Below are 54,721 nucleotides of genomic sequence, written 5' to 3' on the forward strand. Positions count from 1 at the left end.
CCCGCAGACGGGGCTTTGACGACCCGGCCTAGGGCGACCAGCGGGTGCGCAGATCGGCGCAAGAGCGCGCCAGGCAGTCCAGGGCCAGTGGCAGCAGGGGGTTGCTGTTCTGCGGGCGGTGCAGCACCAGCACCCGGCGGAAGGCCTGCCACCCGGCCGGGCGCAGCACCCGGACGCCCCGGTCCGGCACGGCCAGCCTGGGCATCATGGCCACTCCCAGCCCGCGCGCGACCAGCTCGGCGACCACGCCGTAGTCGTTGCTGCGGAAGATGATCGCCGGGTCGAACCCGGCCGCGGTGGCCATCCGGCCCAGGGACCGCGCGCCCGCGGTGTCCGCCCTCGTGCAGATCCAGCGGTCCCCGGCCAGCTCGGCCAGGTCCACCTCCTGGCCGCCGGCCAACCGGTGCGTCTCCGGGACGGCGATGGTCAGCGGCTCGGCCAGCAGCTCGGTGCCGCGCAGCTCCACCGGCCACACCCGGGGATCCAGGTCGTAGGCGAAGACCACCGCCGCGTCCAGGGTGCCCTCCAGCACGCCGCCGAGCACCTCGTCCGGCTCGCCCTCGTCCAGGTGCACCTCGGCGTTGGGGCGCGCGGCCACGATCGCGGCCAGCGCCACCGGTAACACCTTGGCGTTGGCAGTGGCGAAGCTGGCCAGGCGTAACGTGCCCGCGTCGCCCGCGACCAGGGCTTTCGCTTCCCGTTCCACTGTGGACAGCGCGCCGAGCACCGCGCCGCAGCGCTCAGCCAGCAGCTCGGCCACCGCGGTCGCCCGCACACTCCGCGCGGACCGCTCGAACAGCGGGGCGCCCACCGCGCGTTCCAGCAGCACCATCTGCTGGGAGACCGCGGAGGCCGTGTAACCGAGGTTGCGCGCCGCCTCGGCGAAGGATCCCGTGCGGACGCACTCCCGCAGGGTCCGCAGATGGATCGGGTTGAGCATTGCGCGACTCTACGGAGATCGGACAGGCCACCGCACCCCCTACGTGGTATCTGCAACCCAAGAGTTGCGCCCCGAACGGTCATGTGCAACTCTGGGGTTGCGCCTAGAGGAGGACAACATGGACCGCATCGAACGTCAGATCCACATCGCCGCCCCGCCCGAGCGGGTGTGGTCGGTGCTCACCGAGGCCGAGCACATCGCCCAGTGGTTCGGCCAGACCGCGCAGGTCGACCTGCGCCCCGGCGGCGCGGCCAGCTTCGGCTGGACCGAGCACGGCACCAGCCAGGCCACCATCGTCGCGGTGGACCCGCCGCGCTTCTTCTCCTACCGCTGGAACCTGGTCGACCACGGACCGGCCGAGGAGGGCAAGACCTCACTGGTCGAGTTCACCCTGGCCGAGGAGAACGGGGGAACCAGCCTGACCGTGGTGGAAACCGGGTTCGAGTCCCTGGCGGTGTCCCCGGACCGGCAGCGCAAGCAGTACCAGGACAACGTGGGCGGCTGGCAGGCGGAGCTGGACGAGCTGGTCGCCTACGCGGAGAAACTCGCAGGATGACCGACCAGGTCGACGAGGTGATCGTGGCGCTCTCGGACCCGCTGCGGCGCCAGCTCCTGGAGCGGCTGTCCCGGCTCGGCTCGGCCAGCGCGACCACCCTGGCCGAGCACCTCCCGGTGACCAGGCAGGCGGTGGTCAAGCACCTGGTGGTGCTGGACCGGGCCGGGCTGGTCACCGGCGGGCGGCAGGGCCGGGAGGTGCGCTACGCGGTCCGCCCGGAGGCGCTGCTGGTCACCGCGGAGTGGCTGCGCCGGGTGGCCGCGGACTGGGACAGCCGCCTGTCCGCGATCAAGCGCCTGGCCGAAGGTGGTTAGAGGATCTCCTCGACGTTCTGGATCGGCCGCGCCAGCCGGGTGCCCTTGCCGGTGACCACGAACGGCCGCTCGATCAGGATCGGGTGCTCGGCCATCGCGTCCAGCAGCGCCTCGTCATCGGCCCCGGCCAGGCCGAGCTCGGTGAACAGCTTCTCCTTGCGCCGCACCGCCTGCGCGGGGGTCAGGCCCGCGTCCGCGATGAGCTTGGCCAGCTCCTCGCGGGTCGGCGGGGTCTTGAGGTAGTCGACCACGGTCGGCTCCTCGCCGGACTCCCGCAGCAGCGCGAGGGTGTTGCGGGAGGTGCTGCACCGCGGGTTGTGGTAGATCGTCGCCATGGTGGTCATTCTGCCTACCGGGAGCGGGGCAGGCGGCCGCGCAACGCCATCGCGGTGCGCACCCGGTCCTGGGCCATCCGCATCGCCGCGGTCCTGGGCAGCACGCCGGTGCGCCGGGACTCGGTGAGCACCAGCTCGGTGTTGGCCCGCATCTTCGCCGCCACTGTGGCCATGATCGCGGCCGGATCGGGCCGGAACGGGGAGTAGCGGGCGTCCATGGCGAAGGCGGCCGCGACCACCCCGCCGGCGTTGGCGATGAAGTCCGGCACCACGGTGACCCCGCGTTCGGCCAGCGCGGACTCCGCGGCCGGGCTGGTGGGCAGGTTCGCGCCCTCCACCACCAGGTTCGCCCTGATCCGGGCCGCGGTCGGCTCGTCGATGACGTCCTGCACCGCGGCCGGGATGAGCACATCGCAGTCCACCAGCAGCTCCGCCCCGGCCGGAACCCGTTGCGCCGGAGCCAGTTTCACGCAGGCGTCGCCGTGCTCGGCGCGCAGCGCCAGCCAGTGCGGCACGTCCAGGCCGTCCGGATCGTGCACCGCGCCCTCGCTGGTGGACAGCGCGATGACCACCGCGCCCAGCTCGTGCAGACGGCGGGCCGCGGCCAGGCCGACCGCGCCAAACCCTTGCAGCGACACCCGTGCGCCCGCGGTCGGGCGGCCCAGCAACGCCAGCGCCGCGTCCACCGACTCGGCCACCCCGTGCCCGGTGACGCCGATCTTGTCGTAGGCCACCCCGCCCAGCTCCTCCGGCACGCCCACCGCGGCGCCCCGGTCGCCCAGCTCGTCCTGGATGATCGCCGCGTCCGCCTCGGTCATGCCCATGTCCAGCCCGGCCACGTAGCTGGACGGGATCTGGTCGGCCAGACGGCGGACGAAGGCGCGCAGCACCGCCTCCTTGTCCGGACTGGCCGGGTCCCACCGGATGCCGGCCTTGGCGCCGCCGTGGAAGAGGTCCACCGCGGCCCACTTCCAGGTCATCACCCTGGCCAGCCGGGCGATCTGGGCCACCGTGACCCCAGGAGCCATCCGGGTGCCGCCCTTGCCGGAACCGCGCGCGGTGTTGTCGATGACCAGCACGCCGCGCATCCCGGTGCGCGAGTCGGAGACGCTGACCACCTTCTCCGGGCCCCACTCGTCGAACTCGTGCAGGTCCACCGAGGTTCCTCTCAGACGCAGTTGTGTTCCGGCCGGACCCCGGCCCCGGCGAACCGGCGAACGTCCAGCGCGGCGACGTCCACCACCGGCTCCCGGCCCAGCACCAGGTCCCGCAGCACCTCGCCGATCGCCGGTCCCTGCAGGAAACCGTGGCCGGAGAAGCCGGTGGCGTAGAGGAACCGGCGCACCCCGGCCGCCTCGCCGACCACCGCGTTGTGGTCCGGGGTGACCTCGTAGAGCCCGGCCCAGCCGTGCGCGATGCCCACCTCGGTCAGCGCGGGCGCCCGCCTGGCCACCGCGGCGCTGAGCCTGGGCAGCCAGGAGTCGGTGCGGGACAAGTGGAAACCGAACTCCTCGTCCGGGTCCGACATGCCCACCAGCAGCCCCGCACCCTCGCCGTGGAAGTAGAAGCTGGTGCCGAAGTCGATGGTCATCGGCAGCTCCGGCGGCAGGTCCGGCACCGGCTCGGTGACCAGGATCTGCCTGCGCAGCGGCCGCACCGGCAGCGCCACCCCGGCCATCGCGCCCACCTCGGCCGACCAGGCCCCGGCCGCGCAGATCACCGTCGCGGTGCGCACGGCCCCCTCGCCCGTGCGCACCGCGCGGATCTCCCCGTCCTCGGTGTCGATGCCGGTGACCGCGCAGTGCCGCCGGATAAGCGCCCCGTGCCGCCGCGCGGCCCGCGCGTAGCCCTGCACCACCGCCTCCGGGGTGCAGTGTCCGTCGGTGGGGGAGTAGGCGGCGGCGAGCAGCCCGTCGGTGTCGATCAGCGGACAGAGTCGTTTCGCCTCAGCGGGTTCGAGCATCCTGCTGGGCACGCCAAGTCCATTTTGGACGGTGACGCTGGCCTCGAAGGCGGCCACGTCCTCGGCGTTGTCCAGCAGGAACAGGTAGCCGTGCTGGGCCAGGTCGATCTCCCCGCCTGGCCGCTGCGCGAAGTTCTCGAACGCGGCCAGGCTGCGCTTGCCCAGCTCGATGTTGACCGGGTCGGAGAACTGCGCGCGCACCCCGCCCGCTGCCCGGCAGGTGCTGCCCGAACCCAGCTCGTCCCGTTCCAGCAGCAGCACCTCCGCCCCGGCCTCGGCCAGGTGGAAGGCCGCGCTGACGCCCATCACCCCGCCGCCGATGACCACCACGTCGGTCGCGGCGGGCAGCGGGGCGCGGCCGGTCACCGCCCGGCCCAGTGCTCGGGCAGCCGGTAGCCCAGCTCCGGCTGCACGGTGGTGACGTCCATCTGCGCCTTCTGCAACCTGCCGGAGAAGTCCCAGTTCATCGACTGCCAGCGGGTGAACTGGTCCAGCACCCAGATGCCGGACTGCCGGGAACCGTTGCCGGAGCGGCCATTCCCGCCAAACGGCAGGTGCGCCTCCGCGCCGGAGGTGGAGTTGTTCACGCTGACCATGCCCGCGCCGATGCCCTGCCGGAACCGGAACGCCTTGGCCGGATCGGTGGTGTAGATCGAGCAGGACAGCCCGTAGCCGGGCGCGTTGGCCAGTTCGACCGCCTCGGCGAACTCGCGGTAGCCGGTGATGCCGACGATCGGCCCGAAGGTCTCCTCCAGGAAGATCCGGTCGGTCGGCCGCACCCCGTCCACGACCACCGGGTGGTAGTACAGGCCGGTCCCGGCGTTGCCGTGGAAGCCTTCCCGCGGGTTGTCCGCGCTGATCCGGCCGATCCCGGTGGAGCCGAGCACGGTGTGGTGCGGCTGGATCCAGTCCAATGTGGACTCATAGGAGTCGGCGAACTTCTGATCCAGCAAGGGTCCGTAGAGGACAGGGCCGTCCGGTTCGCCGACCACCGCGGCGCGCACCGCGGCGTCGAAGCGGCGGGTGAACTCCGCGCGCACGTCCTCGTGCACGATCACCGTGCCCAGCGAGGTGCAGCGCTGCCCCGCCGAGCCGAAGCCGGAGAACAGCGCGCCCTCCACGGCCAGGTCCAGGTCGGCGTCCTCGGTGACCACCATCGGGTTCTTGCCGCCCAGCTCCAGGCAGGGCGACTGGAGGTGCCGCCCGCACAGCTCGCCGATCCGCTCCCCGACCGCGCTGGAGCCGGTGAAGCCGACCTTGTCCACCAGCCGCCGCGCCAGCGCTGTGCTCAGACCGTCGAAAGTGGACGGTCCGTCGGCCAGTACCAGGCCGAGCACCCCCGCGGGCACCCCGGCCCGCCAGGCCAGCTCGGCGAAGGCGGCCGCGCTGGCCGCGGCGTACTCGGCGGGCTTCCACACCACCGCGTTGCCGCACAGCAGCGCGGGCACCAGGTACCAGGAGGGCACCGCGACCGGGAAGTTGCCCGCGGTGATCACCACGGCCACCCCGACCGGCGCCCGGAAGGTGAACAGCTGCTTGTCCGGCATCTCGCTGGGCACGGTCTGCCCATAGAGCCTGCGGCCCTCGCCGAGGAAGAAGTCGCAGGTGTCCACGATCTCCTGCACCTCGCCGAGCGCCTCGGCGTAGGGCTTGCCGATCTCCCTGGTGACCAGCCTGGCCAGGGTCTCCTGGTTGGCCTCCACCAGCCTGCCCAGGTTGGCGATCACCCGGCCGCGCACCGGCGCGGGCACCGCGGCCCACTCGGTCTGCGCGGCCCTGGCCACCTCGGCGGCGTGCACCAGGTCCGCCGCGCCGCCGAGTTGGACCGTGGCGACCACGTCGGCCGGCTCGGCGGGGTTGCGGGAGAGGTAGTCCGTGCCGCGCACGGCCTTGCCGTCGATCACCGAGGTCAACGTCGTCGTGTCCACACAGCTCACCGTAGGGCGCGCGCCGGATCGGACAAGCCACCCAACGCGCACACTTGCTCGCGCTCAGCGTCACGGAGAGTTGGCCTCGGTCGCGCGACCCCGTGGCCGACGGACGGGGGTGTGGCCAGACTGGAGTCATGACGGCGAGTGCGGGTCCCGTGGTGCTGTCCGAGGCCGAGGTGTCGGCCCTGCTGGAGCTGGACGGGGTGATCGACAGCCAGCGGCAGGCGTTCACCGCGCTGGGCGAGGGCAGCGGCCTGGTGGCGGAGAAGGCGGTGCTGAACAGCCCGGACGGCGCCACCGTGCTCAGCTACCTGGGCCGGGTCTCCACCGCGCACGGCGTGGTCAACAAGGTGGTCAGCGTGCAGCCGGACAACCCGGCCCGCGGCCTGCCCGCGATCACCGCGACCCTGGTGGTGCTGCACCCGCTCACCGGCGAGGTGCTGGCGGTACTGGCCGGCGGGGAACTGACCGCGGTGCGCACCGCGGCCGCCTCGGCGGTGGCGGTGGACGCGCTGACCCAGCCCACCGCGGGCGATCTGCCATCCTCGGTTCAGGGGTGCAGGGGCGCTGGCACGTGCGCGCGCTGGCCAGGGTGCGCAACCTGCGCCGGATCCGGATGTGGAGCCCCAACCGGGAGCGCTGCGCGCACACCGCGGGGCAGCTGACCGAGGAGCTGGGGGTCGAGGTGGTGCCGGTGCCTGACCCGGTGGCCGCGGTCGGGGACGCCGACCTGGTGATCGCCGGCACGCTCAGCCACACCCCGGTGGTGCCCACCGCGGAGGTCGCCGCCGGCGCGACCGTGGTCAGCGTCGGCTCCTTCGCCCCGGACCGGCACGAGGTGGACCAGGCGCTGCTGGACCGGGCGGACCGGGTGGTGGTGGACCACGTGCCCACCGCGACCGGCCACGCCGGGCCGATCATGCGGGCGGTCGCCGAGGGGGTACTCACCGAAGGGGACCTGACCTCGCTGGGCGAGGTGCTCTGCGGCACCAGGCCGGGCCGCCGCGCGCCCAGTGACCTGGTGGTCTACCACAGCGTCGGCCTCGGTGTGCAGGACGCGGCCGCGGCCGCCTGGGTGCTGTCCCGCCACCACGCCGCCAAGCGCTGAGCTACCCCAGAAAAAGCGAAAACCGGGCTGTCATGAAGACAGCCCGGTTGCCTGAATATTCAGGCCGTCGCCATCAGTGGCCGGTGACGTTTTCGGCCTGCGGGCCCTTGGGGCCCTGGGTCACGTCGAAGGTGACCTTCTGGCCCTCCTGGAGCTCCTTGAAGCCCGTGCCGTTGATCGCGGAGAAGTGCACGAAGACGTCAGGGCCGCCCTCGTCCTGCGCGATGAAACCAAAGCCCTTTTCCCCGTTGAACCACTTCACACTGCCAGTTGCCACAAATCCTCCGACCACAAAAAATCAGTTAACGCGACGAACCCTACCCCGTCCGGCGAATTTCGGGAATTCCCACCCCCAGATCGGGTGGTGCGACCCCCTCCGGAGCCGGTCCCGCCCGGCCGATCGTCCGCGCACGTCACCCGCACCTCACCCGGGCGCGCGCGCCCGCGCACCGGCGGCCCGGCCATTCGCCGGGGCTCGACGTTGTGCCTGGTCACAGCAGGTGCGAAGGATGTTTCAGCGGCCAGTTTCCGCGAGCGCTGCTGGCGCTCACCCCGAGGTTTTGCCGGGGTCGGCCACCTTCCCCGGGCCCTGTCCGGCCAGCCAAGCTCGGCGGCACTGTGACCTGGGACACGAAGGGTGAGTGATTCCGTGGGCGACGGACTGCTGGGCACGGGGCCGCGCGGGGTGTTCCGGCGCCCGCTGCCCCCACTTGACCAGGCACATCAGCCCCGGATGGCCAAGGTGCTCGGGCTGGGGCAGCTCACCCTGATCGGCGTCGGCGCGATCATCGGCGCGGGGATCTTCAGCCTGGCCGGGGCGGTGGCCAGGGACGTGGCCGGACCGGCGGTGCTGATCTCGTTCCTGATCGCGGGGGCGGCCTCGGTGTGCGCGGCCTTCGCCTACGCCGAGTTCGCCGGCATGGTGCCGCGCGCCGGGTCCTCCTACACCTACGCCTCGGCGGTGCTCGGCGAGGTGGTGGGCTGGATCATCGGCTGGGACCTGCTGCTGGAGTACACCGCGATCGTGGCCGCGGTCTCCATCGGCATGTCCGGGTACGCGGGCTTCCTGCTGGAGCGGATGGGCATCGAGCTGCCGGTGTGGATGATGGGCGCGCCCGGCACGGGGGAGGGGCACCGGGTCGACCTGGTCGCCATGCTGATCTGCCTCGGCGTGGCCTGGCTGCTCAACCGGGGCACCAGGACCTCGGCCCGGGTGGACGCGGTGCTGACCGTGGTCAAGATCGCGGTGGTGCTGCTGGTCGTCGTGGTCGGACTGACCAAAGTGGACAGTGCGAACCTGGAACCGTTCGCGCCCTTCGGTTTCGGCGGTGCGGTGGCGGGCGCGGCCACGGTGTTCTTCGCCGTCTTCGGCTACGACGCGCTGAGCACCGCGGCCGAGGAGTCCAAACAGGCCCAGCGCCACCTGCCCAAGGCGATGCTGCTGTCCCTGGCGATCTGCATGGTGCTCTACGCGCTGGCCTGCGTCGTGCTGACCGGGATGGTGCACTACACCCAGGTCGACCCGGCCCGCGGCTTCTCCGCCGCGTTCGAGGCGGTCGGCCTGGGCGGGGTGGGCACGGTGATCGCGGTCGGCGCGGTGCTCGGCATCGTCACGGTGAGCTTCTCGTTCATGATGGGCGCCTCCCGGCTCTGGTACGCGATGAGTCGCGACGGCCTGATGCCGCGCTGGTTCGGCGCCCTGCACCCGCGCCGCCAGGTGCCGCACCGGGCCACCTGGATCATCGGCGCGGTGGCCGCGGTGCTGGCCGGCCTGCTCCCGGTCCGCGAGGCGGCGGAGCTGACCAACATCGGCGTGCTGTTCGCCTTCGTCCTGGTCTGCCTCGCCGTGGTGGTCCTGCGCTACCGCCGCCCCGACCTGCCCCGCGGCTTCCGCAGCCCCGGCATGCCGGTGGTCCCCTTGCTGGGCGTGGGTTTCTCGGTCTGGCTGATGTCCTTCCTCAAGGCCGAGACCTGGTGGCGCTTCGGGCTGTGGCTGCTGGTGGGGCTGGTGGTGTACGCCGCCTACAGCTACCGCGCGACCCGCAAGGTGGTCCCCGGTGGTTCGGTCGAGCTGGGCGGCTAGTCCTCGCGGACCCAGCGCTGGCGCGGCGCGAACCCCTCCCGCCGCAGCCAGTGCTCGGTGTAGACCACCCGGTCGATCCCGATGCGCAGCAACGGGTTCTGCGGCGTCTCGGTCACCGACCGCCCCCGCTCAGCGGCATCGGACTGCCACAGGTACACCGCCATCCCGGCCTCGAACTCCGCCGACCCCGGCAACAGCACCTCGGCCCGCCCGAACAGCTGCGCCCCCCGCGAGCTGGCCAGCCCGGCCAACGGCGCGAAGATCCCGATGGAGACCCGGGGGTCGGCCTCGATGTTGCGCAGCTTCGGGGTTTTCGCCTGGGAGGTCACGTAGAGGGTGAAGCCGTCGCTGTAGTAGCGGACCGGGGTGGCCAGCGGGCCGTCCGCGCCGGTGGTGGCCAGCACGCAGAGGTTCTGCGTGGCGAGCAGGTTGAGGATGCGCTCTTCCAGTCGCGGGCGGGGGAGTTTCGCGGTGGGCGTGGGACCGGCCAGCCAAGGGTTCGCGATCATGCCCAACCCTAGACGCCTGAGCCGCCCGTCCTCACCCGAAGACCGGCAGCCTCGCGGCGAACCGGCCGGCCGTGCGGCGCTGGAACTCCGTCAGCGGCACCCGGCCGGTGCCGGCCAGCACGATCACCTCGTCGTCGAGCGCGGGCAGGATCGGCGCGCCCGCCAGGGACTCCACCGTGCCGCGGGCCAGCTTCAGCGCGGTCGGCGCGGGCGGGGGCAGGGTCAGCTCGTGCTTGAGGTCCAGGTGGTGCACGGCCACCTCGACCGCCCAGGTGGCCAGGAAGTCGCCGGAGGTCAGCACCTTGCCCTGGAACCGGACCGTGTTCGGCGGCAGCGCGGTGACCATCCTGGACACCGCGTCCGAGGTCGGGCGCAGGTGCCCGAGCAGCCCGGTGGGGCGGCGGTAGGCCGAGGCCAGCCTGCGCACGTACTGGATCTGGCCGATCCGCTCGGTCTCGGTCTCGCGGCCGGGCAGCCTGCCCTGCCAGTAGCTGGCCGCGTCGGTGTCCGGCGTCGCGTCGGTGGGGGAGACCAGGCCCAGCAGCATCTCCTGCAGGCCCAGGTGCACGTGCGCGATCACGTCGCCGACGGTCCACCCGTGGCACCGGCTGGCCGCGAGCATCTTGGTGTCGTCGAGGGTGTCGCAGACCGCGAGCAGGGCGGACAGCGCTTCGAGGAAGGCCGCCTGGCCGTCGTGGTGTTCGACGCGCATGGCCGTCACCCTATCGGGTCAGGAACGATACGTACATTTACGTACAGCCCCGCTGTCGAATTCCTGCCCGCACGCCTTATCAGGCTCAGGCGACTTCCCAATGGTGCAGTCGGCCCAATTTTTCTTGTCGTGCCGCTTTTCCTCCCGGAGTCTCGACTTCAAGCCGCGTTATCGGCGGAATGGCATTTGTGGCCCGGCGCGCGAGGGAGGGGGTTCGGACGTGGCACGACTGCTCTGGACGGCACCGCCCGAACCCCGCCACCCTTGGCGCAGCTGGGATTGCCCGGTGTGCCGGCCTGTGACTGGACCCCGGCCCAGCTCCAGGCGTATCCGCGTGGGGCCGCGGCGTGGAATGGGCGATCGCGTACGAGGAATGGCGCGGAACCGGGTCAGGGGCCACATGTTTGATCCGGCCGGGATTGAGGGCGGGTGTGGGAGACGAGATGAGCTACGACGACGCCTGCCGGGCATTCAAGAACGTCCTCGATGAGGAGTTCGAGAACCCGAACAACAATGGCCGTAAAACCAGTCTCCGCACCCTGATCTCGGCACCCGCCGGGCACTGGGTCCCGGCGCGGCGTCGCAGGGCGGTTGGGCGGGCTGTCGTCACGGGACGGCCCGCCCAGCCGGCCGCCGGGCAGGTCAGCTGCTGATCGACCGGACCAGCCCGCCGTCGACCAGTAGGTCCTGCCCGTTGACGTAGCTCGCGCCCGGCGAGGCGAGGAAGGCCACCGCCTCCGCGACCTCCTCGGCGCGACCGAGCCGCCTGGCCACCGTCTCGGTGCGCAGCACGGTCGGGGTGACCGGGCCCATGGTGGCCTCGTTGAGCATGTCGGTGTCGATGTAGCCGGGGCTCACCGAGTTCACCCGGATCTGCCGCTCGGCCAGGTCGGCGGCCAGCGTGCGGGCCAGGTTGTGCACCGCGGCCTTGGTGGCGCTGTAGATGCTGGTCTCGGCGCGGCCGCGGTGCAAGGAGGCGGCGCAGTTGAGCACGATCGCGCCGCCGTTGCGGAACAGCGGCAGCGCCTTCTGGATGGTGAAGAACACGCCCTTGAAGTTGACGTCGACCACGCAGTCGAAGTCCTCCTCGGTGAACTCCTCGGTCCGCTTGAACACCCCGGTCCCGGCGTTGGCGAAGAGCACGTCCACCCCGCGGAACTGGCCGCGGACCTGCGCCATCAGCTCGTCCAGGTCGGGCAGCACCGCCGAGTCGGCGCGGATGGCCAGCACCCGGTCCGGGCTGCCCAGCCGCCGCCGCGCCGCGCTCAGCCGCTCCTGGCTGCGGCCGGTGACCACCACCTTCGCGCCCTCGCGCAGCAGCAGCTCGGCCGTGGCCAGCCCGATGCCGCTGGTGCCACCGGTGACCAGCGCGACCTTGTCCACGAAGCGACCCCGCGTGTCCGTGCCCACACGCTCAGCATACGGATCTCCACAACGTGATCATGACCGGCGTCACAATCGGGTTGACCTCCAGTTAGCTAGAGGTTGTTGGCTGGGCGCACAACTTCAAGGCAACGAGGAAGTGGACGCACCCATGGCTCAGTACGTGCTGCCGGAACTTGACTACGACTACTCCGCGCTGGAGCCCGCGATCAGCGGGGAGATCAACGAGCTGCACCACTCCAAGCACCACGCGGCCTACGTCAAGGGCACCAACGACACCCTGGACAAGCTCGCCGAAGCCCGCGACAAGGGCGACTTCAGCTCCATCGTCGGCCTGGAGCACACCCTGGCCTTCAACCTGGCCGGACACGCCATGCACGTGGTCTGGTGGAAGATCCTCTCCCCCAACGGCGGCGACAAGCCCACCGGCGAACTGGCCGCGGCCATCGATGAGGAGTTCGGCTCCTTCGACAAGCTGCGCGCCCAGCTCAACGCGGTCTCCACCACCATCCAGGGCTCCGGCTGGGGCGTGCTGGCCTGGGACCCGATCGGTCAGCGGCTGATCACCCAGCAGCTCAAGGACCACCACTCCAACCTCTCCATCGCCACCACCCCCCTGGTGGTCTTCGACGTGTGGGAGCACGCCTACTACCTGCAGTACCGCAACGTGAAGGCCGACTACATCAACGCGCTGTGGAACGTCGTGGACTGGACCGAGGTCGGCAAGCGCTTCGAGGACGCCCGCGCGGGCAAGAACGGCCTGCTGCTCCCCTGATACCCGCGGTGCCCCGGGCGCGCGGCAGGGGCGCGCCCGGGACGCCACCGGGTCAGGCCGCCAGTTCGGCCACGGCGGCCGCGACCGTGGCCACCTCCTCCTCGGTGTTGTAGTAGTGCGGGGACAGGCGCAGCGCCCAGTCGACCTCCTTGTCCCGGAAGTCGAACTGGGCGAACTCGCGGAAGCTCAGCGCCGAGTTGATCCCGCGTTCGTCCAGGGCCGCTTTGAACGCCGCGGCATCCCACCCGGCGATCGCGAAGGTGACCATCGCGGACAGTCGCGGGCCCCGGTCCAGCACCCGCACCCCCGGCACCTCGGCCAGCCGGGCGCGCAGGTCCGCGCCGAGTGCGGGGGAGTAGCGCTCCACCTCCGCCATGCCGACCTTGAGCGCGTAGCGGGCCGCCGCCGCGCAACCCAGCAGGGTCGAGTACGGGAACTCCCACTCCTCGAACCGGGCCGCCGAGGCCACCGGCTCATACCGGTCCGGCTCGGTCCAGCGGGCGCCGTACATGTCGATGAACAGCGGCTCGTAGCCCTCGCGCAGCACCCGGTCGGAGACGTAGAGGAAGCCCGAGCCGCGCGGGCCGCGCAGGTACTTCCGGCAGGTGGCCGAGAGCAGGTCACAGCCGATCTCGGCCACGTCGAGCTCGAACTGGCCGACCGTCTGGCAGGCGTCCACCAGGTACAACAGGTCCAGCTCGCGGCAGTGGCGGCCGATCTCCGCGATCGGCTGCACCAGGCCGGAGTTGGTCGGCACGTGGGTGACCGCGACCAGCCGGGGCCGCCGGCTGCGCATCAGCGCGGCCATCGCCTCCACGTCCACACCGGTGCCGTCGGCGTGGTCGGGCGCGTGCACCACCTCCACGCCGAAGCGCTTGCGCAGGGCCAGGAAAGCGATCTGGTTGGAGATGAAGTCGTTGCGGGTGGTCAGGATGACGTCACCGGGCTGGAACGGGATCGCCGACAGCGCCTTGGTGTAGGCGTGGGTAGCGCTACCGGCGAAGGCGATGTTCTCCGGGCGGCAGTTGATCAGCTCGGCGAGCGCGGCGTAGAAGTCGCGCACCTGCCCGGCTCGCGCCGCCGACGCCTCGTAGCCGCCGATCCGGGCCTCCAGGTCCAGATGTTCGTGCATGGCGGCCAGCACCGGCCGGGCGAGCAGCCCGCAGCCCGCGTTGTTGAAGTGGATGACCGACTCGCAGCCCGGGGTGTCCGCCCGTAGCGCTGCCAGATCCAGTGCGATAGCGCTATCGTTGTCTCTCATGTCCCAGAGTAGCACCGTGGCCTGGCTGGCGGACCGGCTGCGCACCGAGGTGGCCCGGCTCGCGGTCGGCGAACGCCTGCCGAGCAGCCGCGACCTGGTGCGCAAGCTGGGCGTGAGCCCGGTGAGCGTGGCCAGGGCGGTAGCGCTACTGGCCGCCGAGGGGCTGGTGCAGACCAGGCCGGGCACCGGCACCTTCGTCGCACCCCGCCGGGCCGCGCCCGCCCGCGGCGACACCTCCTGGCAGACGGTGACCCTGCCCAGCCGCCCGCTCGACCCGCTCACCGTCACCGACCTGCTCAGCGCGCCCCCGGACGGCGCGATCACCATGGCCGGCGGCTACCTGCACCCCTCCCTGCAACCCACCCGCGCCCTGGCCGCCGCGCTGGCCCGCGCCGCCCGCAGACCTGACGCCTGGGACCGCGCGCCCTCGCAGGGCCTGGCCCCGCTGCGCACCCTGTTCGCCCGGATGGCCGGCGGCGACCTCGGCCCCGAGGACGTGCTGGTCACCGGCGGCGGCCAGGGCGCGCTGGCGATGGCCTTCCGCGCGCTGGCCGTGCCCGGCAGCCCGGTGCTGGTGGAGTCCCCGACCTACCAGGGCGCGCTCGCCGCGGCCCGCGCCGCCGGACTGCGGCCGGTGCCGGTTCCGTTGGACGCCAACGGAATCCGCCCCGACCTGCTGGCCGACGCCTTCGGCACCGGGGCCCGCCTGCTCTACCTCCAGCCCGGCTGCCACAACCCCACCGGCGCCGCACTGGCCGCCGACCGCCGCCGCCAGGTCCTGGAACTGGCCCGCGCCGCCAACGCCTTCGTCATCGAGGACGACTTCGCCCGCCACCTCGGCCACGCCGCCCCGCCCCCGCCACCCCTGGTCGCCGACGACCCGGACGGCACCGTGGTCTACCTGACCTCGCTCACCAAACCCGCCGCCCCGAGCCTGCGGGTGGGCGCGCTGATCGCCCGCGGCCCGGTGCTGGAACGCCTGCGCGCCACCAGGCTCGTGGACGACTTCTTCCTGCCCCGCCCCCTCCAGGAAGCCGCCCTGGAACTGCTCAGCACCCCGGCCTGGGACCGCCACCTGCGCGCCCTCGCCACCGTCCTCACCGACCGCCGCGCCACCCTGGCCGCGGCCCTCGCGCGCGAAACTCCACAGTGGACAGTCAGTCAGCCGTCGACCGGCCTGCACCTCTGGCTCGCCCTGGACCGCGCGGAGGAGGACGTCGTGCGCGAGGCCAGGGACCAAGGCGTGACCGTGGTGTCCGGCCGCGGCCACTTCGCCGCCGAGCCGCCGGGACCGCACCTGCGGCTGAGCTTCGCGGCCGCCGCCGACCTCGCGGAACTGGCGGAGGCGGCCCGCAGGCTGGGTCGTGCCGTCCGCGACTGACTGCGGGCTGGGCTGGGCGGTCCGAGGCTGACTGCGGGCTGGGCTGGGCTGCCCGCGGCTGACCGCGGGCTGGGCCGAACTGCCCGCGACTTGACCGCGGGCTGCGCCGGGCCGCCCGCCACTGACTGCGGGCTGCGCCGGGCCGCCCGCCACTGACCGCGGACTGGGCCGGGCCGCCCGCCACTGACCGCGGACTGGGCCGAACTGCCCGCCACTGACCGCGGACTGGGCCGGGCTGCCCGCCACTGACCGCGGGCTGCGGCGCGCCGCCCGCGACTGACCCCGCCCAGCCGACAGCCCCCGGCACTGGAACCGGGGGCTGTCAGTGAGTGGTCGATCAATCAGTGAACGACAGGTCCGCCAGCGCGATCGCGCCCTTCGGCGTCTTGTTGAACGCCAGGTACACACTGTCCACCCGGGACAGATCAACTCCGCTGAACGCGCTCAACGGCACCCGGACCTGGTTGAACAGCAGGTGCGGGATGACATCCGGCGTGCCCGGCGGCACGTGCGGGTAGTCCAGGGCCTTGCCGAACTGCGCCACCGGCACCGAGCTGCGCCCACCGGCCCGGTCGGTCACCACGACCTGCAGGTCCTGGGCCACGCCTGCCGGGTTGGCCGGGTCGGTGAAGTCCACCGCGGCCCGGAACCGCACCGCGCTGAACTTGCGCACGTCCTGGTACGCCACCGGAATCGTGTTGCTCAGCGTGTCCGAGATGTGCCCCCACAGCAGCCGCTGCGCGGACACCCCGAGCGTGCCCCAGCCGCGGTGCGGTTCCCGCTGACGGCTGGCCTGCTTGGTGTTCAGGCAGGAGACGTCCGTGGTGCTCGCGGTGCCGCCGCACAGCCGCGAGGTCAGCGTGCCGCCGGGGACCACCTGGCCGCCCAGCTGGTTGACCTTGTCGGAGTCGGCCGCGGCGAACCGGTTGATGTCCAGCCGCCGGTTGTTCTGGCTCGGCGCGTGGTAGCTCACCAGCACCGTCGCCGGGGCGATCGAGGCGGGGGTGCCGGCCTCGCCCTTCCACAGCGGCGCGAACGCGGCGTCGCCGCCGAGGTAGTGCCGGAAGAAGCTGCCCAGGTAGCCGTTGCCGACCTTGCGCTGCTGCTCCTCGGTCAGCCGGGTGGACTGCGAGGGGTGGCACTGCGAGCTGGTGTTGGAGGAACGCCAGTCATCGAGCGCGCCGGCCAGGCCGCTGCTGGGCGCCCAGTTGGTGTTGAAGTAGTTGTGGTTGGCGCCCAGCACGGTGAAGATCGTGTGCACGCCGATGTCGTTGGGGTCGCTGTAGCGGGCGTCGTCGTAGTAGTGCACGCCCTGCAGGTCCGACAGGTCGCCGTCGCAGGTCGGGATCAGCGTGCCCACCGGCAGGTTCAGCGGGATCCGCCGGTGGAAGTCGGTCGGCGCCAGCGGCAGGATCGCCTTGATGGCGTACGGCTGTGGCCGCTGCGAGTTCAGCTCCACCGCCCGCACCACGCCCTCGCCGCCGCGGGAGTGCCCCATCAACCCGATCTTGCCCAGGTCGAAGGAGCGCACCGCCTCCTGCGGGATGGGCGCGCCGGGCTGGTCCCGCCAGTCCCGCCACAGGTCCAGGTGCTTGAGCACCAGGTGGCCGCGGGCGACCATGCCGTACTGGGCGTCGGCGTTGTCCACCGCGTTGATGCCGTTGGCGCTGATGGAGACCACCGCGTAGCCGTGGCTGGCCAGCGCGCGGGCGGCGTAGTCGTAGCCGCGGTGGCTGGGGATCGGCAGCCGGCCCTGGGTGCACGGCCAGGCCAGCGTGGCGGTGCCGCCGGTGGGCGCGGACATGCAGGTGGCGTGCCTGCCGTGCAGGAACAGCACCAGCGGGTACGGGCCCTTGGCCGCATCACTCGGGTAGTAGACCTGCCCGGTCAGCTCGACCGGCTTGGCGAAGCCCGGCGGGGTGTAGGCGCTGTCGCCCAGGTCGTAGGGCGCCTCGCTGACCTGGTGCGTGCCGTTGACCAGCGGGTCCGGCACCTCGGCGGGCGCGGCCTGCGCGGTGCCCGCGACGAGCACGGTGGCGGCCAGCGGGGTGAGCAGGGCCGCGGCGAGCAGGCGCCTCATCGCGGGCCTCCCATGGTCAGCGTGCCGACGGTGACCGGCGCTTCGTCGCCGTACCGGTAGGTCACGGTGGCGCCCGGCTTGAGCTGGACGTCCTCGGACAGCACGGCCCTGGCCGCGTCCAGGTTCTCGGTCAGCAGGCCCCTGCCGACCGGCTTGCCGTCGATGAGCAGCTCGTAGTCCAGGGCGCGGACCTCGAAGGCGGCCGAGACGGTCAGCCTGCGCACCGGGCGGGCGCGCTCGGCCACGGCCACCTCGTCCACCACGACACCCTTGCCGTGCGCGAGCACCGTGCCAGTGGCGGCGGTGCGCACCTCGGCGGCGACCGAGGGCTCCGGTGCGGGCGGCAGCGGGTCGCCCACTCCGGCGCCCGGGGCCACGGGCGCGTGCGGCACGGGCCGGGGCTGACCCGACTCATCCGCGGATGGTGACTGTGCGTATAACGTGGCCACCGTCACGATCGAGGCGGCCACCGCCGTCAACACGGCCAGCCTGGCGAGCCAGGTGGTTCGAGTTCTTCTGGGCAAATGAGGTCTCCCGCCGGTACTGAAACGGTTATCCGGTGGCTCAGGGGAGCCGGGATCTCACCGACCGTACGAAACGGCCAAACCTCCAGGTAGGGGCCGATTTGCTGGAGCCGGACCGACCGAAGGCGGTTCTTGTTCGAGATTTCAGTTCCACTTGACATGCGCGCCCCGAAACGGCCGCCCAGGTTGGTAAGGTGCGCACCTGATTTGCGCGATTTCAATTTTCTCCGCGCCGGAGACCTTCCGTTCCGCCGAGTTAGCCTCCACCGTTGTCATATGCGGGGAGGTAACTCTGGGGTCAGCACGCTGGACCGGCCACCACGGCCGGTGACCGCGCGCTGGAGACCCGTCTGGCCGGCGTACGCCGCCGCGGTCTGGGTGATCGTCTACGTGCTGTGGGTGTTCCTGGACCTGGCCGGGCACGTGCTCAGCGGCGACTACCTGAACGCGCCGCTGCTGGCCTCGGTGCTGGCCGACTCGGTGCTGCGGGCGGTGTGCGGGGTGCTGGCGCTGGCCACCGTGCGGCCCTGGCGGCACACCGTGCCCGCCGGGCCGATGCTGCTGCTGGCCTGGGCCGCGGCCGGGGGCAGCCTGGCCTTCCCGCTGCTGAAGTACACCCAGGTGGGGCTGGCCGGGTACGGCCTGGCCGAGCCGTGGCCCGGGCCGCTGTTCACCGTGGCCTCGGTGGGACTGACCCTCGGCTCGGTGCTCTTCGTGCTCGCCGCGGTCTCCTTCCTCAACCGCAGCACCGCGCCCCGCCGGTGGGCGATCCTGGGCCTGTTCCTCGGTTTCTGCGTGATGTACCTGCCCGTGTCGCACTGGTGAGCACGGTCAGCGCAGCAGCCCCGAGCGGAACGTGGACGGGGACTGGCCGGTCTCCCGCTGGAAGAACTTGCCGAAGTTGGTCGGCTCGCTGAAACCGAGCCTGCGGCTGATGTTGGCCACCGGCAGGTTGGTGTAGGCGAGCAGACGTTTGGCCTCCAGGGCCACCCTGGCGTCGATCAGCTGTTTGGCCGCCTGACCGGTGGCCGAGCGGCAGGCCCGGGTCAGCGTCTTGCTGGAGCAGCCGAGCCGGTCCGCGTAGTCCTCCACCTGCCGGGTCTGGGCGAAGAAGCGCTCCAGCTCGCGCTGGAACTGGGCGAAGGTCGGATTGTTCCCGTTGCGCTCGGACTCACTCGGCCGGGGGAGCTGGGCGATCCGCAGCAGCAGCGTGGCCAGCAGGTGCCGCAGCAGCTCGGTCCAGGCGGTGTAGTCGCCGGTGTCGGTGCGCGCGTAGTCGGCGGCCAGCAGCTCCAGGTTCGCGGTGATCGCGGCCAGGTCCGGGCCGGCCAGCTGCCAGCGGACCGGGCCGCCGCGCCGGGTCAGCAGGTAGTCCGCGGCGCGCAGCCGGGGCGGGAAGGCCGGGGCGAAGAAGACCAGGCAGGCCTCCAGCTCGTCGTCCCTGGTGAACTGCTGCACCTGGCCCGGCCGCACCCACAGCAGCGTGCCGGGGCGGCACTCGTGCGCGACGAAGTCCACGGTGTGCGTGCCGGAACCCGCGGTGACCAGGGCGATCAGGTGGAAGTCGATGCGCTGCGGGGCGTGCAGACCGGCCTGGCCGCCTGCCCGCGCACGCAGCTCGGCCAGGGTGCCGCTGGCCATGCCGAGGCCGGGGAGCTGCGGGTTCTCCACCGCGCTGACTCCCCGGCCTGGCCGGTGCTGTCCGAAAACAACCCCCATACCCAGCGAGATTACCTTCCCCGGTAACGACTGTGACAGTTGCGACATCCCGACCTGGGTCTGATTGACCATCGTTTCACCGGGTGGGACGGTGGCGGGATGCTGCGAGCGCTGAGCACCGCCTGGGTGGTGCGGGAGGCCGTGCCCGGCCCCGACGTGGACGAGTTCACCGATCCGCGCCAGGTCAGGGCCGCTTTGTCCGCGCAGACCGCGGGCCGGGTCACCCTGCTCGCCGTGCAGCACCCGCACCGCACGCCCGACTCGCTGGCCCGCCACCGCGGCCTGAGCCAGGTGCTGCCGGACGCGCGCGCCAAGCTGCGCCGCTTGCAGCGCGAGTCCTACCGCCGGGTCGCCGACGTGGTGGCGCCCTACCAGGTGGACGGCCCGGACGGCAGCACCCTCGGCCTGCTCTGCCTGGCCGACCCGGCCGAGGTGGACGAGGTGCACGGCTCCGCGGTGCGGCGCACCGAGGAGGTCTACCCGGACATCGTGGCCGAGCGCGCCGCGGTGCTGGCCGAGCTGGGCTGCCTGACCAGCTCCGCGCTGCTGGTCCCGGTCTGCGGCGGCGAGGAGCTGACCGCCGCGCTGCGCACCACCGTGGCCGGCCTCGGCGATCCCGAAGTGTCCATTGTGGACGTTCTGGGCAACCGGCACCGCCTGTGGCTGCTCGGTCCCGGGCAGCAGCGGGAGGAGCTGCTCGCGCTGGCCGGACGGCACCCGCTGCTGGTGGCCGACGGCAACCACCGGGTCGCCGCCGCCGAGGCCGCCGGACTGGGCGGCCTGCTCGCGCTGGTCACCGCGGGACCGCTGCTGCGGGTCGGGCCGATCCACCGGGTGCTGGCCGGCACCGGCCTGAGCCTGGCCCAGGTGGCCGGGGCCTGGCGGGCGCACGGGCTGACCGTCACCGAGGCCGACCCCGCCGAGGAGCCGATGCCCGGCACCGTGCTGGCGCGCGCGGAGGGTCAAGCCGTGCGGGTCGAGCTGCCCCCACCGCCGGCCGGGGAACCGTTGCCGCGCATCGACCACAGCGCGGTGGAGGAGACGCTGATCGCGGCCGCGCTTGGACTGGACCCGGGCGGCCGGAGCGTGCTGGCCGTGCCCGGTGGCCGCCGCCCCGCGCCGCGGGAGCCTGGCGACATCGAGCTGCTGATCGCGCCGGTGCCGCTGGCGGACGTGCTCGCGGTGCACGAGGCCGGGCGGCGGATGCCGCGCAAGAGCACCTACTTCACCCCCAAGCCCCGTAGCGGGCTGTTGCTGGCCGAACTCGACGGCGGCTGAGCCGCCCAGACTCGATGGAGGGACGGCGGGCGCTGCCGTGTCGTGATCGTGACCTGACGCGATATGCTACGGGCGGTAATTGCCCGGTTCTGGTGCGTGTTGCCATGAGAGGTGGGATTGAGCCCCGCGGGTCGCGCCGAGCTGGCCCGGCGGTGGACGGTGGCGGTCAGCACGGCCGCCTATGTGCCACTGTCCAGGGAACAGCTCGAGCAGCAGCTGCTCGACCTGGTCGACGAACTCCTCGACCTGGTCGCCGCTGACCCGTTCGACCCTCGCCCGGCCGGCCGGGCCGGCGCCCAGCTGGTGCTCGGCAACATCACCAGCCGACTGGCCTTACGCCGCAGCATCGAGCTGCTCGGCGAGGGCTGCCGCCGCGAGCTGGCCGAACGGCAGGGCTCGGTCGACGAACCCAAGGTCACCGCGCTGCTCGCGGAGTTCGCCGCGGGCTTCGCCGAAGGGGTCCGGCAGTTGACCTTCAACCAGCAGGAAGAGCTCAAGAAGGCGCTGTTCAACGCCAAGCTGGACGCCGAACGGGAGTTGCGGGTCAGCGAGAGCCGCTTCCGCGAGCTGTTCACCGCCTCCGCCATGGGCATCGCGATCAGCGATCTGGACGGCAACTTCATCGAGGTCAACCAGGCCTTCACCGAGATCCTCGGCTACACCGGGCCGGAGCTGGGCTTCCTCACCGTGCCGGACCTGTTCGCGCCGGAGGAGACCGCCGACCTGGCGCTGCTGTACCGGCACCTGGTGGACGAGCAGGTGGACCGGTTCCGCTGCCGCACCCGGCTGGTCAGCAAGGAAGCCGACAGCGTCTTCGCCTACCTCGCGGTCTCGCTGCTGCACGACGCGGACGGGCGGCCCAACGGGCACGTCACCATGGTCGAGGACCTGACCAACCTGCACCTGCTGCAGGGCCGGTTCAGTCACCAGACGCTGCACGACCAGCTCACCGGCCTGCCCAACCGGCAGTACCTGCACTCCCGGTTGCAGAGCGTGCTCGGCCGGGCCGAGGCCGGGCAGATCATCACCCTCTGCCACCTGGACCTGGACAGCTTCACCGTGATCAACGACGGGCTGGGCCACCACATCGGCGACGAGCTGCTCAAGACCACCGCGCAGCGGCTGCGGGCCGCGGTGGCAGGCCACAACGCGATGGTGGCCCGCTTCGGCAGCGACGAGTTCGCCATCCTGATCGAGGACTCACCCACCCCGCCGGATGTGCCCGGGCTGGCCGCCCGGATCAACGAGGAGCTGACCGAGCCGACCTACCTGGACGGCTACGGGGTCGCGGTCACCGCCAGCATCGGCGTGGTGCAGCGCCCGGCCAAGGGCATGGTGGCCGCCGAGCTGCTGCGCGCGGCCGACCTGACGCTGCACCGGGTCAAGGCCAGCGGCAAGGCGCAGTGGGGCCTGTTCGACCCGGCCCGCGAGGCCCGCGACCGGGCCCGGTTCAAGCTGGCCGCCTCGATGCCGGGCGCGGTGGAGAACGGCGAGTTCAGCCTGCGCTACGAGCCGATCCGCTGGCTGGGCGGGCGGGAGCTGATGGCCACCGAGGTGCTGGTGGAGTGGGCGCATCCGGAGCTGGGGCCGCTGCCGCACCAGAAGTGCGTGGAGCTGGCCGAGAGCACCGGGCTGATCCTGGCGCTGGGCCGCTGGGTGCTCAAGCGGGCCTGCCGGGACGCCGCGGAATGGCGGCCGCCGCAGGGCGATCCGCCGATCGTGCTGGCCACCCTGACCCCGTACCAGTCCCAGGACCCTGACCTGGTGGACAACGTGCGCAAGGCGCTGGCCGAGGCCGGGCTGCCCCCGCAGCGGCTGCGGTTGCGGATGCCGCTGCGCGCGGTGGTCCGGGAGGACAGCGACGCCGCGGACAACCTGCGGGTGCTGGCCGACATGGGTGTCACGGTGGCCCTGGACGAGTTCGGCCGCGACTTCACCGACTTCGTCCGGCTGCCCCCGCTGCCGGTGTACGGGGTGCGCTTCGACCGGGTGCTGGTGCAGCGACTCGGTGCGCAGCCCGATCCGGGTTCCTCGGTGGCCAGGGTGGTGGCCAGCCTGACCGAGCTGGCGCACGAGGTGGGCGTCAAGGTGATCGCCTCCGGGGTGGACAGCCCGGCCAAGCTGGACTGGCTGGCCGGGATCGGCGTGGACGCCGGTCAGGGCCCGCAGCTCGGGCCGCCCCGTCCCGCTGAGGCGTTCATCGCGGTCAGCGCGCACTCTGCGCGGTGACCTGACGGGCGGTCACCGACCCGTCCGCGGCCCGCTCACCCTGCACCGTCACGGTGGCCCCCGGCTGAATGTCGCCGACCTTGCCGGGCTGGCTGAGCTGCACCGCGGTGTCCGCGCCGAGCGTGACCTTGACCTCGGATCCGTTGGGCCCCTTGAGGTAGAGCGTGTCGCCCTCGATCCGGTCCACCGTGCCCGCGGTGGGCGTGCGGCCGCCGGGGCCCAGCAGAACGCCGCCGCGCTGGCCGGGGGCGGCGCTCGCGGAGCCGTCTGCCAGGGCGGTGGCGGCCCACATCCCACCGGCGAAGGCGACCGTGGCCAGCGCCGCCGCGGCCAGGCCGAAGGTGAGCTTCGAAGGGTGGGACCGCGCCTGTTCGGAATCCGGTGTGCTCGTCATGGCGGACATGCTTGGATCCGGAGGTGGGAGCGCGCTGGGCGCTGCCTGGCAACTGCCTGGGAGAGGGGAGCTCGATGAGCCGCCGGACCGATTTCCTGGACACCGCGCGGGTGGCCGCCGGGCTGCTGCGCGATCCGGCACTGGCCCGCGACTGGGACAAGCCGAGCGCGCTGCCCGAGTTCTCCGTGGCCGGACTGGCCGGGCACTTCGCCTACCAGGTCCTGGCCCTGCCCGCGATCCTGGACGGGCCGATCCCGCCGGAGCTGCCGATCTCGCTGCTGGAGCACTACGGCCGGGTCGAGTGGGTGGGCGCGGACCTGGACCACGACCTCAACGTGCGCATCAGGGACAGCGGCGAGCAGGCCGCGACCGAGGGTCCGGCGGCGCTGGCCGACCAGGTGGACGCGGCGATCGCGGATCTGGCCGGGCGGCTGCCGGAGACTCCGGACCGGCCGGTGCGCATCCCGTTCTGGGGGCCGTGGTCGCTGTCCCTGGAGGACCTGCTGGTCACCCGCATGATGGAGCTGACCGTGCACGCCGACGACCTGGCGGTCAGCATCGGCGTGCCCACCCCGGAGTTCCCGGTCAGCGCGGTGGAGTCGGTGCTGGACCTGTTGAGCCGCTTGGCCTTGCGCCGTCGCGGCGCGCCGGCCATGCTGCGCGCGCTGACCAGGGCGGAGCGCGCGCCGGGGGACATCACCGCGTTCTGAGCCGGTCCGGCAGCGGTGCCAGGGGGTAGCGCTGCCAGAAGAAGGCGTCCGCCGCGTGCTGGTCGGCGGCGAAGTTCACCGCCTCCACGATGCGCCCGCGCTGGATCCGGTAGGCCAGCACCCAGGTGATGTCCAGGCCGGGCGGGCTGGTGCTCCAGCCGCGGTGCAGGTCCACCACCCAGTCCCCGTCCGCGGCCAGGAACAACACCTCCGCGCGGAACCCGGCCCGGCCCAGCTCGGTGAAGAACGCCAGCACCTCCGTCACCCCGGTCTTGGTGCCTGCCAAGGGGTGGTGGCCGGGGATGGTCCAGCGGATGTCAGGGGCGAAGAACTCGCGCAGCGCGTTCAGGTCGCCCTTGGCGTAGGCGGCGTAGTAGCGGCGGATCAGCGCCACGTGCGGGTGTTCCTTGGCGCCGGCCTGTGCCGTGCCGCCGAGCAGGGCCGCCGCCACCGTGGCCGCGCCACCGGCCAGCACCGCGGACCGGCTCACCGTTGTCTCTGTCATGCCGTCAAGGCAACCGCGTCCGCTTCACCGGGGTCCAATACCCGTGCCCATACCGTTCGGGCATGGCCGATGTGGACACCCGGCTGCTGCGTTACTTCCTCTCCGTCGCCGAGCACCTCAGCTTCACCGCCGCGGCCAAGGCGCTCTACCTCGCGCAACCTTCGCTGAGCCGCCAGATCCGGCAGCTGGAGGCGCGGCTGGAGGTGGAGCTGTTCGACCGCGGCGGCACCGGGATCCGGCTCACCGCCGCCGGTGCGGAGCTGGTGCCGGCGGCCCGCGCGCAGCTCGCCGACTGGCAGCGCACGCAGCGGCTGGTCCGGGCTGCCGCCGCGGCCGAGCGCGGCGCGCTGCGGGTCGGCTTCGTGGCCACCGGCTGGGGCCCGCTGGCCCGGCAGGCCCGTGCCCGGCTGGCGCCCGGCGCGGTCGAACCGCGGCGGCTGGACTGGGGTGGCGAACCCGAGGCGCTGCGCGAGGGCACAGTGGACATCGCGTTCGTCTGGCTGCCCGCCGACACCACCGGTCTGCACGTGGAACCGGTGGCCACCGAGTCCCGCTGGGTCGCGCTCACCCGCTCGCACGCGTTGGCGGACAAGGACTCCGTGTCCATCCACGACCTGCGCGAGGAACCGGTGATGTGGACCCGCCGGGCCCCGGCCGCCTGGGTGGACTGGTGGGCGGTCAACCCCCGCCCCGACGGCTCGACGCCGCGCTGGGGACCGGAGAACGACAACGTGGAGGAGATGCTGGAGGGCGTGGCCACCGGCGCGGCGGTCTGCATCGGCCCGGAGTCGATGGCCCGCTTCTACGCCCACCCGGACCTGCTTTGGCGACCCATCACCGACATCGAACCGCTCCGGATCGCGCTGGCCTGGCCCCAGGACCGCGGCGACAACCCGCTGTTGCGCGCCTTCGCACACGCCGTGCTGGCCGGGCGGGGTGATGGGGATCAAGGTGTGCGCGTCCCCCAGACGGGGTAACGCACAGGGAGCCGTTGTCCCAGAACCGGAAGGAGCCCTGTGCCCGCGTACTGGACCGACGTGCTGCTGCTGATCGGCAGCACCCTGGCCGCCGTCGCGCTGGCGATCCTCGCCGTGGCCCTGCTGCACAGCCTCATCCAGCGCCTGGGCCGCCGCGCCCGCATCCTGGCCGACCTGGCCCGGCGGGCCTACCGTCCGGCCCAGTTCCTGGCCGGGCTGACCGCCATACAGCTCTCCCTGCTGCTGGGCGCGCCCGGCGGTGCCTGGCGGGAACCCGTGCTGCACGGCCTGGGCCTGGCCCAGATCGCCGCGGGCGCCTGGCTGGTGATCGCGCTGGTGCTGGTCTTCGAGGACACCGCGCTGGCCCGGATCCGGCTGGACCAGGCGGACAACCGGCAGGCCAGGCGGATGCACACGCAGATCACCCTGCTCCGCCGGGTCGCGGTGGCGGTGATCGCGGTGCTCACCGTGGGCGCGATGCTGATGACCTTCCCCGGCGCCCGCGCGGCTGGCACCAGCCTGCTCGCCTCCGCCGGTGTGATCGGCGCCATCTCCGCGCTGGCCGCGCAGTCCTTGCTGGGCAACGTCTTCGCCGGGATCCAGATCGCCTTCAGCGACGCGATCCGGATCGAGGACGTGGTGGTGGTGGAGAAGGAGTGGGGCCGGATCGAGGACATCACCCTGACCTACGTGGTGGTGCACCTGTGGGACGACCGCCGCCTGATCCTGCCCACCTCCTACTTCATGAAGACCCCGTTCGAGAACTGGACCCGGCGGGAGTCCCAGCTGCTCGGCACGGTCGAGCTGGACCTGGACTGGACGGTGCCGGTGGAGGCGCTGCGGGCCGAGCTGCGCCGCGCGCTGGAGGCCAGCGAGCTGTGGGACGGCCGGGTCTGCGTGCTCCAGGTGACCCAGACCACCAACACCCTGGTCCGGGTGCGCGCCCTGGTCAGCGCGGCCGACGCGGGCAGCCTCTGGGACCTGCGCTGCCTGGTCCGGGAGGACCTGGTGAACTGGCTGCGCGAGCACCACGCCGAGGCGCTGCCGCAGCTGCGGGTGGCCCAGGCCCGCACCTACGGCCGGGTGGAGCCGGCGACCGCGACCGACGACGCGGACGCCAGGCTCTTCGGCGACACCCCGGACGGCAGGCGGCGCGAGCACGCCTTCAGCGGTCCCGCCGGCAACCCCGTCGAGAGCTGAGCAGCACCTCTTCCCAGGCGTTGAGCACCGAGAGCACCGTCCCCGCCAGGGCCACCGCGAGCGCCACCCGCAGCACGCCCTCGGCGGGGAACTCGCCCAGCACCACCACCAGCGCCCCGGCCTGCACCACGGTGAACAGCAGCGTGATGACCAGGCGACTGCTCATGGTCGACCTGTCCCGGCGAACCTGTTCCTGCTGGCTCATGACCTGACCCCTCTCTGCCCGGTCGAACTGGAGGAGTACAGGTGTAATGGCGTTTCCGCAGGTCCTCCGCGTCAGATGACACAGAACTCCAGTCAGGTGCGCCAGGTCACGCCTGCTGCTCACCCAGCTCGCGCAGCCCGTCCAGGTCCAGCACCGTGATCCGCTGCCGCCCGGTGTCCACCAGGCCGCGCTTGCGCAGCTCGCGCAGCACCCGGGCCAGCGACTCCCTGGAGATCGCCATGGTGTCGGCCAGCTGCTGCTGGCTGATCGACAGCGCGATCTCCACGCCCGCCGCCACCGGCTGGCCGTACTGCTCGGCCAGGTCCAGCAGCAGCGCCACCGCGCGGTGCGCGGCCGGGCCGTCGGTGTACTCGCCGCGCCGGTCGGTCTGGCGCAGCCGGTCGGCCACCACCCGCAGCATCGCCCAGGCGATCCGCGGCTGCTGCTCGCACAGCCGGTCCAGCCGCGCGGCCGGCACGACCAGCGCCTCCACCTCGTCCACCGCGGCCACGTTGGCCGAGCGGGTGCGGCCGTCGACCGCGGAGAGCTCCCCGACGATCTCGCCGGGACCGCAGATCGCCAGCACCGCCTCCCGCCCGGCCACCGAACCGGTGCTCACCCGGATCCGCCCGGCCAGCACCACGAACACGTGCTGGGACGGCTCGCCCTGGCTCCAGATCACCGCACCGGGCGCGAACCGCCGCCGGGTGCCCGCCGAACGCATCGCGGCCCGCTCGGCCGGCTCCAGAAGCCCCCAGAATGTGCCGATCGACGGCCGCCTTCCGCATAGCCCGACGGTTGTCCGGCTCTCACCCTGCTCCACCCGGGTTTTCCCTTCCGTGACCGCGATCACGCTCATCACGGATAGGTTGCGATCTGCTGAGAACAGTCCGACACGGGTGTCGAATATGCCGCTTTTTCCGCGCGGCGGGCTCGCGGCGGTGCATCATCCCGGCATGAGCACGGGGGCGAGAAGCCGACTTTCGGACCTGGCGAGGCGTTACTGGACCAGGGGCGCTCCTGGCCGGGAGACACCGCGGGAGCTGCTCACCGGGCTGTTCCGGCTGTGGCTGGTCGCGCTGTTCCTCAAGGTCCTCGGCGCCTCCTGGGACGTCTCCTGGCACTTCAAGTGGCTGCGCGACGACACCGCGCCGCCGCACATGATCAACATCACCGGCAACGCGATCGTGCTCGCGCTGGTGCTCTTCCATGGCTACACCGGCTACGGCACGGACCGGCTCGGCCTGCGGCTGATGCAGTGGGGCGCGGGCATCTTCTTCACCGCGGTGCCGCTGGACCTGATCAACCACCGGGTCAACGGCCTGGACATCACCTCCTGGAGCATCTCGCACGCCCTGCTCTACCTGGGCACCGCGGTGATGATCTCCGGCGCGATCCGGGCCTGGTGGGTCGGCGCGCCGCGCGAGGGCAACCAGCGCGCGGTGGTGATGGGCCTGTTGTGGCTGTTCTTCCTGGAGAACGTGTGGTTCCCCAACCAGCACCAGGAGTACGGCGTGCTCTCCATCGCCGCCTGGGACCGCGGCGCGCCCTACGCCGAGCCGATCCTGCTGCAGTTCGCCGCCGACCAGATCGGCAAGGCCCAGGTGGACCGGGACTCGCTGGTGGCCTTCTCGCTGCCGGTGCCGGACTGGGTGTACCCGGTGTGGGCGTGCACCGCGGCGCTGCTGGTGCTGGCCATGGCCAGGGCGATGGTGGGCCGTCGCTGGACCGCCACGCTGGTCGCGGCCGGGTACGTGGGCTTCCGCGCGCTGCTGTGGCCGCTGCTGGCCGGTATCGACTTCCCGCCCTCGGCGGTGCCGTTCTTCTTCGTGCTGGCCGCGGTGGGCGTGGACCTGGCCTTCCTGCTGCCGGTGCCGGAGTGGGCGCGCCCGCTGCTCGGCTCGCTGCTCGCGGTCGGCCTCGGCTACGGCGCGGTCGCCGCGCAAGGGTTCCTGCTGGTCGCGCCGCCGGTGGACTACGGCTCCGCGCTGCCCGCGGCGATCCTGCTGGCGGCCAGCTGGTCGCTGGTGGTGTGGCTGCACCAGCGCCGCGGCTGGCAGGTGCTGCCCAGCGGCGCGGCCGTGGTCAGCTGACCACCGGCGCCCTGGTGAGCACCACGGCCACCCCGTAGGCCAGGCCCATCACGCCGACCTCCAGGGTCGCCCAGCCGAGCAGCGCGGTGCGCTCCCGGCGGGCGATCCGGGGCAGCAGCCGGAACCGGATGTGCGCGCCGGTGGCCGCCAGCAGCACCAGGAACACCGTCTTGGCGATGATCAGCCAGCCGTAGACGCTGGTGAGCAGGCCGCCGGGCAGGCCGCCGCCCGGGGTGAGCGCGATCTCGACCAGGCCGTTGAACAACCCGGTCGCGCCGACCAGGAACAGCGCCACGGTGGCCAGCTTGGAGAACTTGGGCAGCGCGCGGGCCAGCAGTTCGCCGTGGCCGAGCAGCAGGGTGGCGATCACCGCGAGCCCGCCGGTCCAGACCGCCGCGCCCATCACGTGCAGCTCCATGGACACCATGCTCACGTCGTGCCAGCGCCAGTTGGAGGCGTGCCCGGTCAGCGGGAGCAGCAGGATGCCGAACACCGCGACGAAGATCCGCAGCTCGGCGGGCACGGCCTCGCCGAAGCGCACCGCCAGCCGCCCGATCAGCACACAGCCCAGCGCGCAGCCCGCGCTGACCAGCAGGCCCTTGCCCGCCCCGACCAGCATCACGTAGTCGTAGACCAGTCCCGGCGTGGGCAGCGTGCCCGGCGCGAGGTCGGTGGCCTGCAACACCACCGAGGCCAGCGCGCACACCAGCCACACCGCCGCGGTCCAGACGGTGAGCCTGCGCGCCACCGAGAGCACGCCCTCGGTGCGCTCCGGATCGTCGATGCCCACCAGCTTCGGCAGCAGGCTCAGCCCGACGGTGGCCACCGCGGCGATGTCCAGCAGCACCCGCACCACCGGCAACCCGAAGGTCACCAGCGTGAAGGGCCGCGGCAGACCGGGCACCTCCGGCACCGGCACCAGCGCGGTCCCGGCCAGCGCCGCCGCCACCCCCGCGGCCACCAGGCACAGTCCCAGCACCGTACGGGCCAGTACGGGCGAGACCCCCTGCTCCCTGCTCACACCCAGGCTCACCCCGAGCATCCTGCCATCCGCTACCGGCGGGCCCGCAGGGCACGGACCACCGCGCGCACGTAGCGGCGGGCCGAGGGCAGGAACCGGGTCAGGTAGCTGGAGCCGTGGATGTGCCCGGGCAGGTCGAACCAGGTCACCGGCACCCCGGCCGCGCGCAGCCGCTTGACGTAGGCGGTGCCGCTACCGCGCAGGGCGTCGAACTCGCAGGTGAGCACCACGGTCGGCGGCAGCCCGGTGAGGTCGGCGGTCAGCGCGGGGGAGGCGTAGTCGCGCAGCCCGCCGTCCCCGCCGCCGGTGTAGAGGTCGGCCGCGCCCCGAAGGTCCACAGTGGACAGACCAACGCCGGTGTCCACGGCGGTGGTCAGCGTGGTGTCCACGAACGGGATCTCCAGCACCTGCGCCGAGGGCAGCGGGGTGCCCCGGTCCCGCGCCATCAGCGTCGCCGCGGCCGCCAGTCCCGCCCCGGCCGACACGCCGCCGATGGACACCCGCGCCGGGTCGACGCGCAGCTCGGCGGCTTGTGCGAGCGTCCACTGGAAGGCGGCGTAGACGTCCTCGGCCGGGGCGGGGAAGGGGTGTTCGGGGGCCAGCCGGTAGGCCACGGAGACCACCGCGCACTCCGCGTGCGCGCAGTACCAGCGGCACAGTGGATCGGTGTCCTCGATGGAGCCGAGCCAGAACGCGCCGCCGTGCGCGAAGACGTGCGCCGGGAACGGTCCGGGGCCGTGCGGGAGGTAGATCCGGAGCAGGATCTCACCGCCGTCCACCGGGATCCGGCGGGCCAGCACCCTGGCCGGCGCCGGCGGGCGGGCCATCAGGCGGTGGATCACCCGGTAGGAGCGGGCGTCCCAGTCCCGGTAGTGGGCGAGGGAGGTCATCTCCGGGGTGCGCACCCGCCGCAGGAGCCAGAGTCCGAACCGGACCGCGGGGTGCAACGCCACAGCGTGATCTTAGGCGGGCGTGAGCACATCGGCGGTGTGCGCCATCGACACCAGCAGCGGCCCGTGCGGTTCCGGCCGCTCGGCCAGCAGCGCGCGCAACCGGTCGGTGGCGGCCCTGACCTCGCCCTCGGCGTCGCCGGGATCGGCGCTCAGCGCGCGGACCGCCTCGGCCAGCGGTGGCAGCAGCTCGCGGTAGCCCGCCGGAGGAGTCGGCAGGTCCCGCAGGGTGTCGGACTGGTGGCGCAGCTCCTCGGCGACCCGGCACAGCGCGCGCAGCGTGTCCGCCCTGCGGTGCGCCTCGGCGCGGCCGTGGTGCCGGGGGTTCCAGCGGGTGCTCTCGGCGTCCCTGCGGTTGGCGCGCTGCGCGGCACGCGCCTGGTCGCAGAGCTCGTCGGCGCGGCGGGCCCAGTCCCGGGCCTCGCCCTCGCCCTCGCCCCCGGCCATGTCCCGAGCCAGCTCGGCCAGCCCCTCGGCCAGGCCGTGCAGGGCCCGGCGGGCGTCGCGCAGGTGCGCAGGGGGCAGCAGGAACAGGTTGACCGCGGCGCCGATCACCACACCCAGCCCGCTCTCGGCCACCCGCAGCGCCAGGTACTGCTCCTCGGTGGCCATGCCGTAGGCGAGCATCAGCAGCGCGGTGACCGCCACCCACTCCCCGTTCTCACCGAAGACCCGCCACCGCCCCAGCGCCAGCCCGGCCAGCACCACCACCCCCAGCGCGAGCAGCGGCCACGGGATCAGCTCCCCGGCCACGAAGGCCAGCACCACCCCGGCCAGCAGCGCGCCCAGCTGCTGCACGCCGTTGGCGAAGGAACGGTAGACGGTGTCGCTGACCACGTAGAAGGCCGCGTAGGGAGCCAGGAACGGGTGCGGCACCTTGAGCAGCCAGGCGGCGACGAACCAGGCCAGCACGGCGGCCAGCGCGGTCTTGACGGACTGGATCCAGAATTGGCGTTCTGGCGGGCTCATCGGTGAGGATTACCCGAATTGGGGAGATCACACCAGCGAGCACATGCCGTCCACTTGAGACGGTTGGCAGGGAGCTAGCGTTCGGGCGAGGACAAGACGCTGGTCTCCGAGGCTGCCCAGGAGGCGAGCAGTGACAGTGCCTGCGCGGTCGGCGAGCCGGGTTCGGCGGTGTAGATCGTCATGACGAGATCCGGCTCGGCCCGCAGCTCCATGCTCTCGTACGCCAGGTCGAGATCGCCGACGACGTGGTGGTGGAAGGTTTTCACACCGGTGCCGTGGATGCGGACGTTGTGCGCGCCCCAGCGGCGGCGGAACTCCTCGCTGCGGGTGGACAGCTCGCCCACGAGGTCGTGCAGGCCCTTGTCGTGCGGATCGACGCCTGCGGCGGTGCGCAGATTTGCCACCAGCATGTCGGCGGCGACGTTCCAGTCCGGGTAGAACCGGCGCGCGAGAGGGTCGAGGAAGGTGAACCGGCCGAAGTTCGGCACACCGGCTGAGTCGGTGCAGACGTCGGTGTACATCGCGCGGCCGAGCAGGTTCGCGGCGAGCAGGTCCTGACGCAGGTTCACGATGATCGCCGGGGCGGTGACGCTGTCGAGCGACCATTGCAGGCTGGGCCGGATCGCGCGCTGTCTCGGCTTGCGGGTGGGACGCGACAGTGCGCCGCTGCCGTTGGCCTCCTGGGCCAGCCGCAGCAGGTGGGCGCGCTCGGCGTCGTCCAGTCGCAAGGCGCGGGCGACTGCCTCCAGCACGCCGGGGGAGACCCCGGCGAGGTGACCGCGCTCGAGTTTGGCGTAGTACTCCACGCTCATCCCGGCCAGCGCGGCCACCTCGGTGCGACGCAGCCCAGGGACGCGGCGCTGCCCCGCGGTCGGCAGGCCGGCCTGCTCCGGCGTGATCTTGGCCCGCCGCGAAGTGAGGAAGTCGTGCACTTCGGCTCGGTTGTTCACGGTCTCGACGGTACGACGCGTCCCGCTGAACTGGGATGTACTGCCAGTACACCTATGGCTGGTGTCTTCTTGGCACCGCCCGGAGCCGGTTTGCTCGAACACATGCCCGCACTGATTCCCGCGCCGACGTCGCCGGCCGACAGGGGCGTGCGTCGCCAGGCGCGGCTCACCACCGGCCTGGTCGCCACCGTGATCTTCCTGACCGCGATCGCGCCGCTGGCCACCGACATGTACGTGCCGGCGTTCCCCCGCGTCGCGGGTGATCTGTCCGCGACGGCGACGCAGGTCCAGCTGACCCTGACCACCTTCTTCGTCGGCATGGCCCTGGGACAGCTCATCGGCGGCCCGGTGTCCGACCAGCACGGCCGGCGGCGGCTGCTGATCGCCTCGATCGTGGTCATGACGGCCGCCTCGGTGGTGTGCGCTCTCACCCCCTCCATCGCGGTCATGATGACGGGACGCTTCCTGCAGGGCTTCGCCGGCGGCTGGGCCATGGTGATCGGCCGGGCCATCATTGTCGACCTCGCTCGTGGCGCCCGGCTGGTGCGCGTCTTGAACGTCATCGCAGCCGTCGGCGGCATCGCGCCGATCGTCGGGCCGTTGCTCGGCGCGGTCATCCTGCAGCTGTCGCATTGGCGAGTGTCGTTCTGGGCCGTCGCGGCCATGGGCGTCGCGATGATCCTCGCCGTGCTGGTGGCCGTACCGGAGACGCTGCCGGTCGAGCGGCGGCACGGCGGCGGCCTGCGGGCATTCGCGACCAACGGGCGGCAGGTGCTGCGGCAGCGCCGCTACCTCGGTTACGTGCTGGTCAGCGGGTCAGCGATGGGCGCTGTGTTCGCCTACGTGGCGACGTCGGCGTTCGTGCTGCAATCGATGAACGGGATGTCCCCGGTCGCGTACTCGGCCGACTTCGCCGCCAACGCCGCCGGTATGACGGCCGCCGCGCTGATCGCCGCCCGGCTCGCCGGACGCGTCGCGACCCGCAAGGTCATCGTCGCCGGACAGATCGCCGCCCTGCTGGCCGGCGTGGCGATGCTCGCCGGTGCGCTGTGGTGGGACACCCCACTGCCGCTGGCGATCGCCTGCTTCGCCGTGCTCATGACCGCGCAGGGCCTCATCGGCCCCAACGGCGGCGCACTCGCCGCCGCGGAGGTCCCCGAGCACCCCGGCACCGGCTCGGCGATCCTCGGCTTCGTCCAGTGGATCGCCGCCGGCGTCATCGCCCCGATCGCCGGGCTCGGCGGCGAGCACACCGCGGTGCCGATGGCCCTGCTGATGATCACGTGTGTCGCGCTGTCCATGGTGGGCCTGCTCATCCTCGCCCGGCCCGCCGTCGCACCCTTTCCCACCAATCGAATGTGAGGTTCACTTCATGGAACGCCGCACAGCGCTCGGACTGTTCGCCGCCACCGCCGCCTCTTTCGCGGCTCTGCCCTCCCTCGGCGCGGGGACCAGCCGCGCCGGAGACGCCACCGGACAGGGCAAGGGCGGTTACACCTTCGCGCTGGACAAGAACGTCAAGCGGACCTCGGTGCGGTTCAAGAACCGCTACGGCATCCTGGTCGCCGGGGACCTCTACGTGCCGGAGAACGCCACGGGCAAGCTGCCCGCCCTGGTGGTCAGCGGACCGTTCGGCGCGGTCAAGGAACAGTCCTCGGGCCTCTACGCCAACGAGTTCGCCCGCCGCGGCTACCTCGCCCTCGCCTTCGACCCCTCCTGCACCGGGGAGAGCGGCGGCACGGTGCGCGACGTGGCCTCGCCCGATGTCCACACCGAGGACTACAGCGCCGCCGTCGACTTCCTCGGCCTGCAGAAGATCGTCGACCGCGAGCGGATCGGCGCGCAGGCGATCTGCGGCTTGAGCGGTATGGCGCTCACCGCGGCGGCCGCGGACAGCCGTATCAAGGCGGTCGCCACGGCCTCGATGTACGACATGTCGCGCAGCATGTCCCGCGGCCACCAGGACTACTACACCCGCGAGCAGCGCCAGAAGGTCGTGGACCACCTCAGCCGGCAGCGCTGGATCGACGCCGGGAACGGCACCTACGCGAGGCTCTCCCACGAGGTCCCCTTCGACGAGAACGGCAACGTCGCCCCCTCGAACCGTGTCCTGCCCAAGACCCTCCCGCCGAACGCCGACCCGATCACCAGGATCTTCTTCGACTACTACCGCACCGAGCGCGGCTACCACCCGCGCTCGATCAACTCCACCACCGCGTGGACCGCCACCACGCCGATGTCGTTCTTCGCCTTCCCCCTGATGACCAACATCGACATGCTGGCGCCCCGCAAGGCCCTCCTGGTGGCCGGTGCCGACGCGCACTCCCGCTACTACTCCGAGGACGTCCAGGCGATGGCCCCCGGCACCGTCGACCTCGTGATCGTGCCGGGCGCGGACCACGTCGACCTGTACGACCGCAAGGACCTCATCCCATTCGACAGGCTCGACGAGTTCTTCACCACGAACCTCGCCTGACCGCAGGGTGGGGGGAATCTCCCCGAACCAGCCCCAGAATCGGCGTTCGCTCATCACTTACCCGGGTATCCCCTGGTTCGGGGTTCAAGCCGGGAGGTCGGGTGGAGCTGGTGCTGGCGGTCGCGGGCGGGCTCGCCCTGCTCGCGGCCGTGCTGCCGAGGGTGTTGCACGGCCGCGCGCTGTCCGCGCCGCTGGTGCTGACGCTGCTGGGCGCCTCGGTGTTCCTGCTGCCCGAAGGTCTGGTGCGGCTGGATCCACGGCCGGAACTGGACCTCGTGCAGCTGCTCACCGAGCTGGCGGTGATCGTCTCGGTGGCCGGCGCGGGGCTGAAGCTGAACCGGCCGATCGGCTGGCGGGGCTGGGGATCGACCTGGCGGCTGCTGGGGATCACCCTGCCGCTGTCGGTGGCCGCGGTGACGTTCCTGGCGCTGGGGCTGCTCGATGTGCCGGTGGCGGCGGCGCTGCTGCTCGGCGCGGCGCTGGCGCCCACCGACCCGGTGCTGGCCTCCGAGGTGCAGGTGCCCGGACCGGACGAGGAAGAACTGGGCAGCGACAACGAGGTGCGCACCACGCTGACCGCCGAGGCCGGGCTCAACGACGCGCTGGCCATGCCGTTCGTGCTGGCCGCGGTGACCCTCGCCGCGCATGGCGAGCTGGGCGTGCGCTGGGTGCTGACCGAGGTGGTGTGGTCGCTGGCCTGCGGGATCGGGGTGGGCTGGCTGGTCGGCAAGGCGCTGCACCGGCTGTTCTTCCGGGCCCGCTCGCGTTCGCTGCGGCTGGCCGAGCACACCGACGGGTTCGTGCTGCTCGCCGTGGCGCTGCTGCCGTTCGGGCTGGCCGAGATCGCCGGTGGGCTGGGGTTCCTGGCGGTGTTCGTCTGCGCCTACGTGGTGCGCGGCAACGCCGAGTCGCACGACTACCACGACGTGCTGCACGACTTCGGCGAACAGCTGGAGGTGCTGTTCGTGGCGGCGCTGCTGACCGCGCTGGGCGTGGCGGTGGGCAGCGGGCTGCTGGCCGGGCTGCGGCCGGCGGAAGTGCTGTTCGCGGTGCTGGTGGTGCTCGTGGTGCGGCCACTGCTGGGCGGGCTGGCGCTGCTCGGCGGCGCGGCCCGGCCCAGGGCGGCCGCGGCGATCGCCTTCTTCGGCATGCGCGGCATCGGCACGCTGTTCTACCTGGCCTTCGCCTTGGGCCACGCCGACTTCGGGCCGGTCGACCCGCTGTGGCGGGTGGTGACCTGCGTGATCCTGCTCTCGGTCGTGCTGCACGGACTGACCGCCGGGCCGGTGATGCGGCGGCTGGAACGCCGTGGCGCGCACCAGCCCCGGCGCTGACCCGGTGACTCGGCTACCGTCGGGAGCATGGCGTTGACCGAGGTGGACGCGATCGTGATCGGCTCCGGCCCGAACGGGCTGGTCGCGGCGAACCTGCTCGCCGACCAGGGCTGGGACGTGCTGGTGCTGGAGGCCGAGGAGGCCCCCGGCGGCTCGGTGCGCACCGCGGAGATCACCGCGCCCGGCTTCCACAACGACCTGTTCAGCTCCTGCTACCCCTTCGGCGTGGCCTCCCCGGTGCTGGCCGGCCTGGACCTGGGCGCGCACGGCCTGCGCTGGCGCAACGCGCCGCACCCGCTCGCGCACGTGCTGCCCGACCAGCGCGCCGCCCGCCTCGGCGCCACACCGGAGGACACCGCGGCCTCGGTGAGCACCTTCGCCCCCGGGGACGGCGAGGTCTGGCTGGCGGAGTTCGCGCGCTGGCAACGGGTCAGGGACGGGCTGATCGAGGCGATCCTGCGGCCGTTCCCGCCGGTGCGGCCCGCGCTGACCCTGGGCAAGGCGCTGGGCGCGGCCGAAGGGCTGCGGTTCGCCAGGATGGCGCTGTCCTCGGTGCGCGGCTACACCGGGGAGCGGTTCGCCGGTGAGGGCGCGCGGTTGTTGCTGGCGGGCAACGCGATGCACACCGACCTGAGCCCGGACGCCGCGGGCAGCGCGGTCTTCGGCTGGCTGCTGAGCATGCTGGCCCAGGAGGTCGGCTTCCCGGTGCCGGAAGGCGGCGCGGGCGCGCTGACCGCGGCTTTGGTGGCGCGGCTGAAGCAGCGTGGCGGCGGTGTCCACTGTGGACGGATGGTGCGGCGGGTGCTGACCGCGCGTGGCACCGCGGTCGGCGTGGAAGACGTGACCGGGGAACGCTATCGGGCCCGCAAGGCCGTCCTGGCCGACGTGCACCCGGTGTCGCTTTACCGAAACTTGGTGGGGGAGGAGCAGCTCCCGGCGCGGCTGGTGGAGGACCTGGCGCGGTTCGCCTTCGACGACGCCACGGTCAAGGTCAACTGGGCGCTGTCCACGCCGATCCCCTGGCTGGCCCCGGAAGCGCACGGCGCGGCCGTGGTGCACCTGGGCGCGGACCTCAACGGCCTGAGCCGGTTCGCCACCGACCTGGCCTGCGGTGTCGAGCCCAACCACCCGTTCGTCCTGTTAGGACAGATGACCACCGCCGACCCGACCCGCTCGCCTGAGGGCACCGAGGCGGTGTGGGCCTACTTCCACGTGCCACGCGGCCTGGACTGGACGCCGGACCGGCTGCACCGCTACACCGACCTGGTGGAGTCCTTGCTGGAGCGGCACGCGCCGGGTTTCCGGTCGCGGATCCTGGGCCGCGCGGTGCAGGCCCCGCCGGACCTCCAGGGGCGCAACCCGAGCCTGGTGGAGGGTTCGGTGAACGCCGGCTCGACCGCGCTGAGCCAGCAGCTGGTGTTCCGGCCGGTGCCGGGACTGGGCCGGGCGGACACCCCGGTGGACCGGCTGTACCTGGCCGGTGCCGGGGCGCATCCCGGTGGGGCGGTGCACGGCGGGCCGGGCGCGAACGCGGCGCGGGCGGCGCTGGCGCGCAACGGGATCGCCGGTGGCGTGTACCAGACGGCGATCCACGGCCTGCACCGGTTGGTCTACGGCTGACGGGCCCGGCCGACGGCCATGTCGGCCAGCCTGCTCAGCGCCTCCCGGTTCCGCGGCCGCAACAGGGCCGCCTGCACCGCGTTGGGCAGCAGCTTGCCCGGCCCGGCGTCCACCAGCTCCGACATCGCCACCACCGTGGCCCCGTCCTGCGTCGGCGCCAGCTCCAGCCGCACGGTCGCCTTGCCCATCGGCCACATCCTGGCCTCCAGGACCAGCAGCCGGGACGGCTCCAGCTCCCGCACCACGGTCACGTCCTCGACCTGGAGCGGCCACGGGCCGATGCTGTGGTGGATGCGGGTGCCCACCGCGGGCCAGCCGGCGTCCACCTTGCGGATGTGCGAGGCGCCCACCACCCAGCTCGCGTAGCTCCAGCCGTCGGCCAGCACCGCGAAGACGGTGCCCGGCGCGGTCTCGATCCGCTGTTCGACCTCGATCATGAAGCCTCCCGTGTCGCCCGGGGGATACCCGGCGGGGACCGGAACATGCTCACGACTTCTGCCGCACGCCCTTGACCACCACCAGCACCAGGGCCAGGGTGATCACCGCCTCGGCCCAGAAGAAGGCGCAGTAGTCGATCATCGAGCCGATCGGCGGCAGGCCGGGAGCGGCGTTGCGGAAGCCGACCAGCGCGAACAGGGTGGCCGCCATCCAGCCCAGCGCTGGCCAGATCATGCCCAGGCCGCGGCGCACGATGTGCAGGGCCCCGGCCAGCACCGACAGCGCCAGCGCCCACATCACGATCACCTGGAACCAGGCCAGGATGAACGTGCTCCGGGACCGCTTGATCAGCAGGTCCGCGCTGACCCCGCCGTCCTCGGCGGCGCCGCTGACCACGCGGGAGAGGAAGAACGGGTCGTGGTCGGCGTAGCTCAACGTGGTCGGCACGGGGGAGCCGCCCGCGGTGACCTCGAAGTAGAGCGTGGTGCGGTAGCGGTCGAACGGGAAGTCCGAGACCACGCCGTCGTCCAGCGGTATCCGCAGCTCCTTGGCCGGGATGCGCTCGCCCGCGGTGAACCGCAGCGGCGCGGTGGCCACCGAGGAGCTGTCCACCACCAGGTTCCGGCCGGCGGCGCGCTCGTCGCCGTGGTCGCTGAAGGCCCCGCGCGGGGTGATGTGCAGTTGCAGCACCAGTTCCCTGGCCGGGGCGTCCACCCGCTGCACGTAGACCGAGACGTCCACCCGGTCGGCCGCGGCGGTGTCACCCAGCTCGTAGAAGCCTTCCCTGGTGTCCCGCTCGTGGTAGTAGGCCAGGATGCCGAGCAGGACGGCGAGCAGCACGCCGAGCGGCGCGACGAGGTAGGGCCACTTGCGCACGTTTCCTCCTGCGCGGGAAACGCCACAACCCCGCGCGGCGGCGGGGTTGTGGCGAGAGGGTCGCTCAGAGATCGATGTCGATCCGGATGCCCAGCAGGGTGCCGTGCACACCCTCGTTCAGGTCGATGTCCAGGCTGTTGTCGTTGAGGTCCAGCGTCAGCGGGCTGACGTCGACGTTGGCGCCCAGCGGCGACAGGCTCGCCGAGACGGACGGGCCGTCGTGGGAGTCGCGCTCGGCGGCCAGCGCGGTGCCCGCACCCGCTCCGCAGAGTCCGGCGACCACGAGGCCGGTGGCCGCGACCTGGGCGAGACGACGACGCATGAGCGTTCTCCAATCGACGTGCCTGCACTGCTGCGGGCGGAATCCGAACACGTCACCGGGACCGCGGCAAGAGTTGATCATCCGATCCGGCGACGGCCCCGCCCGTGCGGGTGATCCCGCCGAGCGGGCGGGCGGCGGCGGTGGCACAGTGCCTTATCCGCCCGGTAAATCACCTGCCCGGCCCAGGCCGCTTTGGCACACTCACCGGACATGACCAGCCAGCACACCCTGACCGCCGGAGACGCCGACCCCGAGCTGGAGCAGCGGCTGGAGGAGGAGCTGGTCGCCTTCAACGACACCGCGGTGGGCCACGCGCCCAAGGGCGGGTTCTCGGTGCGGGTGCAGGACGAGGCCAGTGAGCTGGTCGGCGGCCTGACCGCGTGGACCTGGGGCGGGCTGGCCGGGATCGAGCTGCTGTGGGTGCGCGCGGACAGCCGGGCGGACGGCTGGGGCAGCAGGCTGCTCGCCGCCGCCGAGACCGAGGCCCGGCGGCGCGGCTGCGACCGGATGGTGGTGTCCTCCTTCACCTTCCAGGCGCCCGGCTTCTACCGGAAGCACGGGTTCGCCGAGACCGGCCGGACCCTCGGCATCCCCGGCGGCGCGGAGGACGTGCACCTGTTCAAGAAGCTCGGCTAGATCGGGTACCGGCTGTGCTGCGGCCCCACGGTGATCCACCGGGTGGTGGTGAAGGCGTCCACGCCCCAGCGGCCGCCGAACTTGCCGTAGCCGCTCTGCCCGACCCCGCCGAAGGGCGCCTGCGGCTCGTCGGCCACCGACTGGTCGCCGACGTGCGCGATGCCGGTGCGCAGCTGCCGCGCGATGGCCAGGCCCCGGCCCTGGTGACCGGTCAGGATGCCGGTGCTCAGGCCGTAGCCGGTGTTGTTGGCCAAGGCGACGGCTTCCTCGTCGGTGTCGAAGGTCAGCACCGTGCACACCGGGCCGAAGACCTCCTCGTGCTGGATGCGCATGTCCGGGGTGATGCCGGAGAGCACCGTGGCCGGGTAGCTCGCGCCCTGCGCCGGGCCGCCGCCGGTGTGCAGGGTGGCCCCGGCCTCGACCGTCTCGGCGACCAGGGCGGCCACCCGCTGCGCGGACTCGGCGCTGATCAGCGGTCCGAGGGTGGTCGCGGGATCGGCGGGCGCGCCGCGGTGCAGGGTGGCGGCGCGGGCGGTGAGCCTGGCGGTGAACTCCTCGGCGACCGCGCGGTGCACCAGCACCCGGTCGGCGGACATGCAGATCTGGCCGGTGTTGGCGAAGGCGCCGAAGTTGACCGCGGCGGCGGCCTGGTCCAGGTCGGCGTCGTCGAGCACCAGCACCGAGTTCTTGCCGCCCAGCTCCAGCACCGCGGGCTTGAGGTGCTCGGCCGCGGTCACCCCGATGATCCGGCCGACGCCGGTGGAGCCGGTGAAGTTGACCATCCGCACCCGCTCGTCGGCGATCAGCGTGCGGGCGATCTCGGCGGCGTCCTCGCGGGCGTTGCTGACCACGTTGAGCACGCCCGGCGGCAGGCCGGCCTCGTGCAGCAGGTCGGCCAGGAAGTACCCGGCGGCGACCGGCGCGTCCTCGGAGGGCTTGAGCACCACGGTGTTGCCCACCGCCAGCGGCACCGCCAGGGACCGGACGCCCAGGATCACCGGCGCGTTCCACGGCGAGAACGCGGCCACCACGCCCACCGGCTCGCGCACCGCCAGGGACAGCTGCCCGGTGAACTCCGAGCTGAGCACCTCGCCGACCGGCTGGGTGGTCGCGGCGGCGGCCTCGCGCAGGATCTGGCTCGCCAGGTCCACGTTGAACAGGCCCCAGCCCCTGGTGCCGCCGGTTTCCGCGGCGATCAGCTCCACCACCTGCTCGGCCCGCTGTTCCAGCAGGTCAGCGGCCTTGAGTAAGACCGCGCGGCGCTCGCTGGGCTTGGCCGCCGCCCAGGCCGGGAACGCCTCGTGCGCGGCTTCGGTGGCCCGCGTGACGTCGGCCGGGGTGGCCGCGGCGACCTGGGCGTAGACCTCGCCGGTCCAGGGGGAGAGGTCGGGGGCGGTGCGCCCGCTCGCGGCGGGTGTCTCGACGCCGTTGACGATCAGCTGACGGGTGCGCACAGGGGAGCTCCTCGCGGGAAAGTGTTCGTGTAGCGAACTTTTGTTCGTCAGGGATACAGTGCAGTCTGGCGTGTTATCGGATAGGGCGTCAACAGTTCGTGCCGTGGAAGGAGCAGAAGTGCCGGTCGAGAACGGGCCACTGGAACGCGGGCTCGCGGTGCTGCGCGCGATCGGCGGGCACCAGGGGTCCCGGCTGCGGCGCGCCGACCTGGCCAGGCTCACCGGGCTGGCCCGTTCGCCGATCGACCGGATCACCGACACCCTGCTGCACCTGGGCCTGCTGCGCGCCGAAGGCCCGGACCTGCTGCCCGCGCCCCGGCTGCTCACCTTCGGCCACGCCTATCTGGACGGCACCGGCTTCGTCGCCCCGCTGCGCCCGCTGCTGGCCGAGCTGTCCGAACGGCTCGACGAGTCGGTCTCGCTGGCCGTGCCCGATGTCGGTGGCGTCCGCCTCCTCGCCCAGTCGGCCCGGCGGCGGGCGGTCTACCTGGCCTTCCACGTCGGCGGGCTGCTGCCGGAGGACCGGACCGCGGCCGGGGTGGTGCTGGCCGCGGGCTGGGAGCACGAGCAGTTCGAGGAGTGGGCCGCGGCCAGGGCGGCCGACCCGCTGGACCACGGCTATCCCGCGGTGCCCCCGCTACGGCAACCGCTGCCGCAGCGGCGGCTGACCTTTCAGCGGCGGACCGCGCGGGCCTGGGACCTGGGCTGGTCCCTGGACGAGGAATGGGTCGAACCCGGGCTGCTGGCGCTGGCCGCGCCGGTGCGCGGACGCGGCCAGCTCGGCGCGGTCAGCGTGCTCAGCCACACCAGCAGGCACACCCCGGAGACCTTCCGGGAGACCGTGCTGCCGGTGCTGCTGGAGGCGGTGCGCGAGATGGAAGCCCGGCTCGCCCAGCCCGACCCGCCTGCCGCGCCGCCGCCCGCGCCGGTGGTCCCGGCCAAGGACGAGCCGGGCACGGAGTTCGTGGCGGCGCTGGCCAGGGGACTGGCCGTGCTGGGCGCCTTCCGCGCGGGCGGCCTCACCGTGGCCGCCGCCGCGCGGGCCACCGGCCTGCCCAGGGCCACCGCCCGGCGGGCGCTGCTCACCCTGCACGAGACCGGCTACGCCACCGAGGACGAGGGCGTGTTCCACCTGCTGCCCTCGGTGCTGGACCTGGGCTACGCCAAGCTGTCCGCGCTGACCCTGCCCGAGCTGCTGGACCCGCACCTGGCCGAGCTGGCCGCCGCGACCGGGGAGCCGGTGGCCGCCGCCGTGCTCGACGGCGCGGACCTGCGCTGCGCCGCGGTGGTCGGCACTGGGCGGGTGGTCCGCCTGGACCTGGCGGTGGGCTCCCGGCGACCGGCCGCGGACTCCGCGCTCGGCCGGGCCATGCTCGCCGGACGGGACTGGGCGGAGGTCGACGCCGAGCTGCCGGACGGGGTGCGCTGCCTGGCGGTCCCGGTGCCGGGCGGCGTGCCGCTCGCCTCGGCCGACCTGGCCCGCGGCGGCGGCCCGCTCGCCCTGGCCGTGCTGCCCACCGGACCCGCGCCAACGGAGGAGGTGTTAACGCAGCTCAGAGCGGTCGCCGCCCGGGTGGAGGCCGATCTGCGGCTGACCGGAGGCTTCTGAAAAACTAGCGACTATGGCAGATCCCAGGGCGGAGGCCGCGGTGCGCACCAGGGTGCGGGTGCCGCTGCGCTTCGGCGACGGCTTTGGTGTGACCGCGACCGCGGTGACCTTCCACGGCCTGGCCGACGGACTGGAGCACCTGGCCCTGGTCTTCGGCGAGCCGGAGCGGACCCCGGAACCGTTGGTGCGCTTGCACTCCGAGTGCCTGACCGGCGACGTGTTCGGCTCGGCCCGCTGCGACTGCGGCCCGCAGCTGCGCGAGGCCGCCGAGCGGATCGGCCAGCGCGGCGGCGTGCTGCTGTACCTGCGCCAGGAGGGTCGCGGCATCGGCCTGTACAACAAGCTGGACGCCTACGCCCTGCAGGACAACGGCCTGGACACCTATGCCGCCAACACCGCCCTCGGCCTGCCCGAGGACGGCCGCGACTACACCCCGGCCGCGCAGATGCTGCACGCGCTCGGCGTCGGCGAGCTCGACCTGCTGACCAACAACCCGGACAAGGCCGCCCAGCTGCGCGCCCTCGGCGTGCGCATCCGCCGCACTGTGCCCACCGGCGTCTTCGCCACTGAGAGCAACCTGCGCTACCTGCGCGCCAAGGCCGACCTCACCGGCCACACCATTCCGCTGCACGGCCTGGCCGGTTGAGGCCTCAGCCCAGGAACTCGTCCACGTTCGCCCGGAACACCGCCGGATCGTCCAGCCAGATCTGGTGCGCCGCGCCGGGCACCTCGACGTGCACCGCCTTGGGGAACAACGCGACCATGGACTCCACCACCTTCGGCCGCGGCCCGGTGTCCACCTCGCCGGAGAACATCAGCACCGACCCGGTCAGCCGGGCCAGTCCCGCCCTGGTGATCTCGGGGTCGAACGCGCCCTCGGCGATGTAGGCCATGGCGGCCTCGTTGTTGCGATGGCGGTCGCAGAACTCCGCGTGCGCCCGGGTCTCGGTGTTCCAGTCCCGGTACCCGAACGGCGCGAGCTTGGCCACCACCTCCGGCCCCGTCTCACCCGCCCGCAGCCGCGCCAGCGCGGCCATCGCCTCCGGGTACCACGGTTCGCCCGCCCGCAACGCGATCGCCTCATCCCGGTCCGACAACGGGAACTCGATACCCACCGCCCGCGCCCGCCCGGCGATCAGCACCAGCCGCTCCACCCGCTCCGGATGCGCGCCCGCGTAGGACAGCGCGAGGTCCCCGCCCGCGGAGTGCGCGAGCAGATCGATCCGCGCCAGACCGAGATGGACCCGCAGCGCCTCGACATCGGGCACCTGGCGGTCGCAGCGGTAGGTGGCGGGATCGGCGGGGACCGCGGAGTCGCCGGTGCCGCGCAGGTCCAGGCGGATGAGGGTGCGGCGCTCGGTCAGCCCGGCGAGGTCGCCGAGGTAGGCCGAGGAGGTCATCGGGCCGCCGGGCAGGCAGATCAGCGGCGCGCCGGTGCCCTCGACGTGGTAGGAGAGCAGGGTGCCGTCGGGGGCGGTGAAGGTGGGCATGGGCGCAGCGTAGGTGGGGCGGGGGGATCTCGGGGGCGGTTTGGCCGCGCGGACGGGCCGGGGGACTGGCGTGGGCGAGGGGGTGCTGGGCGGTCGCGGGTGTTCAGCGGGGCGGGATGCGGGGTGGGTGCTGGCGTTGGGCGAGCGGGATGGTGGGTGGGTGCTGGCGTTGGGCGGGGCGAGGACGCGGGGCGGGGGCTGGCGTAGAGCGGGACGAGGGTGCGGCGCGGTCGCTGGCGTGGGGCGAGGCTGCGGGGAGGTCGCGAGGCGAGGGTGCGGGGCGGGGCGAGGTGCGGGGGCGGGTGTGGGGAGGGTGCTGGCGTGGGGCGTGGGGCGTGGGGCGCGGGGTGAGGGGCGGGGCGGACGCTCGCGTTGGGCGAGGCAAGGGTGCCGGGCGGATGTTGCCGTTGGGCGGGGTGAGGGTGCCGGGCGGATGTTGCGGTGGGGCGGGGCGAGGGTGCCGGGCGGATGTTGCCGTAGGGCGAAGTGAGGATGCCGGCTGGCCGCTGCCGTGGGGCTAGGTGAGTGCGTCGCGTGGTCGCACGCGCTGGGCGGTGCGGGTCTGCCGGGCGGTCGCGGGCGGCGATGGCCGGGGCGTGGCGGGGGCGGCGGGGCTGTGGCGTGCCGCGGGCGGCGGGCTGCGGTGGCGCTGGGTCAGTCCGGTGTGGACTGTTCGTGGTGGGCGAGCAGGCGGCCCAGCAGCTCCACCAGTTGGTCGCGTTCGGCCGCCGACAGTGGCGCGGTGAGGCGGTCCTGGGCGGAGTCCAGGGCGTGGTCGAGTCTGCGCAGCCGTTCCTTGCCCGCCGGGGTGATGCGGATGATGTTGCGGCGGCCGTCGGCGGGGTCCGGGGTGCGTTCGGCGTGGCCCTCGGCGGCCAGTTCGTTCAGCGCGTTGACCACGTCGCTGCGGTCCATGTTGCCGCGCCTGCCCAGCTCCGCCTGACTCGCCGGGCCGAACTCGTGCAGGGTGGCCAGCAGCCGGTAGTGGTAGCCGCGGGCGCATTCCGCGCCGAAGACCTCGGTGACCAGTCGCCTGGCGTGGGTGGCGGTCTGGGTCAGCAGGTAGGTCGGGCGGGTGCTCAGCCGGCGCGGGGCCTCGGACATGGCCACCAGCCTAACAGGATTGTTGGCGGCACCAACGGTCTGTGTTAGCGTTGGTGTCACCAACGAAATGAGGGCTCATGACCGACTTGCAGGAACTGGTGGACCGCAACGAGATCACCGCGTTGCTGGCGCGGCTGGGGCGCTGGCTGGATGGCCAGGGCGGGGATCCGGGGGAGATCTACGACGCGGAGGTGGTGGTGCGCAGTCCGCGCGGGGAGTTCCGCGGGCTCGCCGCGGTGGCCGAGGTGGCCGCGCCCCGGCCCGGTGAGGAGCTGGCCCAGCACTTCCACACCGATGTGCTGGTGGATCAGGACGGCGACCGGGCCACGGTGCACGCCAACCAGCTGGTGCGCTTCTTCCATCCGGACCAGCCGCCGCACCGCACCTCCGGCCTGCGCCTGACCTACCAGGTGCGGCGCGGGCCGCAGGGGTGGCGGGTGGTTGAGGCCACCATCGAGCTGGTTTGGCTGGACACCAAGTCAGCGTGACGGAACGCCTGGGCCCCAAGGGATTCCGAGGGCCCACCAGGCCAGGAACAACACCGTCCAGCTGAGCGTCATGGCCACCGCCAGCGGCAGCGTGTAGGAGGCCAGGGTGCCGATGCCCGCGTTCTTCCGGTAGCGCTGCATGAAACCCAGCGCCATGATGAAGTACGGGCTCATCGGCGTGATCGCGGTGGAGCCGGAGTCGGCGATGCGGAACAGCGCCTGGGTGGTCTCCGGCGAGATGTGCACCAGCATCAACATCGGCACCAGCACTGGGGCCGCGATGGACCACATCGCCGAACCGCTGGTCACCATCACGTTGACCAGGGTGAGCAGCACCAGCACCAGCAGGAAGATCACCGGGATCGGCATGCCGCTGTCGCGGAAGACCTCGGCCGCCTCCACCGCCAGCACATCGCCGAGGTGGGTCCACTCGAAGTAGGCCAGGAACTGGGCGATGGCGAAGAACAGCACCAGCACCGGGGCCATCTGCTTGAGACCCTCGACCATCAGCTTCGGCACGTCACCGGCCTTGCGGATGGTCCCGGCGGTGACACCGTAGACGATGCCGACCACGCCGAAGAGCAGCGCGACCACCGCGGCGATGCCCTCCAGCAGCGGGGAGTCGATGATGCTGCCGCCCTTGCCCCGCAACGGGGACCAGCTCGGCAGGGTGAGGGCGGCCAGTAGGCCCAGTGACACCGCCAGGGTGGCCAGCGACAGCCGCAGGGCCAGGCGTTCCCGTTGCGCGACAACGAGATCACCGATGTCGGTCAGGTCGGCGTCCGGATCGGGGTCCAGGTCCGGGCGCTTGGCCAGCACCAGCTTGGTGACCAGGGTGATCACCAGCGCGAGCAGCACCGAGGAGGCGATGTTGAAGAACCAGTTGCTCAGCGGGGAGACCGTGATCTCCGGGCTGATCAGCCGGGCCGCCGCGGTGGTGATCCCGGCGAAGATGGCGTCGTTGGGGGTGGGCACCGGGCTGGCGTCATAACCGGAGGCGATGGCGGTGTAGGCCACCACGATGCCCAGGATCGGCGACTTGCCGACCGCGCGGAAAGCCAGGCCGCCCAACGGGACCAGGATGATGTAGGCGGCCGCGGAGGCCACGTGCGCCACGGTGCCGGCGAAGGCCACCGCGAACACCACCCAGGAGGCGGGCACCCTGGACACGCTGACCTTCATCAGCGTGCCGAGGAAGCCGCTGCGCTCGGCCACCGCGACACCCATGATCACCACCACGATGGTGGCCATCGGCGGGAACTTGGCGAAGTTCTCCACCATGGTGGACAGCGCCATGGTCAGGCCGTCGCCGCTGAACAGGTTCCGCACGGTGACGGTCTTGCCGTTGCTCGGCGAGATCACCGAGACGTCGAACCCGGCCAGCACCGCGCTGATCGCGCCCAGCAGCAGGGACAGCAGCCAGAACAGCCAGAACGGGTGCGGCAGCGCGTTGCCCGCGCGCTCGATCACGGCCAGCAGCCGGAGCACGCCCGGCAGCTTGGGTTTCTCTGTGGCGGGGGAGGTGGTCATGTCGGGATCCCCGGGCTTCAGCGGGGCAGCCGGTAGTCGCGGACGAAGCGCCACAGCACCTCGTGCGCCTCGATGGTCTGGGTGGTGACGCCGCCGCCGCTGTAGCTGTCCGCGCCCGGCCAGGTGTGCCCGCCGCCGCTGACCGCCACGTGCTCGACCTCGACCCCGCCCTGGCAGTCCGTGCGACCGGTGATCGTGATGTCCGCGCCGATCTGCCGCTGCGGCAACGACTTCCGGCACTTGTCCCGATCGGCCCACTGGCGCACCCAGCTCTGGATCGCGGGCAGGCCGCGGTCCTCGTCGCCGGTGTAGGGGATGGTGGCATCGGCGGTGCCGTGGAACTCGATCACCGGCACCGGCCGGGACGGGCGGCAGCTGATCCCGTTGGGGTAGAAGGCGCCCGCGACCGGCGCGATGGCGGTGATCCGGTCGGCCATGGCGCAGGCCAGGATCCCGGTGAACCCGGCGCCGTTGGACTTGCCGGTGGCGTACACCCGCCGGTCGTCCACGCACAGCGTCCGCTCCAGCGAGTCCAGCAGGTCGCGGGTGAAGGCCACGTCGTCCACACCGGGCGCGGAGTAGGGCGCGCCCTGCCAGGCCTGCCGGTCGCCCTCGCCGGTGCCGATGACCCCGTTGGGGTAGACCACCACCGCGGGCAGGGTGGACAGCTTGGCGAACTTCTCGGTGGCCGCGCCGGTGCTGCCCCTGCCGTGGAAGGCCAGCACCAACGGCCAGTCCTTTGTGGACTTGTAGTCGGCAGGCAGGTGCAGCTGGTAGGTGCGGTCCAGACCGCCGCTGCGGATCTGCTGGAGGGCGCTGGTGCCCGGTGGCTGTGGCGGTGTCTTGCCGCAGCCGTCGGCAAGGGCGGTCCGGGGCTCGGACCAGGCCGCCGTCGCGGCCGCGCTGGGGAGGATCGCGGCGACGGCGGAGATCAGCAGGACCGCGGTGCGCAGTCGGGAGGGACGAGACATGGGAGTCCCTTTCGTCGGCTCTGACGAGGGATAGCTGCGAGTATCAGGTGGCGAGCCAGTCGTCGAGGTAACCGACGATCCGGTTCACCACAGTGTCCACAATGGACTCACCGTGCCGCGCGGTGGCGCGTCGCGGATCGCCCAGCACCCCGTTGGGGCTGAGCCGGTCATAGCGCAGTGCGAGTTTCGGATGACCGTCCTTTCGGGACAGTCGGGCCAGCGGGGTCAGCTCGTCGAGGGTGACGGTGCCGGGGATCAGCAGGTCGGTGCGCACCAGTTCCGGGGCCAGGTAGAGCATTTGCGCGGTCTCGGCCTCGCCGCTGTGCCCGTGCACCTCGCTGACGTTCATCTCGGCCACCACCGCACCGGCCAGCGCGGTGAGCGGGGTCCAGGCGAACTGGAGGTCGGGGTGGGTGGCCAGGAAGTCCTGGGCGACCGTGCCCAGCGCGGCGTTGTTGCCGCCGTGCCCGGTGATCACCAGGATCCGCCGCCAGCCGTGCCGGTACAGGCTCTCGCAGTACTCCCGCACCAGGGTGGCGAAAGTGGTGGTGGACAACGAGATGGTGCCGGTGAAGGCCAGGTGGTGCGGGGAGACCCCGACCGGCAGCGAGGGCCCGATCAGCGCCCGTCCGGCCAGCTTGGCCGCGACCAGCTCGGCCACGTGCTCGGCCCTGATCAGGTCGGTGGCCAGCGGTAGACCGGGTCCGTGCTGCTCGAAGGCGCCGGCCGGCAGCAGCACCACCGGGCTGGCCAGCACCGCGGCCTGGGCTTCTTCGGTGGTCAGCTCACCAAGGCGGTGCCTGCTCACGCGCGCTCCGCGGCCACCGCGGCCCTGATCGAGCGCAGGTGCTCGCGCACGAGTCGTTCGGCGAGGTCGGCCTCTCCGTCCCGGACCGCGGCGACGATCTCGCGGTGCTCGGCGTGGTCCCGGTCGCGGTCGTGGTAGCGGTGCCGGATCTCGATCTGCTCCCTGGAACGCATGTGCAGCAGCGCGTCCACCATCTCCCGCAGCAGCCCGTTGCCGGTGACCGCGGCCAGTGCCACGTGGAAGTGCAGCGCGGGCCGGACATCGCCGTCCGGTGGCTGCAACGCGTTGTCCGCGGCCACCTCCAGCGCGGCCAGTGCCTCGGGCACCCTGGCGCGGGCGGCCTCGGCGGCGATCGCGGGTTCGAGCACCAGGCGGGCGTCCACCAGTTCCAGGATGGAGTCCCGGTCCACCGGCGGGCGGTGCGGGTTGGCCAGCAGCCTGCGGTCCAGGCCGGGGCCGACGTAGGTGCCCGAGCCGTGCCGCAGCTCGACCACGCCGGTGGCCTCCAGGCGGCGCAGCGCCTCGCGCACGGTGGGGGTGGTGACGTCGAGCCTGCGCGCCAGGTCCCTGGAGGAGGCCAGTGCCTCGCCGGGGACCAGTCGCTCGCTGCGAATGATCTCGACGATGTCCTCGGCCAGCCGCTCGGACAGCGCCTGCTCGCGTCGACTCATAAAGTGACTAAATCACTTGATGAGTGTGCTGGTCAAGCGCGATGTCAGGATGTGCACCCGACGAGCTATCTGGGACGGGAGAGTGCGTGGCGCGCGCGGAACGACCGCTGGACGAGGGCGAAGGGCCACTGCTGAGCCTGGCCGCTGACCTGCGACAACTGCGCCGCGAGGCGGGCAGTCCGGCCTACCGCGAGCTGGCCAGGCGCGCGCACTTCGCCGCGGGCACGCTCTCCGAGGCCGCCGGGGGCCGCAAGCTGCCCAGCCTTGAGGTGACCCTGGCCTACGTGCGGGCCTGCGACGGCGACCCCGAGCAGTGGCGTGAGCGCTGGTTCCAGGTGGCCGCCGAGCTGCACGGCGACCCGGCGAACCCGCCGCCCGCCGAGGCGCCCTACGTGGGGCTGGCCGCCTTCGGCACCGCGGACGCCGACCGGTTCTTCGGGCGCGAGGAGCTGCTGGCCGAACTGACCGAGCGGGTCGCCGGGCACCGGTGCGTGGTGCTCACCGGGCCCTCCGGCTCCGGCAAGTCCTCGCTGCTGCGCGCCGGTCTGCTGCACCAGGCCAAGGGCTCGCCCGCGCTCCTGCTCACCCCCGGCCCGCGACCGGTGCAGGAGCTCGCGGTCCGGCTGGCCGCCTTCACCGGGGCGTGCGCGGTCGAGCTGGCCCGCTCGCTGGCCGAGCCGGCGGCGCTGCACCTGACCGTGCGGCAGGCCCTGGCCGACCGGGAGGGCGACCTGCTGCTGGTGGTGGACCAGTTCGAGGAGGTCTTCACCCTCTGCGCCGACCCGGCCGAGCGGGACCGGTTCCTGGAGCTGCTGCTGACCGCGGCGCGCGCGGTGAACAGCCGGGTGCGGATCGTGCTGGGCGTGCGGGCCGACTTCTACGCGCACTGCGCGGCGCTGCCCGGACTGGTGGAGGTGCTGCGCACCGCGCAGGTGCTGCTCGGGCCGATGAGCACCGAGCAGCTGCGCGCGGTGATCACCCAGCCCGCGCTGCGGGTGGGCTGCCGGGTGGAACCGGACCTGGTCACCCAGATCCTGCTGGAAGCCAGTGGCGAAGCTGCTGTGCTGCCGCTGGTCTCGCACGCGCTGCGGGAAACCTGGGCGCGACGCAAAGGCACCATGCTCACCCTGGCCGGATACCAGGCCACCGGCGGGATCAGCCAGGCCATCGCGCGCACCGCCGAGACGGTCTACGCCGAGCTGACCGCCGGGCAGCAGGACTGGGCGCGGCGGCTGTTCGTCCGGCTGGTCGCGCTGGGCGAGGGCACCGAGGACACCGGCCGCCGCCTGGACCGGACCGAGCTGGAACCCGCCGAGCCGGTGGTGCTGGAGCGGCTGGCCGCGGCCCGGCTGATCAGCCTGGAGCAGGACGGCGTGCGGATCGGCCACGAGGCGCTGATCCGCAACTGGCAGCGGCTGCGGGAGTGGCTGGCAGAGGACCGGGAAGCTTTGCGCAGGCACCGCCAGCTCACCGAGGCCACCGCGCTCTGGGAGTCCCTGGACCACGACCCCGGCGCGCTCTACCGCGGCGCCCGGCTGGCCATGGCCGCCGACCTGCCGCCGGAGTCGCTGACCGGCCGGGAGCGCGAGTTCCTGCGGCTGAGCCGGGCCGCGGCCCGTCGCCGGCGGCGGTTCGGGCGGGCGCTGGTGGCCGCGTTGACGGTGCTGCTGCTGGTCAGCGCCAGTGCCACGGTGTACGCGGTGCGGGCGGAGAACGCGATGGCCCGGCAGCGGGACGCGGCACTGGCGCACAAGGTCGCCGGGGAGGCCGTCGCCCTGCACGCGAGGAACCCGGAGCAGGCGGCCAAGCTGGCCATCGCCGCACACCGGCTCTCGCCCTCGGCGGAGACCGCGGACAGCCTGCGCAGCGCGCTGGCCGTGCCGCTGCCCGGGCACACCGACGCGGTGACCGGCACCGTGTTCAGCGCCGACGGCCGCAGGCTGGCCACCTCGGCCTACGACCGGACCGTGCGGCTGTGGGACCTGACGGACCCGTTGCGGCCCAAGAAGATGGGCACGCTCACCGGGCACACCGGCCCGGTCCTCGCGCTGGCACTGAGCCCCGACGGCCGCACGCTGGCCTCCGCAGGGGCCGACCGGACGATCCGGCTGTGGGACCCGGCCGACCCGCAACGCCCGCCGACCGTCCTGAGTGGACACACCGGTTCGGTGGTGTCGCTGGCGTTCAGCCCGGACGGCCGCACCCTGGCCTCGGGCAGCTACGACCACACCGTCCGGGTCTGGGAGCTGGCCACCGGCACGGCGAGCACGCTGACCGCGCACACCCTCAACGTCAAGCGGGTGGTGTTCAGCCCGGACGGCCGGACGCTGGCCTCCGCCGGTGACGACCGGACCGTCCGGCTGTGGCGGCTGGACGATCCCCGGCAGCCGGTGGAGCGGGCGGTGCTGACCGGGCACACCGACTTCGTGGTGTCGCTGGCCTTCAGCCCGGACGGCCGCACCCTCGCCTCCGGCGGCGACGACCGCACCATCCGGCTGTGGGACCCGGCCGATCCGGCCCGCGCGCCCGTGGAGTTGCCGGGGCACACCAACGTGGTCTCCGCGCTGGCCTTCAGCCCCGACGGGCGAACCCTGGCCTCCGGCGGCTACGACCAGACCGTGCGGTTGTGGGCAGGCGGCCGGTCGCTGGCCACCCTGTCCGGGCACACCAGCGCGGTGTTCGCGCTGGCCTTCGCCCCGGACGGCCACACCCTGGCCACCGGCAGCCACGACCGCACCGCGCAGCTGTGGGAGACCGACCTGGCGCTGGCCGAGACCCGCGCCTGCGCCCAGCCCGCGCTCTCCACCGCGGACTGGGCACAGCACTTCCCGGAGGTCGGCTACCGGGTGCCCTGCTAGGCCCGCCGGGTGAGCCCGCGGGCGGGCAGCCGGATCGAGCACAGTCCAATCAGGACGGTCACGGCCAGGATGCCGACGTACACCAGCGGTGGCCCGGCCGGGATCGGGGAGCCGGTGAGGTTGAGGCTGAGCAGGGTCAGCGGCAGCACCGGGACCGCGGAGCCGATCAGCACCGCGATCGAGACCACCAGCGCGGACTCGGCGCGGAACATCCGCCGCACCTGGCGGCGGGTGCCGCCGAGCAGCCGGAGCAGGCCGACCTCGCCCGCCCGGTCCAGGGTGGAGGTGACCAGGCTGTTGACCACCGAGAGCGCCACGTAGAGCAGGATCACGCCGAGCAGCACCCGGTTCAGCCACAGGTTGGCCGCCTGCTGCGCGTCGGTGGCCACGGTCAGCTGCGCGCGGTCCTGGACCTGGAGACCGGGGTAGGTGGCGGCCAGCTCGGACAGTCCGTTGTGGACGGACGGGTCCTTGGCGGCGACCAGGATCGAGTCGGCCAGCCGGTCGGTGGTGTGCGGCAGCAGCACGTCCTGGGGCAGCAGCACATCGCCGTAGCCCAGGTTGTCCGCGAAGATTGCCACCACCTTCGGCGTGACCCTGGTGCGGTCGCCCAGGTACAGCTCGACCGGGTCGCCGACCGCCTTGCCCAGCCAGGAGGACTCGGACTCGCTCAGCGCCACGCTGTCCCCGCGCAGCTCGGTCAGCGCGCCGCGGACCGCCTTGAGGCCCAGGGTGCCGGACAGCTGCGCCGGGTCCACGCCGTAGGCCTTGGACCGGGACAGCGGTTCCTCACTGGCGTCCTTGTCCACCGCGATCACCTCGGTGCCCACCAGTGGGGTGGCGGCGGTGACCCCCGGCACCCGCCGTGCTGCGGCGGCCACCTCGGCGGGCACGCCCTGTGGCGCGGTGAGCACGTAGTCGGCGGTGGTGGCCGCGCGGGCCTGGTGCTGGGTGGCCTCGGCCAGGGTGGTGCCGCTGTAG

The 54,721-nt window shown here is 72.7% G+C and carries 56 protein-coding genes (1 of these 56 cut by a window edge); 24 read left to right on the forward strand and 32 right to left on the reverse strand.

What is annotated here, in order from left to right; all coding sequences use genetic code 11:
- Window positions 1–28 precede the first annotated feature (28 nt).
- On the reverse strand, window positions 29–940 hold the full coding sequence (locus M8C13_RS32760) for a LysR family transcriptional regulator (protein ID WP_252484640.1): 912 nt from the start codon (window positions 938–940) through the stop codon (window positions 29–31).
- A gap of 118 nt (window positions 941–1,058) precedes the next feature.
- Here M8C13_RS32760 and M8C13_RS32765 point away from each other — a divergent pair, with 118 nt between their 5' ends.
- Together M8C13_RS32765 and M8C13_RS32770 are read left to right on the forward strand one after the other, a co-directional pair.
- The gene (locus M8C13_RS32765) at window positions 1,059–1,496 is read left to right on the forward strand and encodes an SRPBCC family protein (protein ID WP_252484641.1); all 438 of its coding nucleotides are present in this window, start codon (window positions 1,059–1,061) and stop codon (window positions 1,494–1,496) included.
- Complete coding sequence (locus M8C13_RS32770) at window positions 1,493–1,810, forward strand: helix-turn-helix transcriptional regulator (protein WP_252484642.1); 318 nt, start codon at window positions 1,493–1,495, stop codon at window positions 1,808–1,810. Before M8C13_RS32765 ends, M8C13_RS32770 begins: the two co-directional genes overlap by 4 nt.
- On the opposite strand, the gene arsC is transcribed toward M8C13_RS32770, so the two are convergent.
- From arsC to M8C13_RS32790, 4 genes are read right to left on the reverse strand one after another with little or no spacing between them, the layout of a single operon-like run.
- Window positions 1,807–2,145, reverse strand: coding sequence for an arsenate reductase (glutaredoxin) (arsC, locus tag M8C13_RS32775; protein ID WP_252484643.1), 339 nt, complete (start codon window positions 2,143–2,145; stop codon window positions 1,807–1,809). The genes M8C13_RS32770 and arsC overlap by 4 nt on opposite strands.
- Window positions 2,146–2,159: 14 nt before the next feature.
- Window positions 2,160–3,302, reverse strand: a complete 1,143-nt coding sequence (locus M8C13_RS32780) for a Glu/Leu/Phe/Val dehydrogenase (protein ID WP_252484644.1) — start codon at window positions 3,300–3,302, stop codon at window positions 2,160–2,162.
- Window positions 3,303–3,313: 11 nt separating this feature from the next.
- The gene (locus M8C13_RS32785) at window positions 3,314–4,414 is read right to left on the reverse strand and encodes an FAD-dependent oxidoreductase (protein ID WP_252484749.1); all 1,101 of its coding nucleotides are present in this window, start codon (window positions 4,412–4,414) and stop codon (window positions 3,314–3,316) included.
- Between the two features lie 56 nt (window positions 4,415–4,470).
- A complete protein-coding gene (locus M8C13_RS32790) occupies window positions 4,471–6,036 on the reverse strand; it encodes an aldehyde dehydrogenase family protein (RefSeq protein WP_252484645.1) in 1,566 nt (521 codons plus the stop codon).
- 137 nt (window positions 6,037–6,173) lie between these two features.
- Here M8C13_RS32790 and M8C13_RS32795 point away from each other — a divergent pair, with 137 nt between their 5' ends.
- Together M8C13_RS32795 and M8C13_RS32800 are read left to right on the forward strand one after the other, a co-directional pair.
- The gene (locus M8C13_RS32795; RefSeq protein ID WP_252484646.1) at window positions 6,174–6,704 is read left to right on the forward strand and encodes a hypothetical protein; all 531 of its coding nucleotides are present in this window, start codon (window positions 6,174–6,176) and stop codon (window positions 6,702–6,704) included.
- Window positions 6,596–7,147, forward strand: coding sequence for a hypothetical protein (locus tag M8C13_RS32800; protein WP_252484647.1), 552 nt, complete (start codon window positions 6,596–6,598; stop codon window positions 7,145–7,147). The genes M8C13_RS32795 and M8C13_RS32800 overlap by 109 nt, the downstream gene beginning before the upstream one ends.
- A gap of 73 nt (window positions 7,148–7,220) precedes the next feature.
- Here the strand turns inward: M8C13_RS32800 and M8C13_RS32805 are convergent, their stop codons facing one another.
- Complete coding sequence (locus M8C13_RS32805) at window positions 7,221–7,424, reverse strand: cold-shock protein (protein WP_185003781.1); 204 nt, start codon at window positions 7,422–7,424, stop codon at window positions 7,221–7,223.
- Between the two features lie 360 nt (window positions 7,425–7,784).
- On the opposite strand from M8C13_RS32805, the gene M8C13_RS32810 reads away from it, so the two are divergent.
- Window positions 7,785–9,230, forward strand: a complete 1,446-nt coding sequence (locus M8C13_RS32810; protein WP_252484648.1) for an amino acid permease — start codon at window positions 7,785–7,787, stop codon at window positions 9,228–9,230.
- Here the strand turns inward: M8C13_RS32810 and M8C13_RS32815 are convergent.
- Complete coding sequence (locus M8C13_RS32815; RefSeq protein WP_252484649.1) at window positions 9,227–9,739, reverse strand: pyridoxamine 5'-phosphate oxidase family protein; 513 nt, start codon at window positions 9,737–9,739, stop codon at window positions 9,227–9,229. The genes M8C13_RS32810 and M8C13_RS32815 overlap by 4 nt on opposite strands.
- A 31-nt stretch (window positions 9,740–9,770) precedes the next feature.
- Window positions 9,771–10,451 (reverse strand): maleylpyruvate isomerase N-terminal domain-containing protein, encoded by a 681-nt coding sequence (locus M8C13_RS32820; RefSeq protein WP_252484650.1) that lies wholly within the window; start codon window positions 10,449–10,451, stop codon window positions 9,771–9,773.
- 443 nt (window positions 10,452–10,894) lie between these two features.
- On the opposite strand from M8C13_RS32820, the gene M8C13_RS32825 reads away from it, so the two are divergent.
- Window positions 10,895–11,104 (forward strand): hypothetical protein, encoded by a 210-nt coding sequence (locus tag M8C13_RS32825; protein WP_252484651.1) that lies wholly within the window; start codon window positions 10,895–10,897, stop codon window positions 11,102–11,104.
- Here the strand turns inward: M8C13_RS32825 and M8C13_RS32830 are convergent.
- Window positions 11,094–11,861 carry an SDR family NAD(P)-dependent oxidoreductase gene (locus tag M8C13_RS32830; RefSeq protein WP_252484652.1) on the reverse strand — a complete coding sequence of 256 codons (768 nt, stop codon included), beginning with the start codon at window positions 11,859–11,861 and terminating at the stop codon, window positions 11,094–11,096. The genes M8C13_RS32825 and M8C13_RS32830 overlap by 11 nt on opposite strands.
- 124 nt (window positions 11,862–11,985) lie before the next feature.
- Here M8C13_RS32830 and M8C13_RS32835 point away from each other — a divergent pair, with 124 nt between their 5' ends.
- The gene (locus tag M8C13_RS32835) at window positions 11,986–12,609 is read left to right on the forward strand and encodes a superoxide dismutase (protein WP_252484653.1); all 624 of its coding nucleotides are present in this window, start codon (window positions 11,986–11,988) and stop codon (window positions 12,607–12,609) included.
- 52 nt (window positions 12,610–12,661) lie between these two features.
- Here the strand turns inward: M8C13_RS32835 and M8C13_RS32840 are convergent, their stop codons facing one another.
- Window positions 12,662–13,870 (reverse strand): aminotransferase class V-fold PLP-dependent enzyme, encoded by a 1,209-nt coding sequence (locus tag M8C13_RS32840; protein ID WP_252484654.1) that lies wholly within the window; start codon window positions 13,868–13,870, stop codon window positions 12,662–12,664.
- Between M8C13_RS32840 and M8C13_RS32845 the strand changes: the two genes are divergently transcribed.
- Window positions 13,869–15,251 (forward strand): PLP-dependent aminotransferase family protein, encoded by a 1,383-nt coding sequence (locus M8C13_RS32845; protein ID WP_252484655.1) that lies wholly within the window; start codon window positions 13,869–13,871, stop codon window positions 15,249–15,251. The genes M8C13_RS32840 and M8C13_RS32845 overlap by 2 nt on opposite strands.
- 337 nt (window positions 15,252–15,588) lie before the next feature.
- On the opposite strand, the gene M8C13_RS32850 is transcribed toward M8C13_RS32845, so the two are convergent.
- Both M8C13_RS32850 and M8C13_RS32855 read right to left on the reverse strand, forming a co-directional pair.
- The gene (locus M8C13_RS32850) at window positions 15,589–17,331 is read right to left on the reverse strand and encodes a hypothetical protein (protein WP_252484656.1); all 1,743 of its coding nucleotides are present in this window, start codon (window positions 17,329–17,331) and stop codon (window positions 15,589–15,591) included.
- On the reverse strand, window positions 17,328–17,723 hold the full coding sequence (locus M8C13_RS32855) for a hypothetical protein (RefSeq protein ID WP_252484657.1): 396 nt from the start codon (window positions 17,721–17,723) through the stop codon (window positions 17,328–17,330). The genes M8C13_RS32850 and M8C13_RS32855 overlap by 4 nt, the downstream gene beginning before the upstream one ends.
- A gap of 408 nt (window positions 17,724–18,131) precedes the next feature.
- Here M8C13_RS32855 and M8C13_RS32860 point away from each other — a divergent pair, with 408 nt between their 5' ends.
- The gene (locus M8C13_RS32860) at window positions 18,132–18,680 is read left to right on the forward strand and encodes a hypothetical protein (RefSeq protein ID WP_252484658.1); all 549 of its coding nucleotides are present in this window, start codon (window positions 18,132–18,134) and stop codon (window positions 18,678–18,680) included.
- Between the two features lie 6 nt (window positions 18,681–18,686).
- Here the strand turns inward: M8C13_RS32860 and M8C13_RS32865 are convergent, their stop codons facing one another.
- Window positions 18,687–19,574, reverse strand: a complete 888-nt coding sequence (locus M8C13_RS32865; protein WP_252484659.1) for an AraC family transcriptional regulator — start codon at window positions 19,572–19,574, stop codon at window positions 18,687–18,689.
- A 99-nt stretch (window positions 19,575–19,673) separates the two neighbouring features.
- On the opposite strand from M8C13_RS32865, the gene M8C13_RS32870 reads away from it, so the two are divergent.
- Window positions 19,674–20,852, forward strand: coding sequence for a DUF1015 family protein (locus M8C13_RS32870; RefSeq protein WP_252484660.1), 1,179 nt, complete (start codon window positions 19,674–19,676; stop codon window positions 20,850–20,852).
- A 117-nt stretch (window positions 20,853–20,969) separates the two neighbouring features.
- Entirely contained in the window at window positions 20,970–23,081 is a 2,112-nt protein-coding gene (locus M8C13_RS32875) for a bifunctional diguanylate cyclase/phosphodiesterase (RefSeq protein ID WP_252484661.1), read from the forward strand.
- On the opposite strand, the gene M8C13_RS32880 is transcribed toward M8C13_RS32875, so the two are convergent.
- Window positions 23,059–23,475, reverse strand: a complete 417-nt coding sequence (locus tag M8C13_RS32880) for a DUF5666 domain-containing protein (RefSeq protein ID WP_252484662.1) — start codon at window positions 23,473–23,475, stop codon at window positions 23,059–23,061. The two genes, M8C13_RS32875 and M8C13_RS32880, sit on opposite strands and share 23 nt — an antisense overlap.
- Before the next feature lie 74 nt (window positions 23,476–23,549).
- On the opposite strand from M8C13_RS32880, the gene M8C13_RS32885 reads away from it, so the two are divergent.
- Complete coding sequence (locus M8C13_RS32885) at window positions 23,550–24,185, forward strand: maleylpyruvate isomerase N-terminal domain-containing protein (protein ID WP_252484663.1); 636 nt, start codon at window positions 23,550–23,552, stop codon at window positions 24,183–24,185.
- On the opposite strand, the gene M8C13_RS32890 is transcribed toward M8C13_RS32885, so the two are convergent.
- Complete coding sequence (locus tag M8C13_RS32890; RefSeq protein ID WP_252484664.1) at window positions 24,172–24,690, reverse strand: nuclear transport factor 2 family protein; 519 nt, start codon at window positions 24,688–24,690, stop codon at window positions 24,172–24,174. The genes M8C13_RS32885 and M8C13_RS32890 overlap by 14 nt on opposite strands.
- 62 nt (window positions 24,691–24,752) lie before the next feature.
- Between M8C13_RS32890 and M8C13_RS32895 the strand changes: the two genes are divergently transcribed.
- Window positions 24,753–25,667, forward strand: a complete 915-nt coding sequence (locus M8C13_RS32895) for a LysR family transcriptional regulator (protein ID WP_252484665.1) — start codon at window positions 24,753–24,755, stop codon at window positions 25,665–25,667.
- A gap of 39 nt (window positions 25,668–25,706) precedes the next feature.
- Window positions 25,707–26,867, forward strand: coding sequence for a mechanosensitive ion channel family protein (locus tag M8C13_RS32900; protein WP_252484666.1), 1,161 nt, complete (start codon window positions 25,707–25,709; stop codon window positions 26,865–26,867).
- Here M8C13_RS32900 and M8C13_RS32905 read toward each other — a convergent pair.
- Both M8C13_RS32905 and M8C13_RS32910 read right to left on the reverse strand, forming a co-directional pair.
- Window positions 26,833–27,072 carry a hypothetical protein gene (locus M8C13_RS32905; protein WP_252484667.1) on the reverse strand — a complete coding sequence of 80 codons (240 nt, stop codon included), beginning with the start codon at window positions 27,070–27,072 and terminating at the stop codon, window positions 26,833–26,835. The two genes, M8C13_RS32900 and M8C13_RS32905, sit on opposite strands and share 35 nt — an antisense overlap.
- A 106-nt stretch (window positions 27,073–27,178) precedes the next feature.
- The gene (locus tag M8C13_RS32910) at window positions 27,179–27,796 is read right to left on the reverse strand and encodes a Crp/Fnr family transcriptional regulator (protein WP_252484668.1); all 618 of its coding nucleotides are present in this window, start codon (window positions 27,794–27,796) and stop codon (window positions 27,179–27,181) included.
- Window positions 27,797–28,028: 232 nt separating this feature from the next.
- Between M8C13_RS32910 and M8C13_RS32915 the strand changes: the two genes are divergently transcribed.
- Window positions 28,029–29,165 (forward strand): hypothetical protein, encoded by a 1,137-nt coding sequence (locus M8C13_RS32915; protein ID WP_252484669.1) that lies wholly within the window; start codon window positions 28,029–28,031, stop codon window positions 29,163–29,165.
- On the opposite strand, the gene M8C13_RS32920 is transcribed toward M8C13_RS32915, so the two are convergent.
- From M8C13_RS32920 to M8C13_RS32935, 4 genes are all read right to left on the reverse strand, one after another.
- Entirely contained in the window at window positions 29,158–30,186 is a 1,029-nt protein-coding gene (locus M8C13_RS32920; RefSeq protein ID WP_252484670.1) for a copper resistance D family protein, read from the reverse strand. The genes M8C13_RS32915 and M8C13_RS32920 overlap by 8 nt on opposite strands.
- 32 nt (window positions 30,187–30,218) lie before the next feature.
- Window positions 30,219–31,139 carry an alpha/beta hydrolase gene (locus M8C13_RS32925; protein ID WP_252484671.1) on the reverse strand — a complete coding sequence of 307 codons (921 nt, stop codon included), beginning with the start codon at window positions 31,137–31,139 and terminating at the stop codon, window positions 30,219–30,221.
- Between the two features lie 9 nt (window positions 31,140–31,148).
- Window positions 31,149–32,105, reverse strand: coding sequence for an aromatic acid exporter family protein (locus M8C13_RS32930; RefSeq protein ID WP_252484672.1), 957 nt, complete (start codon window positions 32,103–32,105; stop codon window positions 31,149–31,151).
- A gap of 74 nt (window positions 32,106–32,179) precedes the next feature.
- Complete coding sequence (locus tag M8C13_RS32935) at window positions 32,180–33,055, reverse strand: helix-turn-helix transcriptional regulator (RefSeq protein WP_252484673.1); 876 nt, start codon at window positions 33,053–33,055, stop codon at window positions 32,180–32,182.
- Between the two features lie 90 nt (window positions 33,056–33,145).
- On the opposite strand from M8C13_RS32935, the gene M8C13_RS32940 reads away from it, so the two are divergent.
- From M8C13_RS32940 to M8C13_RS32955, 4 genes are all read left to right on the forward strand, one after another.
- Window positions 33,146–34,417, forward strand: a complete 1,272-nt coding sequence (locus M8C13_RS32940; protein ID WP_252484674.1) for a multidrug effflux MFS transporter — start codon at window positions 33,146–33,148, stop codon at window positions 34,415–34,417.
- A gap of 10 nt (window positions 34,418–34,427) precedes the next feature.
- Window positions 34,428–35,531 (forward strand): alpha/beta hydrolase, encoded by a 1,104-nt coding sequence (locus tag M8C13_RS32945; RefSeq protein WP_252484675.1) that lies wholly within the window; start codon window positions 34,428–34,430, stop codon window positions 35,529–35,531.
- Window positions 35,532–35,632: 101 nt separating this feature from the next.
- Entirely contained in the window at window positions 35,633–36,865 is a 1,233-nt protein-coding gene (locus tag M8C13_RS32950) for a sodium:proton antiporter (RefSeq protein WP_252484676.1), read from the forward strand.
- A gap of 27 nt (window positions 36,866–36,892) precedes the next feature.
- Window positions 36,893–38,485: an NAD(P)/FAD-dependent oxidoreductase gene (locus M8C13_RS32955; protein WP_252484677.1), complete on the forward strand. Its 1,593-nt coding sequence runs from the start codon at window positions 36,893–36,895 to the stop codon at window positions 38,483–38,485.
- Here M8C13_RS32955 and M8C13_RS32960 read toward each other — a convergent pair.
- From M8C13_RS32960 to M8C13_RS32970, 3 genes are all read right to left on the reverse strand, one after another.
- Window positions 38,476–38,922 carry an SRPBCC family protein gene (locus M8C13_RS32960; RefSeq protein ID WP_252484678.1) on the reverse strand — a complete coding sequence of 149 codons (447 nt, stop codon included), beginning with the start codon at window positions 38,920–38,922 and terminating at the stop codon, window positions 38,476–38,478. The genes M8C13_RS32955 and M8C13_RS32960 overlap by 10 nt on opposite strands.
- 49 nt (window positions 38,923–38,971) lie before the next feature.
- The gene (locus M8C13_RS32965) at window positions 38,972–39,799 is read right to left on the reverse strand and encodes a DUF4436 family protein (RefSeq protein ID WP_252484679.1); all 828 of its coding nucleotides are present in this window, start codon (window positions 39,797–39,799) and stop codon (window positions 38,972–38,974) included.
- Window positions 39,800–39,863: 64 nt separating this feature from the next.
- Entirely contained in the window at window positions 39,864–40,121 is a 258-nt protein-coding gene (locus tag M8C13_RS32970) for a hypothetical protein (protein WP_252484680.1), read from the reverse strand.
- 210 nt (window positions 40,122–40,331) lie between these two features.
- Between M8C13_RS32970 and M8C13_RS32975 the strand changes: the two genes are divergently transcribed.
- Window positions 40,332–40,757, forward strand: a complete 426-nt coding sequence (locus tag M8C13_RS32975; protein ID WP_252484681.1) for a GNAT family N-acetyltransferase — start codon at window positions 40,332–40,334, stop codon at window positions 40,755–40,757.
- Here the strand turns inward: M8C13_RS32975 and M8C13_RS32980 are convergent.
- Entirely contained in the window at window positions 40,754–42,211 is a 1,458-nt protein-coding gene (locus tag M8C13_RS32980; protein WP_252484682.1) for an aldehyde dehydrogenase family protein, read from the reverse strand. The genes M8C13_RS32975 and M8C13_RS32980 overlap by 4 nt on opposite strands.
- Window positions 42,212–42,329: 118 nt before the next feature.
- On the opposite strand from M8C13_RS32980, the gene M8C13_RS32985 reads away from it, so the two are divergent.
- Together M8C13_RS32985 and ribA are read left to right on the forward strand one after the other, a co-directional pair.
- A complete protein-coding gene (locus M8C13_RS32985; RefSeq protein ID WP_252484683.1) occupies window positions 42,330–43,820 on the forward strand; it encodes a helix-turn-helix domain-containing protein in 1,491 nt (496 codons plus the stop codon).
- Window positions 43,821–43,833: 13 nt separating this feature from the next.
- On the forward strand, window positions 43,834–44,466 hold the full coding sequence (gene ribA, locus M8C13_RS32990; RefSeq protein WP_252484684.1) for a GTP cyclohydrolase II: 633 nt from the start codon (window positions 43,834–43,836) through the stop codon (window positions 44,464–44,466).
- A gap of 4 nt (window positions 44,467–44,470) precedes the next feature.
- On the opposite strand, the gene M8C13_RS32995 is transcribed toward ribA, so the two are convergent.
- Window positions 44,471–45,310, reverse strand: a complete 840-nt coding sequence (locus M8C13_RS32995; RefSeq protein WP_252484685.1) for an alpha/beta fold hydrolase — start codon at window positions 45,308–45,310, stop codon at window positions 44,471–44,473.
- Window positions 45,311–45,964: 654 nt separating this feature from the next.
- Window positions 45,965–46,414 (reverse strand): MarR family winged helix-turn-helix transcriptional regulator, encoded by a 450-nt coding sequence (locus M8C13_RS33000; protein ID WP_252484686.1) that lies wholly within the window; start codon window positions 46,412–46,414, stop codon window positions 45,965–45,967.
- A gap of 77 nt (window positions 46,415–46,491) precedes the next feature.
- On the opposite strand from M8C13_RS33000, the gene M8C13_RS33005 reads away from it, so the two are divergent.
- On the forward strand, window positions 46,492–46,902 hold the full coding sequence (locus tag M8C13_RS33005; RefSeq protein ID WP_252484687.1) for a nuclear transport factor 2 family protein: 411 nt from the start codon (window positions 46,492–46,494) through the stop codon (window positions 46,900–46,902).
- Here M8C13_RS33005 and M8C13_RS33010 read toward each other — a convergent pair.
- The 4 genes from M8C13_RS33010 to M8C13_RS33025 are packed head-to-tail and all read right to left on the reverse strand — an operon-like array spanning window position 46,894 to window position 50,882.
- Window positions 46,894–48,432 (reverse strand): AbgT family transporter, encoded by a 1,539-nt coding sequence (locus M8C13_RS33010; RefSeq protein WP_252484688.1) that lies wholly within the window; start codon window positions 48,430–48,432, stop codon window positions 46,894–46,896. The genes M8C13_RS33005 and M8C13_RS33010 overlap by 9 nt on opposite strands.
- A 17-nt stretch (window positions 48,433–48,449) precedes the next feature.
- Window positions 48,450–49,403, reverse strand: a complete 954-nt coding sequence (locus M8C13_RS33015; protein ID WP_252484689.1) for a PHB depolymerase family esterase — start codon at window positions 49,401–49,403, stop codon at window positions 48,450–48,452.
- Between the two features lie 43 nt (window positions 49,404–49,446).
- A complete protein-coding gene (locus M8C13_RS33020; protein WP_252484690.1) occupies window positions 49,447–50,211 on the reverse strand; it encodes a creatininase family protein in 765 nt (254 codons plus the stop codon).
- Window positions 50,208–50,882, reverse strand: a complete 675-nt coding sequence (locus M8C13_RS33025) for a FadR/GntR family transcriptional regulator (protein ID WP_252484691.1) — start codon at window positions 50,880–50,882, stop codon at window positions 50,208–50,210. The genes M8C13_RS33020 and M8C13_RS33025 overlap by 4 nt, the downstream gene beginning before the upstream one ends.
- Window positions 50,883–50,968: 86 nt before the next feature.
- Between M8C13_RS33025 and M8C13_RS33030 the strand changes: the two genes are divergently transcribed.
- Entirely contained in the window at window positions 50,969–53,740 is a 2,772-nt protein-coding gene (locus tag M8C13_RS33030; RefSeq protein ID WP_252484692.1) for an NACHT domain-containing protein, read from the forward strand.
- On the opposite strand, the gene M8C13_RS33035 is transcribed toward M8C13_RS33030, so the two are convergent.
- Window positions 53,737–54,721: the final stretch of an FtsX-like permease family protein gene (locus M8C13_RS33035; RefSeq protein WP_252484693.1), read on the reverse strand. It continues 1,517 nt past the right edge of the window; 985 of the gene's 2,502 nt are visible here — the last part of the coding sequence; the start codon falls outside the window, past its right edge — the gene reads right to left on this strand; it ends in the stop codon at window positions 53,737–53,739. The two genes, M8C13_RS33030 and M8C13_RS33035, sit on opposite strands and share 4 nt — an antisense overlap.

Source organism: Crossiella sp. SN42, assembly GCF_023897065.1.
In the GTDB taxonomy this organism is placed as follows: Bacteria; Actinomycetota; Actinomycetes; order Mycobacteriales; family Pseudonocardiaceae; genus Crossiella.

What these genes read in the sequence shown, in the direction of transcription:
- M8C13_RS32760 (WP_252484640.1), bottom strand. Translation starts at nt 940, where the DNA reads ATGCTCAACCCGATCCATCTGCGGACCCTGCGGGAGTGCGTCCGCACG.
- M8C13_RS32765 (WP_252484641.1), top strand. Translation starts at nt 1,059, where the DNA reads ATGGACCGCATCGAACGTCAGATCCACATCGCCGCCCCGCCCGAGCGG.
- M8C13_RS32770 (WP_252484642.1), top strand. Translation starts at nt 1,493, where the DNA reads ATGACCGACCAGGTCGACGAGGTGATCGTGGCGCTCTCGGACCCGCTG.
- arsC (WP_252484643.1), bottom strand. Translation starts at nt 2,145, where the DNA reads ATGGCGACGATCTACCACAACCCGCGGTGCAGCACCTCCCGCAACACC.
- M8C13_RS32785 (WP_252484749.1), bottom strand. Translation starts at nt 4,414, where the DNA reads ATGGGCGTCAGCGCGGCCTTCCACCTGGCCGAGGCCGGGGCGGAGGTG.
- M8C13_RS32795 (WP_252484646.1), top strand. Translation starts at nt 6,174, where the DNA reads ATGACGGCGAGTGCGGGTCCCGTGGTGCTGTCCGAGGCCGAGGTGTCG.
- M8C13_RS32815 (WP_252484649.1), bottom strand. Translation starts at nt 9,739, where the DNA reads ATGATCGCGAACCCTTGGCTGGCCGGTCCCACGCCCACCGCGAAACTC.
- M8C13_RS32820 (WP_252484650.1), bottom strand. Translation starts at nt 10,451, where the DNA reads ATGCGCGTCGAACACCACGACGGCCAGGCGGCCTTCCTCGAAGCGCTG.
- M8C13_RS32825 (WP_252484651.1), top strand. Translation starts at nt 10,895, where the DNA reads ATGAGCTACGACGACGCCTGCCGGGCATTCAAGAACGTCCTCGATGAG.
- M8C13_RS32835 (WP_252484653.1), top strand. Translation starts at nt 11,986, where the DNA reads ATGGCTCAGTACGTGCTGCCGGAACTTGACTACGACTACTCCGCGCTG.
- M8C13_RS32845 (WP_252484655.1), top strand. Translation starts at nt 13,869, where the DNA reads ATGTCCCAGAGTAGCACCGTGGCCTGGCTGGCGGACCGGCTGCGCACC.
- M8C13_RS32840 (WP_252484654.1), bottom strand. Translation starts at nt 13,870, where the DNA reads ATGAGAGACAACGATAGCGCTATCGCACTGGATCTGGCAGCGCTACGG.
- M8C13_RS32850 (WP_252484656.1), bottom strand. Translation starts at nt 17,331, where the DNA reads ATGAGGCGCCTGCTCGCCGCGGCCCTGCTCACCCCGCTGGCCGCCACC.
- M8C13_RS32860 (WP_252484658.1), top strand. Translation starts at nt 18,132, where the DNA reads ATGCGGGGAGGTAACTCTGGGGTCAGCACGCTGGACCGGCCACCACGG.
- M8C13_RS32865 (WP_252484659.1), bottom strand. Translation starts at nt 19,574, where the DNA reads ATGGGGGTTGTTTTCGGACAGCACCGGCCAGGCCGGGGAGTCAGCGCG.
- M8C13_RS32870 (WP_252484660.1), top strand. Translation starts at nt 19,674, where the DNA reads ATGCTGCGAGCGCTGAGCACCGCCTGGGTGGTGCGGGAGGCCGTGCCC.
- M8C13_RS32880 (WP_252484662.1), bottom strand. Translation starts at nt 23,475, where the DNA reads ATGACGAGCACACCGGATTCCGAACAGGCGCGGTCCCACCCTTCGAAG.
- M8C13_RS32885 (WP_252484663.1), top strand. Translation starts at nt 23,550, where the DNA reads ATGAGCCGCCGGACCGATTTCCTGGACACCGCGCGGGTGGCCGCCGGG.
- M8C13_RS32890 (WP_252484664.1), bottom strand. Translation starts at nt 24,690, where the DNA reads ATGACAGAGACAACGGTGAGCCGGTCCGCGGTGCTGGCCGGTGGCGCG.
- M8C13_RS32895 (WP_252484665.1), top strand. Translation starts at nt 24,753, where the DNA reads ATGGCCGATGTGGACACCCGGCTGCTGCGTTACTTCCTCTCCGTCGCC.
- M8C13_RS32905 (WP_252484667.1), bottom strand. Translation starts at nt 27,072, where the DNA reads ATGAGCCAGCAGGAACAGGTTCGCCGGGACAGGTCGACCATGAGCAGT.
- M8C13_RS32910 (WP_252484668.1), bottom strand. Translation starts at nt 27,796, where the DNA reads ATGCGTTCGGCGGGCACCCGGCGGCGGTTCGCGCCCGGTGCGGTGATC.
- M8C13_RS32915 (WP_252484669.1), top strand. Translation starts at nt 28,029, where the DNA reads ATGAGCACGGGGGCGAGAAGCCGACTTTCGGACCTGGCGAGGCGTTAC.
- M8C13_RS32930 (WP_252484672.1), bottom strand. Translation starts at nt 32,105, where the DNA reads ATGAGCCCGCCAGAACGCCAATTCTGGATCCAGTCCGTCAAGACCGCG.
- M8C13_RS32945 (WP_252484675.1), top strand. Translation starts at nt 34,428, where the DNA reads ATGGAACGCCGCACAGCGCTCGGACTGTTCGCCGCCACCGCCGCCTCT.
- M8C13_RS32955 (WP_252484677.1), top strand. Translation starts at nt 36,893, where the DNA reads ATGGCGTTGACCGAGGTGGACGCGATCGTGATCGGCTCCGGCCCGAAC.
- M8C13_RS32960 (WP_252484678.1), bottom strand. Translation starts at nt 38,922, where the DNA reads ATGATCGAGGTCGAACAGCGGATCGAGACCGCGCCGGGCACCGTCTTC.
- M8C13_RS32970 (WP_252484680.1), bottom strand. Translation starts at nt 40,121, where the DNA reads ATGCGTCGTCGTCTCGCCCAGGTCGCGGCCACCGGCCTCGTGGTCGCC.
- M8C13_RS32975 (WP_252484681.1), top strand. Translation starts at nt 40,332, where the DNA reads ATGACCAGCCAGCACACCCTGACCGCCGGAGACGCCGACCCCGAGCTG.
- ribA (WP_252484684.1), top strand. Translation starts at nt 43,834, where the DNA reads ATGGCAGATCCCAGGGCGGAGGCCGCGGTGCGCACCAGGGTGCGGGTG.
- M8C13_RS32995 (WP_252484685.1), bottom strand. Translation starts at nt 45,310, where the DNA reads ATGCCCACCTTCACCGCCCCCGACGGCACCCTGCTCTCCTACCACGTC.
- M8C13_RS33000 (WP_252484686.1), bottom strand. Translation starts at nt 46,414, where the DNA reads ATGTCCGAGGCCCCGCGCCGGCTGAGCACCCGCCCGACCTACCTGCTG.
- M8C13_RS33005 (WP_252484687.1), top strand. Translation starts at nt 46,492, where the DNA reads ATGACCGACTTGCAGGAACTGGTGGACCGCAACGAGATCACCGCGTTG.
- M8C13_RS33010 (WP_252484688.1), bottom strand. Translation starts at nt 48,432, where the DNA reads ATGACCACCTCCCCCGCCACAGAGAAACCCAAGCTGCCGGGCGTGCTC.
- M8C13_RS33015 (WP_252484689.1), bottom strand. Translation starts at nt 49,403, where the DNA reads ATGTCTCGTCCCTCCCGACTGCGCACCGCGGTCCTGCTGATCTCCGCC.
- M8C13_RS33025 (WP_252484691.1), bottom strand. Translation starts at nt 50,882, where the DNA reads ATGAGTCGACGCGAGCAGGCGCTGTCCGAGCGGCTGGCCGAGGACATC.